The following is a 56,123-nucleotide window of genomic DNA, read 5'->3' as shown; positions in this document are numbered from 1 at the left end:
GCGCGCATCCGGCGATCGAGTCGGAGCATGGCCGGCTGACCTACGCGGAACTCGACGCGGCCCGCCTCGACGCGGCCCGCGCGCTGCTCGCGAGCGGCATCGAGGCCGGCGACCGCATCGCGGTGTGGGCGCCGAACCTGCCGGAATGGATCGTCGCGGCACTGGCGATCCACACGGTCGGCGCGATCCTCGTGCCGGTCAATACGCGGATGAAGGGGATGGAGGTGGGCGGGATCCTGCACGACGGCGGCGCACGGCTGCTGTTCTGCTGCGGCTCCTTCCTCGGCGAATCCTATCCGGCGATGCTCGCGCCGCACCGGCCCGCGACGCTCGAGCGCATCGTCGTGTTCGACGGCGAGCCGCCGCCCGGCGCGCGCGACGAGACCTGGAACGCGTTCCTCGCGCGCGGCGCCGAGGTGCCGCTGGCCTCGGTGCGCGACCGCGAGGCACAGGTGACGCCCGACACCGTGATGGACCTGATGTTCACGTCCGGCACGACGGGCCGCCCGAAGGGCGTGATGACGGCGCACGGCCAGAACCTGCGCGCCGCGCAGGCGTGGGCGGCGATCGCCGGCGTGCGCGCCGACGATCGCTACCTGATCGTCAATCCGTTCTTTCACACGTTCGGCTACAAGGCCGGCTGGCTCGCCGCGTTGTCGAGCGGCGCGACCGTGCTGCCGCATCTTGTGTTCCAGCCGGCCGACGTGCTGCGGCGCGTCGCCGACGACCGCGTCTCGGTGCTGCCCGGCCCGCCGACGCTGTACTACGCGCTGCTCGACGCGCCCGATCGCGCGACGCGCGACCTGTCGTCGCTGCGGATCGCGGTGACGGGCGCAGCGGCGATCGCGCCGAGCCTGATCGAGCGGATGCGAGCGGAGCTCGGCTTCGAGACGGTGCTGACCGGCTACGGGCTGACCGAGTCGTGCGGCTTCGCGACGCTGTGCCGTCAGGGCGACGATGCGGAAACAGTTGCCTATACGTCGGGGCGCCCGATGCCGGATGTCGAGCTGCGCATCGCGGGCCAAGGCGGTGAGCCGCTCGGGCCGGACGAGACCGGCGAGATCTGGGTGCGCGGCTACAACGTGATGCGCGGCTACTTCAACCAGCCGGACGCGACGCGCGAAACCGTCGATGCCGATGGCTGGCTGCATACGGGCGATCTCGGCTGCGTCGATGCGAGCGGCAACCTGAAGATCACCGACCGCATCAAGGACATGTTCATCGTCGGCGGCTTCAATTGCTATCCGGCCGAGATCGAGCGCCTGCTCGCCGCGCATCCGGCGATCGCACAGGTTGCGCTGGTCGGCGTGCCCGATACGCGGCTCGGTGAAGTCGGGCACGCGTATGTCGTGCTGCGGCCGGGTGCGCATGCCGACGCCGACGAGCTGAACGACTGGGCCCGCCGCAACATGGCGAACTACAAGGTGCCGCGGCATTTCACGTTCGTCGAGCAACTGCCGACGAGCGCGGCCGGCAAGGTGCTGAAGTACCGCCTGCGGGCGGGAACCGAGACGGCGGCCTGAGCGCCGCCGCGACACACGAACGGGATGAACGCATGAACGACAACGGGTTTCCGCAGGGCGCGGTGCTGGTGTTCGGCGGCAGCGGCGGGATCGGGCAGGGTGTCGCGCTCGAGTTCGCGCGCGCCGGCGTGCCGGTCGCGGTGGGCTATCGCAGCAAGGCCGACGTGGCCGAGCGCGTCGCGCGCGACATTCGCGGTGAAGGTGTCGCGGCCACCACGCATTGCGTGGACGTGACCGATCCCGCCCAGGTCGACGCGGCGCTCGCGGCCGCGATCGACGCGCATGGCCGCGTGCACACGGTCGTCTGGGCGGCCGGGCCGTTCGTGAACCAGCGCCATATCGGCGACATGACGCACGACGACTGGCGCCGCGCGATCGACGTCGAGACGATCGGCTTCTTCGTGGCGGCGAAGGCCGCGCTGCCGCACTTCCGCGCGTCGGGCGGCGGCTCGTTCGTGACGCTCGGCTCGGCCGGGCACCTGCGCTGGCCCGACCGCGACGGGCTGTCGGTCGCGCCGAAGGCGGCGAACGAGGCATTGGTCAAGGGGCTGGCGCGCGAGGAAGGGCGTTACGACATTCGCGCGAATTCGATCCTGGTCGGCGTGATCGAGGCCGGGATGTTTCCGGTGCTGCTCGAACAGGGGCAGTTCGACCAGGCCTGGATCGACGAGACGCAGAAGATGCTCGCGCTCAAGCGCTGGGGGAAGGCGCACGACGTCGGGCGGGCGGCAGTGTTTCTGGCGTCGGACCGGGCCAATTACATTACCGGGCAGCAGTTGAATGTGTCCGGGGGGTATGGGTTGTAGCGAGAAGCACGTTCGGGCGACCGCGCTTGAGTGTCGGTTTCCATCGGCGCTGACTTTGCCCGTTTTTCTTCCTCTCCAGATCGTCGACGATACCGGCCGACATGTCGATCGGCTCTCGGTATTCGCTTCGGCTCGCATATCACTCCGGTGCCCGACGCGGACAAGATGCATGCGCACGCATCGGTATTCACCCTGCATCGCCACGCGCAATCGCACATCGGCCTCGCGCTCGACCGGCGCGAGGTCACATCCCTGCAACGTATTCGTCGGCGTATTGCGCCGCACGCCGTTGACGGCAACGACGACGCACATGCGCTGAAGTCCGTCCCGCCTAGTTCAACACGCATTGCGGCATCGATGCGCGACACGTCGGATCCCGTGCTCCGACTTCGTCTGCCGAATAACGATGCGTTCCTGAAACATTTCCTCCGATTACAAGCCTGCGTGATCGTCCGCGTTTTGCGATGACGCTTGTCCCGCTTCGGTTTGCACCGCATGGCACGCGCTTTGCGGTGGACGCGGTGCCGCCGGTGCAAACGAAACGCGCAACAACGATGAACGCATCGGCGGCATGCAACGACATCGAAACAAACGGGGAATCGGATCGGGCCGTGGGCGCCGCGTGGAGCGGCGTACATGCCGCGCATGTCGTATCGGCCATGCGCACGGGGCAACGCGTTCCCGATCCGTCGAACAGCAAGCGTGCTTGCAAGGTGTCGTGCCGGGGTTCGCATCACGCAGGGCGGCGTAGGCCCCATGCGTTGGCGAGGCGCGCCCGGCACATGTCGGGGGAGGCGCCCGTGAAAACGAGAGTGAACCAATGGGCAGCGGTCGCGGTGATGTGCGCCGCGAGTGCGCACGCGCAGGAGATCTACCTGCAGGGCGGCACGCAGGGCGTCGGCATCGGCGCGGCCGTGAGCTTCAATTCGATGCTGGGTGCGCATGCGGACTTCAATGCGATCGACCTTTCGCATGACTTCACGGTGGCCGGCAATCGCTATCAGGACGACCTGAAGCTGCGCCAGGGCGGCCTGTACGCGGACATCTTTCCGTGGCGCGGCAGCGGCTTCCGGGCGACGCTCGGCCTGCGTTTCAACGACGACGAAATTCGCGGCGTATCGGTGCCGACCAATGGGACTTACGTGTTCGGCGGCAAGCGTTATCCGGCGATGCCGGGGATGAACGCGGTGGCGGAAGCGCGCTATCCGACCGTGATGCCGTACTTCGGGATCGGCTACGGGCACCGGCCGGCGTCGAAAGGGCTGGGATTCGTCGCCGATCTCGGCGTGGCGTACGGGATACCGAAATGTTCGTACACGCTGTCGCCGGAACTGGCGGCCGCGGTTGGGCCGGCGAAGAGCCAGATCCTTGTCGCGAGCGGGCTGGATTCGCTGCGGCAGGTGATGTCGCGCTATCGGTGGTACCCGGTGTTGCAGATCGGGATTTCGTATCGGTTCTGAGCGGTTGAGCTGGCGTTGCGCGTGCCGGGCGGGGGATTGCCGGCAGCGCCGATACGGGCGGGGCACCGGGGGCTGGTGCGGCGGCTGACGGCCGTCGCGAGTACGGCGCGCGACGGCGCTGAATGCCGCCGCCACGCTTCGATCGGCGCGCGCCCGCGCACGCGTTTCAGCGGTAAATGGCCGATCGGCCGTCTTTCCCGCCGTTCCGATCCGGCATACCTTTCAAACAGCAGTTCGACGTGTCGGGCGAGCAGCGCGCGCCGGGGGGATTCATGCGGCCCGTTGCCGTTCGCCGACGCCAACCACCGTCCTCCTTCCGTCAATGTCGGTGATAGCAATGATTGCAATTCGCAGTCGTGTCGCTATCATTGATATCAAACCTGGATGGAGGGAATCATGGCAAATCTACTGGTGCGTAACGTGGATGACGGTATCGTTCAGAGCCTGCGCGAGCAGGCTGCGGCAAATGGCAGGAGTGCCGAGGCCGAACATCGGGCCATTCTGGCCGATGCGCTTGGCCGGCCGAAGCGAAAGACATTTGCGCAAGTGCTGATGAGCATGCCCGATGTTGGCGACGACGCGGATTTTCAACGTGTTCAGGATTCCGGCGAGGCCAGGCGTGTATTTGATTGATACGAACGTCATCAGCGAAATCAGGAAGGGCAAGCGAACCAACCGTGGCGTGCGGGCGTTCTTCAGGCAGGCCGCGGCGGACGCAAGCCCGCTTTACCTGTCCGTCGTAACGGTTGCTGAACTTCGCCGCGGCGTCGATCTGATCCGTCATCGCGGCGATCTCCCGCAGGCGTCGGCGCTCGAGGCCTGGATGGCGACGATCCTGTCCGGCTATGCGCCGAACATCCTGCCGGTCGACATCGAGATCAGCCAGATGTGGGGGCATTTGCGCGTGCCCGATCCAACGCACGAACTCGACAAGCTGATCGCGGCCACCGCGCTGATCAACGATCTCACCGTGGTGACGCGCAATGTCGCGGATTTCGCCCGCACCGGCGTCAGGTTGCTGAACCCCTTCGACTGATCCCGGTTGCCGCGCTGCGGCAACTCGCACCTGCTCCCCGACTCCATCCGCACCCGTAGCCCGTCCCGCCGGGCTTCCACGCTTTCCCACGCCGCGCCAATTCCCCGCCGCCTCTCGTCCCAACAGACGATGTAACGCTACCCCCGACCGGCCAGAATCCTTTCACGAACAACGGATTCTGAACCAGGAGGAGGCCGACATGATCGATGTCCGTGCGCTTGGCTATGTCGTCGTCGAGGCGACGCGCGTCGATGCGTGGCGCCGCTACGCGGAAGACGTGCTGGGCATGCAGGCGCTCGATGCGCCCGACGGCGCGCTGTACCTGAAGATGGACGAGCGCGATTTCCGCTACGTGATCGTTCCCGGCTCGACCGACCGCTATTTCGCGTCGGGCTGGGAACTGCCCGACGGCGCCGCGTTCGATGCCGCGCTTGCGGCACTGCAGCGTGCGGGCGTCGAGCCGGTGCGCGCGACCCGCGACGAAGCCGCGCTGCGCCGCGTGCAGGCGATGGCGTGGTGCACCGACCCGTCCGGCAACCGCCACGAGTTGTACTGGGGCGCGCGCTGCGACTTCCGCCGCTTCGTGTCGCCGCTGGGCGTCTCGCACTTCGTCACCGGCGACATGGGCGTCGGCCACGCGGTGCTGCCCGCGCCGCAGTTCGACGCGACCGACGCATTCGTGCGCGGCGTGCTCGGCTTCGAGCTGTCCGACATCTATCGCGTGAAGTTCACGCCCGATCCGGCGGAACCCGAGAAGCGCATCCACTTCATGCACTGCCGCAACGCGCGTCATCACAGCCTCGCGCTGTTCGAGATGGCCGTGCCGTCGGGCTGCGTGCACGTGATGGCCGAGGTCGACTCGATGGACGAAGTGGGCCGCGCGCTCGACCGCGTGGCTGCGCACGACGTGAAGATGTCCGCGACGCTCGGCCGTCACTGCAACGACCAGATGATCTCTTTCTACATGAAGACCCCCGGCGGCTTCGATCTCGAATACGGCTTCGGCGGCCTCACGGTCGACTGGTCGAAGCACGCGGTGTTCGAGGCCACGAAGGTGAGCCAGTGGGGCCACGATTTCAGCATCGGATACCGGTAAGCCAGCACGATGACGATGAAACCTCTCGACAAGACGATGTCCGCGCGCGACGTGGTCGCGCAACTCGCCGACGGCATGACGATCGGCATCGGCGGATGGGGGCCGCGGCGCAAGCCGATGGCGCTGGTGCGCGAGATCGCGCGCTCGAACCTGAAGGACCTGACGATCGTCGCGTACGGCGGCGCCGATGTCGGCCTGCTGTGTGCGGCCGGAAAGGTGCGCAAGGTGGTGTTCGGCTTCGTGTCGCTCGACGTGATTCCGCTCGAACCGCATTTCCGCCGGGCCCGTGAGCAGGGCCGCGTCGACGTGCTCGAACTCGACGAAGGGATGCTGCAGCTCGGCCTGCGCGCGGCCGCCGCGCGCCTGCCGTTCCTGCCGACCCGTGCCGGGCTCGGCACCGCGCTGCTCGATCACGCGCCGCAACTGCGCACGGTGCAATCGCCGTACGACGACGGCGAGACGCTGCTCGCGATGCCCGCGATCGAACTCGACGTCGCGCTGCTGCACGTGAACGCGGCCGACCGGATGGGCAACACGCGCATCGACGGCCCCGATCCGTTCTTCGACGCGTGGATGGCGCGTGCCGCGCAGCGTTGCTACGTGTCGGCGGAAACGGTCGACGCATCGCTCGCGAGCGAAGACCTCGACGCCGCCAAACGCAACCCGTTCGAGCGTTCGCTCGTCACCGGCGTCGTGCATGCGCCGGGCGGCGCGCACCCGACGTCGTGCGGGCCGGCCTACGGCTGGGACCTGCCGCACCTGCGCGCGTATTGCGCCAGCGCGGAAGACGACGCGAAAACGACGGCGTACCTGCGCGACGTGGTGGGCCAGGACGAACGCCAGTACCTCGAAGGCGTCGGCGGGCTGTCGCACGTGACGACGCTGCCGTTGCCGATTCTGTAAAGGAGCGCCTGTGAGCGAATCTCTCGACCATTCCCTCGCGGAACTGATGATCGTCGCGTCCGCGCGACTCTGGCGCGACGACGGCGAAGTGCTGGCGACCGGCATCGGCACGGGCCCGCGGCTCGCGGCCGGCCTCGCGCGGCTCGCGTACAACAACGGGCTGATGCTGACCGACGGCGAAGCGTATCTCGTCGAGGAGCCGGTGCCGCTCGGCCCGCGCCCCGACGGCTATCGCGTGAAGGCGAGCGGCTGGATGACCTACGAGCGCGTGTTCGACTGCCTGTGGCACGGCCGCCGTCATGCGCTTGTGATGCCGACACAGATCGACCGTTTCGGCCAGGCCAACATCTCGTGGCTCGGCGACGACTACGCGCGCCCGAAAACGCAATTGCTCGGCGCGCGCGGCTTCCCCGGCAACACGACGAACCACGCGAATTCGTTCTTCGTCAGCGGCCACGGCAAGCGCACGTTCGTCGAACGCGAAGTCGACATGGTGTGCACGGTCGGCTACAACCCGGCGCGCCGGCTGCCCGGGATGAAGACCTTCGTCGACCTGCGAAGCATCGTCACCGATCTGTGCGTGATGGATTTCGGCGGCCCGGACCACGCGATCCGCGTGCGTTCGCTGCATCCGGGCGTGAGCTTCGACGAGGTACAGGACGCGACGGGTTTCCCGCTGATCGCTGCGCCCGACCTCGGCACGACGGCCCCGCCGAACGCGGAAGACCTGCGCGTCGTGCGCGCGCTCGATCCGCACAACCTGCGCGCGACGATCGTGCGCAACAATCCGGCGCCGCGCCGGGGATGAGGTCCGACATGGAAGCGACCCAGGTGACCTTCGGCGACGGTGTCGTCGACTACGCGGTCGAAGGCGGCATCGCGACGATCACGATGAACCGCCCCGAGTATCACAACGCGCAGAACTCGAAGATGACGTATGCGCTCGACGCGGCGTTCCGGCGCGCGGCGCACGACGACGCGGTGAAGGCGATCGTGCTCGCGGGCGCCGGCAAGCATTTCTCGGCGGGCCACGACATCGGCACGCCGGGCCGCGATATCCACGAGTCGTTCGATCGCGCATCGCTGTGGTACGACCACGTCGACAAGGAAGGCGGCGAATTCCTCTATGCACGCGAGCAGGAGGTGTACCTCGGAATGTGCCGGCGCTGGCGTGACCTGCCGAAGCCGACGATCGCGATGGTGCAGGGCGCGTGCATCGCCGGCGGGCTGATGCTCGCATGGGTGTGCGACCTGATCGTCGCGTCGGAGGATGCATTCTTCGCCGATCCGGTCGTGCGGATGGGGATTCCGGGCGTCGAGTATTTCGCGCATGCGTACGAGCTGAACCCGCGCATCGCGAAGGAATTCCTGTTCCTCGGCGAGCGGATGCCGGCCGAGCGCGCGTACCAGATGGGGATGGTCAACCGCGTGGTGCCGCGCGAGCGGCTGCACGACGCGACCTACGCGATCGCCGCGAAGATCGCGACGATGCCGCGCCTCGGGCTCACGCTGACGAAACAGGCGCTGAACCACGTCGAGGAGCTGCAGGGCAAGCGCGCGGCGATGGATGCGGCGTTCGCATGGCATCACTTCGCGCATGCGCACAACGAGCTGGTGAGCGGCGACCGCCTCGGCGGCTACGACGCGCGCAGCATGGCCAGCTCGCAGCGCCAGCCGAACGGAGCGGACCGTAGCGACGCGCAGACGCAGGCACCGGTCGCCGTCAACGGAGCCGCCGCATGAGCACGACGCTGCATACGCCCTTGTGCGACCTGCTCGGCTGTCGCTACCCGATCGTGCAGACCGCGATGGGCTGGGTGGCCGATGCGCGGCTCGTCGCGGCCACCAGCAACGCCGGCGGCTTCGGCTTCCTGGCCGGCGCGACGCTCGAACCCGAGCAGGTCGAGGCCGAGATCCTGAAAGTGAAGTCGCTGACCGACCAGCCGTTCGGCATCAACTTCCACATGTTCCAGAAGAACGCGCAGCAGGTCGTCGAGCTGGCGATCAAGCACAGGCTGCGCGCGGTGAGCTATGGCCGCGGGCCCGATGCGAAGACGATCCGACGCTTCAAGGATGCTGGCATCGTCTGCATGCCGACCGTCGGCGCGCCGAAGCATGCGGCGAAGGCCGTCGAACTCGGCGCGGACATCGTGACGGTGCAGGGCGCGGAAGGCGGCGGCCACACCGGCTCGGTGCCGACCACGCTGCTGCTGCCGAAGGTGCTCGACGCGGTGCGGGTGCCGGTGGTCGCGGCCGGCGGCTTCTTCGACGGGCGCGGGCTGGCTGCCGCGCTCGCGTACGGCGCGGCCGGCATCGCGATGGGCACGCGCTTCCTGATGAGCGCCGAATCGCCGGTGCCGCGCGAGACGCTCGAGCGTTACGTCGCGGTCGGCGATCCGGCCCGCATTCGCGTATCGGACGCACTCGACGGGCTGCCGCAACGGATGATCGACAACCCGTATCTGCTGAAGCTCGAACGCTTCGGCCCGCTGCGCCGCACATGGTTCGCGCTGAAGACCGCCGAAGCGTGGCGCCGCCAGAACGGCCTGAGCACCAGCGACATGCTCGGCCTCGCGATCAAGGCGCTTCGCTCGCACGACTACACCGCGAGCCAGACGCTGATGGCGGCGAACGCGCCGTTCCTGATCCAGCGCGCGATCGTCGAGGGCCGCCCGGATGAAGGCGTGCTGCCGAGCGGCCAGGCGGCCGCGATGATCGGCGCGATCGAATCGTGCGACGCATTGATCGCGCGGATCGTCGCGGAAGCCGGCGAGCGGCTCGACGCGCTGGCGGCGCTGCGCGGCACGCCGGCCGCACAGGCCGCGTGAACACAATCACAGGGAGGCAGACGAGATGACAGCATCCAACCAACCGGCCGGCTCGACGCCGTTCCGGATCGATCGCGCCGATGGCATCGCCGAACTGGTGATCGCCCATCCGCCCGTGAATGCGCTCGACGCGCAGGGCTGGCACGCGCTATCGCGCGCGCTCGACGCGCTCGGCGAGGACGACGACGTGCGCGTGATCGTCGTGCGCGGCGAAGGGCGCGGCTTCTGCGCGGGCGTCGACATCAAGGAACTGGCCGCGCATCCGGAGCGGATCGTGGCGGTCAATGCAGGCAACTACGAGACGTTTCGCGCGGTGCACCGCAACCCGAAGCCGGTGATCGCGGCCGTGCACGGCTTCGTGCTCGGCGGCGGGATCGGCATCTGCGGAGCGGCGGACATCGTCGTCGCGGCCGACTGCGCGCGCTTCGGCGTGCCCGAGATCGACCGCGGCGCGATGGGCGGCGGCGCGCATCTGCGGCGTCTGTTCGGCGTGCAGAAGGTGCGCGCGATGTACTTCACCGGCGACATGATCGACGCGGCCGAAGCGTACCGCCTCGGCGCGGTCGAGCAGGTCGTGACGCGCGACACGCTGCGCGACGCGGCCCTCGCGATCGCCCGCAAGATCGCCGAGAAGAGCCCGGCGATGGTGCGGCTCGCGAAGGAGGCGCTGAACGGTGTCGAGGACGGCGATCTCGAGGACAAGTACCGCTGGGAGCAGGGTTTCACGCTGCAGGCGTACATGACGAACGACTCGACGGAGGCGCGCGCCGCGTTCGTCGAGAAGCGCGACGCGCGTTTCGACGCGCAGGCAACCGCCGAGGAGGCACGCGCATGAACCTGATCTATACGCCGAAGCAACAGGCGTTCCGCGCGGAGATCCGCGAATGGCTCGCCGCGCACGTGCCGCGCGAGCGGCTGCCGAGCTTCGACACCGAGGAAGGCTTCGCCGCGCACCGTGAATGGGAGCGCACGCTGCACTCGGGCCGCTGGAGCATGGTCACGTGGCCGCGCGAACTCGGCGGCCGCGGCTGCGACCTGATCGAGTGGCTGATCTTCGAGGAAGAGTACTGGCGCGCCGACGCGCCGATGCGCGTGAACCAGAACGGCATCTTCCTGCTCGGCCCGACGCTGATGGATTTCGGCACGCCGGAGCAGAAGGCGCGCTTCCTGCCGGCGATGGCGGCCGGCGAGCACGTGTGGGCGCAGGGCTGGTCGGAGCCGAACGCAGGCTCGGACATGGCCGCGATCCGCACGACGGCCACCCGCATCGGTGACGAATACGTGCTGAACGGCCAGAAGATCTGGTCGACGCGCGCGGTGTGGGCCGACTGGCTGTTCGGCCTGTTCCGTAGCGATCCCGAATCGTCGCGCCACCACGGGCTCACGTTCCTGATGGTGCCGCTGTCCGCGCCGGGCATCACGGTGCGGCCGATCCGCCAGCTGAACGGGCAGACGGGCTTCGCGGAAATCTTCTTCGACGACGTGCGCGTGCCGGTCGAGAACCGGCTTGCGGCCGAAGGCGCGGGCTGGCAGGTCGCGATGGCGACGGCCGGGTTCGAGCGCGGGCTGATGCTGCGTTCGCCGGCACGGTTCCAGCGCACCGCGCAGGCGTTGCGCGACCTGTACCTCGCTCACCGCGACAGCGCCGACCGCGATCCGACGCTGCGCGAACGCGTGGTGCAGGCGTGGATGGATGCGCAGGCGTATGCACTGTCGACCTACGCGACCGCGAGCCGGCTGCTGAAGGGCGGCCATATCGGCGCGGAGTCGAGCACCAACAAGGTGTTCTGGTCGGAGCTCGACCTGCGCATGCACCAGACCGCGCTCGACATCCTCGGCGCGCACGGCGAGGTCGTCCCGCAGACGGCCGCGCAGCACGCGACGCTCGGCCACTGGCTCGACGGTTTCCTGTTCGCGCAGGCCGGCACGATCTACGCGGGCACCAACGAGATCCAGCGCAACATCGTCGCCGAACGGATGCTCGGCATGCCGCGCGCGTAAGCGCGCCGGCGCCACCCTTACAGAACGGACATCGTATGGATTTCGTATTCGATGAAGACCAGGAAGCGCTCGCGGACAGCGTGAAGCGCCTGCTGATGACCGAGATGACGCCCGAGCTGATCCGCGAGCTCTGGGCCACGCCGACCGGGCGCTCGGACGACCTGTGGGCGCTGTTCGCGTCGCAGGGGCTGACCGCCGTGTCGGTGCCCGAGGCGCACGGCGGCCTCGGCCTGACCGAAGCGGAATGGGCGCTGCTCGCGCAGATCTACGGCTATTTCGGCAGCCCCGAGCCGCTGCTCGACACGGCGCTCGTGTCGGCCGGCGTGCTGGCGCGGCTGCCGGCGAGCGACTGGCGCGACGCGCTGCTGCGCGACATCGCCGAAGGGCGTGCACGCGTCGCGCTCGTGCATCCGGTGAACCCGTATGCGGCCGACGTGCACGTCGCGCAGACGCTGCTGTGCGAGCACCGCGGCGAGCTGCACCGCGTCGATCCGGCCCAGTGCGCATGGCGCGCGGTCGACAGCGTCGACCCGTCGCGGCGGCTGTTCACGCTCGACTGGGAGCCGTCGGCGGCGACGCGCATCGCGAGCGCCGACGAGGCTGCGCCGCTGCTGAACCGCGCGCTCGACCACGGCGCGTTCGCGGTCGCCGCGCAACTGCTCGGGCTCACGCAGCGCGTGCTCGACGTCGCGATCGACTACAGCGCGCAACGCAAGCAGTTCGGCAAGGCGATCGGTTCGTACCAGGCGCTCAAGCATCTGCTCGCCGATGTCGCGATCCGCTACGAGTTCGCACGGCCGGTGGTCGCACGCGCCGCGCAGGCGATCGCCGACGATCACCCGCAGCGCGCGGTGTTCGTGTCGCACGCGAAGCTCGCGGCGATGTCGGCCGCGCAGCTTGCCGCGCGCCACTCGATGCAGGTGCACGGCGCGATCGGCTACACGTGGGAGCTCGACCTGCAGATCTTCATGAAACGCATCTGGGCGCTCTCCGGCAGCTGGGGCGACAGCGCGTTCCACAAGGCCCGCGTGGCCGACGCGATCCTCGGCGACGCGTTGCCGATCGGCCCCGCGCAGACCTTCGACCTCGAGGAATTGAACTGATGAAACAAGCCTATATCGTCGACGCGCTGCGCACGCCGACCGGCCGCCGCAAGGGCGGTCTCGCGCATGTGCATGCGGCGGACCTCGGCGCCTTCGTGCTGAAGTCGCTCGTCGAGCGCAACGCGATTCCCGCCGACGAATACGACGACGTGGTGTTCGGCTGCGTCGACACGATCGGCCCGCTCGCGGGCAACATCGCGCGCACCTGCTGGCTCGCGGCCGGGCTGCCGCTGCAGGTGCCGGGCGTGACGGTCGACCGCCAGTGCGGGTCGTCGCAGCAGGCCGTCCATTTCGCCGCGCAAGCCGTGATGAGCGGCGTGCAGGACGTGGTGGTCGCAGGCGGCGTGCAGACGATGACGCAGATCCCGATCTCGTCCGCGATGACCAGTGCGGCGCCGCTCGGCTTCAACGACCCGTTCTCGGGCAGCAACGGCTGGCGCGCGCGCTTCGGCGATGCGCCGGTGTCGCAGTTCGTCGCCGCGCAGCGGATCGCCGATCACTGGAACCTGTCACGCGACGCGATGGAGCGCTATGCGCTCGAAAGCCATCGCCGCGCGGTTGCGGCGATCGAGGCCGGGCACTTCAAGCGGGAAATCGTGCCGCTCGAAGGCGTGATGCACGACGAGACGCCGCGCCCCGACACGTCGCTCGAAAAGATGGCGACACTCGAACCGCTGACGCCGGGCGGTTCGCTGACGGCTGCCGTCGCGAGCCAGACCTGCGATGCGGCCGCGGCGCTGCTGATCGTGTCGGAGGACGCGTTGAAGCGCTACGGCCTCACGCCGCGCGCCCGCATCCATCACCTGAGCGTGCTCGGCGACGATCCGCTGTGGATGCTGACCGCACCGATCCCGGCGACGAAGGCCGCGTTGAAGAAGAGCGGCCTCGACTGGTCGCAGATCGACGTCGTCGAGATGAACGAGGCATTCGCATCGGTCGCGCAGGCGTGGCTTGCCGACACGCGTTTCCCGCACGAAAAGACCAACCCGAACGGCGGCGGCATCGCGCTCGGCCATCCGCTCGGCGCGACCGGTGCGCGGCTGATGACGACGCTGCTGCACGAGCTGGAGCGCACGGGCGGCCGCTACGGGCTGCAGACGATGTGCGAAGGCGGCGGCCTCGCGAACGTCACGATCATCGAGCGCCTGTGAGCGCGTCACCTTCACGATCCACGAGGCACAAGCATGGGAATCTGTAACGGACGCACCGTCATCATCACCGGCGCGGGCGGCGGGCTCGGGCGCGAATACGCGCTCGCGTTCGCGGCCGAAGGCGCGGCGGTCGTCGTCAACGACATCCGGCACGAGGCCGCGCAAGCCGTGTGCGACGAGATCACGCAGCGCGGCGGCCGGGCACTCGCGAATGCGGACGACATCACGCGCGTCGATACGGCGCAGCGGATCGTCGACGCGGCACGCGAAGCGTTCGGCGACGTGCACGTGCTCGTCAACAACGCGGGCATCTGCCGCGACAAGATGTTCACGAGCATGACCGAAACCGACTGGGACGACGTGATGCGCGTGCACCTGCGCGGCCACTTCTGCCTGTCGAGCGTGCTGGCGCGTGTGTGGCGCGACGCCGCGAAGGCCGGCCACACGGTCGACGCGCGGATCGTCAACACGAGTTCGGGCGCCGGGCTGCAAGGCTCGATCGGCCAGTCGAACTACGGTGCGGCGAAAGCCGGGATCGCCGCGCTCACGCTGATGCAGGCGGCCGAGCTGCAGCGCTACGGCGTGCGCGTGAACGCGCTTGCACCGGCTGCGCGCACGTCGATGACCGAAGGCGTGTTCGCCGACATGATGAAGAAGCCCGAGGACGGCGGCTTCGACTATTTCGATCCGGCCAATGTCGCGCCGCTGGTCGTGTGGCTCGGCAGCGCGCTGTCGGCCGACGTGACGGGCCAGGTGTTCGAGGTCGCGGGCGGGATGATCGCGGTTGCGGAAGGCTGGCGTACAGGCCCGAGCGTCGATCGCGGCACGCGCTGGGCGGCGGCTGAGGTCGGCCCGGCGGTCGCGCGGCTGCTCGCCGATGCGCGTCCCGCGCAGCGCGTGTACGGGAGCTGAGCGATGGATCTGGCGCTCACCGACGAACAGGCGATGATCCGCGATGCGGCAGCCGACGTGCTCGCCGAACGCAGCGCGTCCGCCGACGTGCGCCGCGCGATCGAGCAGTCGGCCGGCCGCGACGATGCGCTGTGGGCCACGCTGGCAGGCGAACTTGGCTGGAATGCGCTCGCATTGCCCGGGGCGGCCGGCGGGCTGGGGCTCGGTGCGGTCGAGCAGACCGTGCTGATGGAACAGCTCGGCAGGCGCGTCGCGTGCGTGCCGTATTTTTCGACGGCGTGCCTCGCGGCGACCGCGCTGGCGGGCTGCGCTGATACGCCGCTGGCGGCAGGCTGGCTGGCAAAGATCGCCGAAGGCGCGTGCAGTGCGACGCTCGCGCTGCCGTTCGACCTGTCGATCGTTTTACGGTCGTTGCCGGTCGTCGCGGAAGAAACGGCGGGCGGCTATGCGCTGTCCGGCACGATCGAGCAGGTGATCGACGGCGCGCGAGCCGACCTGCTGCTGGTGCCCGCGCGAATCGCGAACGAAGGGCAGTCGATCGGCTTGTTCGCAATCGATGTCTCAACGGCATCGGGGCTCAAAGTCACGCCGCTCGACACGCTCGACGCCACGCGGCCGATCGCGCGCGTGGAATTCAACGAAGCCCGCATGAGCCGCGACGCGCTGCTCGCCTGCGGCTCGGCGGCAGCACGGGGGCTGGAACGCACCGCCTGGTTCGCAGCACTCGCGCTGGCCGCCGAACAGCTCGGCGGCGCCCAGCAATGCCTCGACCTGACGCTCGACTACACGAGCCAGCGCGTGCAGTTCGGCCGCGCGATTGCGTCGTTCCAGGCCGTCAAGCACCGCTGCGCACAGATGATGGTGCTGATCGAATCGGCGCGTTCGGCTGTGCTCGGCGCCGCGCACGCGTGGGATGCGGAAGCCGGCAGCGTGGTGCCGAGCGACGCATTGCGCGCCGACATCGCTACCGCGAAATCCGCCGCGAACGACGCGTATGCGTTCTGCGCACAGGAAGCGATCCAGCTGCACGGCGGTGTCGGCTTTACGTGGGAATACGACCCGCATCTCTATTTCAAGCGCGCACAGGCGTCGGGTGCGCAGTTCGGCAGCACGCCGCAACTGCTCGAATGGGTCGCGTCCCATGCGATCGACGGCGCCGCATCGCATCGCGACGAAGCGTTCGCACCACCCGCCGCGGTGGCATCCCGTCCATCGGCCGCACGCGCAGGAGCCCTGCAATGAACAGCGAAACGCGCGAACAGCAATTGCGGCACGAAGTGGCCGATTGGGTGCGGTCGCACCTGACCGGCGAATTCGCATGCCTGAAATACCGCGGCGGCCCCGGCGACGAGGAAGCGTGGCCCGAACTGCGCAAGGCTTGGGAGCAGGAACTCGCGAAGGGCGGCTGGACCGGGCTCGGCTGGCCGACGGATGCCGGCGGGCGCGGCTTCTCGGTCGCCGAGCAGGTGATCTTCCACGAGGAATATGCACGCGCCGGCGGCCCCGGGCGGATGGGTCACATCGGCGAAGGGTTGCTCGGGCCGACGCTCGTCGCATGCGGCACCGACGACCAGCGTGCGCGTTTCCTGCCCGGCATCCTCGCCGGCACGCAGTTCTGGTGCCAGGGTTATTCGGAGCCGGGCGCGGGTTCCGACCTGGCCAACGTGCGCACGCGTGCCGAACAGGATGCTGACGGCACGTGGCGCGTGGTCGGCCAGAAGGTCTGGACGTCGCTCGCACACGATTCCGACTGGATCTTCGTGATCGCACGCACCGACCCGGCGTCGAAGGGTAACAAGGGACTGTCGTTCCTGTTGATGCCGCTCGACCAGCCGGGTATCGAGATCCGGCCGATCAAGCAGCTCAACGGCGGCGCCGAATTCAACGAAGTATTTTTCGACGGCGCGCGCGCGGAAGCACGCGACCTCGTCGGCGCACCGGGCGACGGCTGGCGGATCGCGATGACGCTGCTCGGCTTCGAGCGCGGGATGTCGACGCTCGGCCAGCAGATGCAGTTCGTTCGCGAACTCGAATGGGTGATCGACGCCGCGCGCGAATCGGGCGCGGACCGCGACCCAGTGCTGCGCCAGCGGATCGGCCGCGCATGGGCCGGGCTGCGCGTGATGCGCTACAACGCCCTGCGGATGCTGTCCGGCGCGGACGACGCCGATGGCGGGGCCGCCGCGCCGCTGCGCCGCGAGGCGCTGATCTACAAGTATTTCTGGTCGAACTGGCACCGCGATCTCGGCCAGCTCGCGATGGATGCGCTTGGGCCCCGCGCGAACGTGATCGATCCGGCCGACGAAAAGCTCACCCATCTGCAGCGCGTATTCCTGTTCTCCCGTGCGGACACGATCTACGCCGGCACCAACGAAATCCAGCTCAACATCATGGCCGAGCGCGGGCTCGGCATGCCCAGGGAAGCAAGAGGAACAGCATGACCGAACCCCAGATCCAGAAAGCGCCGGCCTACGTGCCGGGCCACCAGCTGCTCGCCGGCAAATCGGTGCTGATCACGGCTGCCGCCGGCGCCGGCATCGGCTTCGCGGCCGCGCGCCGCTGCGCGGAAGAAGGCTGCCGCGCGCTGTTCATCTCCGACATCCACGAAAAGCGCCTCGAACAGGCCGTCGAGACGCTGCGCGCCGAAACGGGGCTGCAACAGGTCTACGGCCGCCTGTGCAACGTCGCGGTGGAGGCCGACGTGCAGGCGCTCGTCGCCGAAGCCCAGGACAAGCTCGACGGCGTCGACGTGCTGATCAACAACGCCGGGCTCGGCGGCTCGACCCGCATCGTCGATATGGACGATGCCGAATGGTCGCGCGTGATCGACATTAGCCTTACCGGGACGTTCCGGATGACGCGCGCGATGCTGCCGCACATGCAGGCCCGAGGCCGCGGCGCGATCGTCAACAACGCATCGGTGCTCGGCTGGCGCGCGCAGGCGGAACAGGCGCACTACGCGGCCGCGAAGGCGGGCGTGATGGCGCTCACGCGCTGCGCGGCGCTCGAGGCGTCGCCGTACGGCGTGCGCATCAACGCGGTCGCGCCGAGCATCGCGATGCACGATTTTCTGAAGAAGTCGGCCCCGGCCGACTTGCTGAATCAACTGGCGTCGCGCGAAGCCTTCGGGCGCGCCGCCGAAGTCTGGGAGGTCGCGAACGTGATGGTGTTCCTTGCAAGCGATTACGCGTCGTACATGACGGGCGAAGTGCTGTCGGTCAGCAGCCAGCACGCATGATGAGCACGACCCTCGATCCCGTGCGCGCGACACCCCGCGTGTTCGCGCATCCCGGCGAACTGGCGGCGGCCGTCGGCGACACGCTCGGCGCGAGCGCGTGGCTCGCGATCGACCAGATCCGCATCGACGGTTTCGCCGATGCGACGGGCGACCACCAGTGGGTGCACGTCGACCCGCTGCGCGCGAAGGACGGCCCGTTCGGCGCGTGCATTGCGCACGGCTACCTGACGCTGTCGCTCGTGAATTACTTCCTGCCGCAGATCGTGCGGATCGACGGCGCGCGGCTCGGCGTCAACTACGGCTGCGACAAGATCCGTTTCCCCGCGCCGGTGAAGGTCGGCGCGCGCGTGCGCGGCGTCGGCGAGTTGCTGCGCGTCGAGCCGCTCGAAGGCGGCGTGCAGGCATGGATTCGCGTGACCGTCGAGATCGAAGGCGAAGCCAAGCCCGGTTGTGTGGCCGACACGATCAGCCGTTACTACTTCTAGATTCAGAGAGCCAGACACATGGAAGACGCAGTCATCGTTTCCGTCGCACGCACGCCGATCGGCAAGGCGTTTCGCGGCATGTTCAACGACACCGAGGCGCCCGCGCTGGGCGGCCACGTCGTGCGCACCGCGCTCGAACGCGCGGGCGTCGCGCCGGCCGACGTCGACGACGTGCTGATCGGCTGCGCCGCGCAGCAGGGCACGCAGGGCTACAACATCGGCCGCCTGTCGGCCGCGGCGGCCGGGCTGCCGGCGTCGGTGCCCGGCATGGCGATCGACCGCATGTGCTCTTCCGGCCTGATGTCGATCGCGAGCGCCGCGCGCAGTATCGGCGCGGGCGATGCGCGGATCGTCGTCGCGGGCGGCGTCGAGTCGATCTCGCTCACGCAGAACAAGCACAAGAACGCGTATCGCGCGCGTTCGCAGGCCGTGCTCGACCACCAGCCGGCTGCGTACATGGCGATGATGGAAACGGCCGAGATCGTGTCGCGCCGCTACGGGATCTCGCGCGCCGCACAGGATGAATTCGCACTGCAGAGCCACCAGCGCACGGCTGAAGCCCAGGCGGCCGGCCGCTTCGACGCGGAAATCGCACCGCTCGACGTGCGGCGCGCACTGTTCGACAAGGAAGGCAACCCGGCCGGTTACGAGGATGTGAACGCGGCGCGCGACGAAGGCGTGCGCGCCGACGCGACGGCCGATCGGCTCGCGGGGCTGAAGCCGTCGTGGAGCGGCGGCAAGGTCGTCGAGCAGGGCGAGTTCGTGACGGCCGGCAATGCGTCGCAGCTATCGGACGGCGCGGCGGCCGTGGTCGTGATGTCGCGCAGCGAGGCGGTGCGCCGCGGGCTGACGCCGCTCGGCGCGTTCCGCGGCCTCGCGGTGGCCGGCTGCGAGCCGGACGAGATGGGCATCGGCCCGGTGTTCGCGATTCCGAAGCTGTTGGCGCGCTTCGGGATGACCGTCGGCGACATCGGGCTGTGGGAGCTGAACGAGGCATTCGCGTGCCAGGCGCTGTACTGCCGCGACACGCTCGGCATTCCCGACGACCGTCTGAACGTCGATGGCGGCGCGATCGCGCTCGGCCATCCGTTCGGGATGTCGGGTACGCGGATGACGATGCACGCGCTGCTCGAAGGCGCGCGGCGCGGCGTGCGGCACGCGGTCGTGACGATGTGCATCGGCGGCGGGATGGGTGCCGCCGCGCTGTTCGAAGTCGGCGCGTAGCGGTACGCGGACGGGCCGCACCGTATGGGCGGCCCTCCATTCAGGACCATTCGAGGCCGCGGCAACGACCGACGGCCCGGAGACTTGCTGGCGACGGCGGTGGGCGCGATGGCGCGAACCGTCGTCGAACGCAGACACAGGAGACAAGCGATGAAACGAACTTTGCCCGGACTCGCGATGTCGGCGCTCGTGCTCGGCGCCGCGCTGTTCGCGTTTTCGCCGCGCCCGCTGCCGGCGTTCCCGGTCACCGCGATCCACGCGGACCGGCTGCAGATCAACGGGCTCGCCCGGGCCGGCGCGCGCATCGTCGCGGTCGGCGAACGCGGCGTGATCCTGCTCAGCGACGACGCGGGCGCCCACTGGCGGCCGGCATCGATCACACCCGACCAGGCATCGACACTCACGCAGGTGCGCTTCATCACGCCGACGCTCGGGATCGCGGTCGGCCACGACGGCCGGATCGTGCGCAGCGACGACGCCGGCATGCACTGGCGCGAAGTGCACATGGACCACGCGCATTCCGATCCGCTGCTGTCCGTGTGGGGCACGGCCGACGGCCCGCTGTTCGCGGCCGGCAGCTTCGGCCAGCTGCTGCGCTCGGACGATGCTGGCCTCAACTGGCAGACCGTGAAGACGCCGGCCGGCGACCGTCACCTGAACGCGATCGTCGGCGACGGCCACGGCAACCTGCTGGTCGCGGGCGAGAGCGGCACGCTGCTGCGCTCGACCGACAACGGCGCGACGTGGGACAAGCTGCCGTCGCCGTACGCGGGTTCGCTGTTCGGCGCGCTGATGCTCGCGAACGGCGACTGGGTCGCGTACGGGATGCGCGGCAACGTGGTGCGCAGCACCGATCGCGGCGCGACCTGGGCGCATGTCGACAGCCACGTGCCGGTGTCGTACTTCGGCGCGACCCAGCTCGCCGACGGCGAACTCGTGCTGGTGGGCCAGGGCGGCGCGATCGTCGCGTCGCGCGACGGCGGGCTGACCTTCGACGTGCGCAAGCTCGGCGGCGTGCAGAGTCTTGCGGCGGTGCTCGACATGGGCCACGGCGCGCTGCTGCTCGGCGGCGAGGCCGGCGTCGCACCGCTGGCCGGCTCGCTTGCGTCAACGCCGTCCTGACGCGCGGCGGTCCTGCTGCCTGCTTCCGTTCGTTTCGCATCGACAAGAGAATTCCATGAACGACCTGTCACGCCCCCCTGAAGCCGTTTCCGCATCGCGTCTCGCCGCGTTCGTCGAGCGCTGCGCCAACACGATCATCCGGCAGCGCCGGCTGCTGATGCTGCTGTGCGTCGCGGTGACGCTCGCGCTCGGGCTGTCCGCGACGCGCCTGAAGCTCGATCCGGGCTTCAACAAGATGATCCCGATGCAGCACCCGTACATGCAGGTGTTCGAACGCTATGCGGGTGCGTTCCCCGGCGCGAACACGATCCTCGTGAGCCTGCGCTGGAAGGGCGACGGCGACATCTACAACCAGACGTTCATGGACGCGCTGCGCCACGCGACCGACGACGTGTTCTTCATCCCCGGCGTGAACCGCTCGCGCGTGTTCTCGCTGTTCACGCCGAACGTCCACTACACCGAGGTGACCGAAGCCGGTTTTCGCGGCGACGTGGTCGTGCCGGGCCAGTTCTCGAGCGCGAACCCGGACGATCTCGCGAAGGTGCGCCGCAACGTCGCGCGTTCCGGGCAGATCGGCCGCCTCGTCGGCAACGACCTGAAGTCGGCGCTGATCCGCGCGGAGCTGCGCGAGACCGACCCGGCCACCGGCAAGCGGCTCGACTACAGCGCGGTCGCGCGCCAGCTCGAGGAGATCCGCGCGAAGTACGCGAAGCAGGGCATCGACGTGAACATCATCGGCTTCGCGAAGCTGGTGGGCGACGTCGAAAACGGCATCGCGGGCGTGATGGCGTTCTTCGCGCTCGCGTTCCTCGTGACGGCCGCGCTGCTGTTCGCCTACACGCGGTCATTGAAGACCACCGTGCTGGCGCTCGTTGTCGCGCTGCTGCCGGTCGTGTGGCTGCTCGGCGCGCTGCCGCTGCTCGGCCTCGGCATCGATCCGATGTCGATCCTCGTGCCGTTCCTGATCTTCTCGATCGGCGTGTCGCACGCGGTGCAGATGACCAACGCATGGAAGCAGGCGCTGGTGCGCGGCGCGTCGTCGGTCGATGCCGCGCGCGACGCGTTCCGCAAGCTGTTCGTGCCGGGCACGGTCGCGCTGCTGACCAACGCGCTCGGCTTCATGGTGATCATGCGGATCAGGATCGACATCGTGCGCGAACTCGGCATCACCGCGTGCCTCGGTGTGCTGCTGATGATCGTGACGAACAAGGTGTTCCTGCCGATCCTGCTGTCGTACACGCGTCTCGAACGCGGCACGCTGGCGCGCGCGCAGCGTACGGCGGCGGCCGGCGGCAGCCCGATGTGGTCGCGCTTCGCGGTGTTCGCGCGGCCGGCGCCGGCGCTCGGCGTGTTCGCGGTGGCGCTCGCGCTGCTCGCATACGGCACGCTCGAATCGCGCAAGCTGGAGATCGGCGACATCGGCACCGGCGCGCCCGAGCTGCGTGCGAACTCGCGCTACAACATCGACAACGCGGCGATCACGCACCAGTACAACATCGGTGTGGACGTGCTGTCGGTGATCGTCGAGACGACCGGCTTCGACGACGCGTGCCTGCATTACCCGGTGATGAGCGCGATCGAGAAGTTCGAGATGAACATGCGCGGCGTGGCCGGCGTGCAGTCGGTGACGAGCGTGTCGTCGCAAGGCAAGGTGTTCATCGCCGCATTCAACGAGGGCAACCCGCGCTGGGCCGCGCTGCCGCGCTCCAGCGACGGGCTCACGCAGGGTTCCAACGCGTTCGACCCCGACAACGGGATGAACACCGCGAACTGCAAGGCGATCCAGGTGCTGATCTACACGAAGAACCACGAAGGCACGACCATCGCGCACATCGTCGACGAGATCAAGCGCTTCGCGGCCGAGAACCCGACGCCGAACGTCGCGTTCCGGCTCGCGGGCGGCAACGTCGGCGTGATGGCCGCGACCAACGAGGCCGTCGGCGACGCCGAGATCGCGATGCTGATGTCGATCTTCGGCGCGATCGCGCTGCTCTGCGCGGTCACGTTCCGCTCGTGGCGCGCGGTGCTGTGCATCATCGTGCCGCTCACGCTCGTGTCGATCCTGTGCAACGCGGTGATGGCACTGCTCGGCATCGGGCTGAAGGTCGCGACGCTGCCGGTGATCACGCTCGGCGTGGGCGTGGGCGTCGACTACGGCATCTACCTGTACGAGCGCCTGCAGCACGACATCCGCCACGGCGCGACACTGCCGGACGCATTCGCCGACGCGATGCGCCAGCGCGGCACGGCGGCACTGTTCACGGCCGTCACGATGTTCATCGGCGTCGGCACGTGGGCGTTCTCCGCGCTGAAGTTCCAGGTCGACATGGGCGTGCTGCTCGCGTTCATGTTCCTCGTGAACCTGTTCGGCGCGGTGTTTGTGCTGCCCGCGCTCGCGGCTTGGCTCGGCGTCGAACGTGCCGAGCGCCGCGCGCTGCACAGGCAGCAGCCGTCGCCGGCGGCCCCGGCACCGCTGAAGCCGTCGCCCGCGCTCGAACCCGGCAACCCGATGCGCTGACCGGCGCCCCCCATTTCCCCCGCGCGCGGCCGGCCGCCGCGCGCTCTCCACAAGAGGAGTCAACCCACATGTCCGCACGCCCTTACAAGATCGAAGCCCAGCCGCTCGCGCAGCGCTATGCGCGCGGCTGGCACTGCCTCGGGCTCGCCCGCGACTTCAAGGACGGCAAGCCGCACACGCTGAACGCGTTCGGCCGCAAGCTCGCCGCGTTCGCCGATTCGACCGGCAAGGTCAACGTCGTCGACGCGTACTGCCCGCACATGGGCGCCGACCTGAGCCTCGGCACGGTGCAGGGCGACAACCTCGTGTGCCCGTTCCACGGCTGGGCGTGGAGCGGCGAAGGGCAGTGCGCATCGATCCCGTACTGCAAGCGGATCCCGCCGAAGGCGCGCATCGGTGCATGGCCGACCTGCGAGGAAAACAACCTGCTGTTCGTGTGGAACGACCCGGAAGGCAATGCGCCGCCGGAGGAAGTCGCGATTCCGCGCCTCGACGTGTGCTTCTCCGACGAATGGTCGGACTGGGTCGTCGACAAGATGGTGATCCAGGCCAACTGCCGCGAGCTGGTCGACAACATCTCGGACGTCGCGCACTTCGCGACCGTGCACCACGCGCCGATCGACTATTTCGCGAACCTGTTCGAGGACCACAAGGCGACGCAACTGATGGTCGGCCGCAGCGAGAAGCTCGGTGGCGACGCCCTGACCGCGCTGTCGACGTATTTCGGGCCGGCCGTGCACATCACGCAGATGACGGGGCAGAGCGGCGGGCAGCCGATCCACTCGGTGCTGCTGAACTGCCACGTGCCGATCGACATGAACAGCTTCGAGCTGCGTTACGGCGTGATCGTGAAGAAGGTGGCCGGGTTGACCGACGCGCAGAACATGGAGATCGCGAACGCGTACGTGAAGGAAGCGCAGCGCGCGTTCTACGAGGACGTCGACATCTGGCACAGCAAGACGCGGATCGACAACCCGCTGCTGTGCGAAGGCGACGGGCCGCTGTACCAGATGCGCGACTGGTATTCGCAGTTCTACCTGGACGTGGCGGACGTGCGGCCGACGAGCGTCGCGCGCAAGGCGTTCGAGATGCGGATTCGCGAAGGCGACGCGCCGCCGGCACTGCATCACGTGTTCGAGCCGCAGTAAAAGCCGGCGGGCCGGCCGAAAAAGGGGGCGCATCGAAATATGTTCCGTCGGCCGGCAACACCCGCCGCATAAGGCGCACGCGGCGGGCTTGCTTGTGCGCCGCATCAAAATAGCTTGACGGAACGGCCACTGTCGCGTAGTGTCCATGACCGAAGTGTTCAAGAAGTTCGATTGCTCATCATTGGCCGCACTCCGTGCGGCGGTCGTTGGTCTCTCCCTCTTTGATTCTTTCTGTGCCCGTTGCGGGCGCATGTTCAATCGTCAATTGTATTAAGGAAGTAATTGTGGATACCGGTACCGTCAAGTGGTTCAACGAAACCAAGGGCTTTGGTTTCATCTCCCCTGACAACGGCGGCGACGATCTGTTCGCCCATTTCTCTGAAATTCGCGGCACGGGCTTCAAGACCCTGGCCGAAGGCCAGAAGGTCAGCTTCGAAGTGAAGCGCGGCCCGAAGGGTCTGCAAGCGTCGAACATCACGCCGCAGTAAGCCGCATCGGCGGCAGCCGCCAAACGGTGGCCGCCGCCGGACGGATTCGCGCGCAGGGCGCCGCTTTGGCGGCAGCCGGCGCGCTTCCGATGCGCACGACCGATGCATCGCGACATCCACGATGCATCGGTCGTGACGCCTCCCTCATCGCATGCGTGACCCGCGTGCGACGCAACGCCTTCGTGAAGCGCCCGCCGTTTCGCGAGCGCATCACCGCTTCAACGCATCAACCCGAGCAGACCGCCGCCATGCCGTAGCAGGCGCGGTCCCGACTTGCGCGGCGCTCAATACGCCGCCGCCACCGACCGCCTGAACGCCGTAACGCGCCGGGCTCCGATCGCAAGACAGGCCCATGGCCCGTCTGAACGAACCGATCCCCGGCAGCCTGCCGGCCGCCGTCCCGTTGCGGGACACGGCGCCGGGCAGATCGCCGCGGCTGCGGTCAATTACCTTGTCTGGAGGAATTGGTTTGGCAAAAGAAGAACTGCTGGAACTGGACGGAATCGTCGACGAAGTGCTGCCGGACAGCAAATACCGTGTCACGCTGGAAAACGGCGTCGTGGTCGGCGCGTACGCGTCGGGCCGCATGCGCAAGAACCACATCCGCATTCTCGCGGGCGATCGCGTGACGCTGGAACTGTCGGTCTATGACCTCACCAAGGGCCGCATCAACTTCCGTCACAAGGACGCGAATTCGCCGCGTCCGCCGCGAACCGGCCAGCCGCGCCGTTAAGCGGTAACGATCGGCGCGGGCACGCAGCACCGCCTCGCCGATCGAATCCCGTCCGACCGACGAGGCCGGACGAACCGGGTGGACGACACATCGCGTGCCGTTCACCGGTCGCCGCCGGCGCCGTCGTGCCGAGGCGGCCGACACAGCCTTCACCGGCCGCCGCGCGTGTGCAACGCTCAAGCGGCCGCGTCCCGCAGGAAATCCTCGACGATCATCGCGAAGTACGGCGGACATTCCTGCATCGGGTAATGCCCGCAATTCGGTATCGTCACGAGCCGCGCGTTCGGATGCCACGCGAGGAACGTCGCCTGCATCGCCGCTGCGTCGAGCCCCGGATCCTTGTCGCCGACGATCACCAGGAAGCGTGCGTCGAGCCCGCGGATGTCGTCGACGAAATCCGTTTTGGTCAGCATGTCGAGATACGCGAGCCTGCAATCGGGCGCCACGCGCTCGCGGTTCTGCCGCAGCTTCACGTCGGCCCAGCGCGCCGACAATCCCCCCGTCACGAATCGCATGAGACGGCGAAACGCATCGTCATCGACGGCCGTGCTCGCGAAGAACGCGCGCGCGTCGTCGTTCAGGCGATTGCCGGCCGCCGACACCGGGCACACGGCGATCGCGCTCTTGATGCGTGATGGTGCGTCGGCGGCGAGCCGTTGTGTCGCCATGCCGGTCATCGAATGGCCGATCACGTGAAAGTGCTGCCAGCCGAGGCGATCCGCGAGCGCCAGGCAGTCGGCCGAGATCTCGTCGACGGTATAGGTGCCGGTCAGATGGATGGATTCGCCGTAGCCGCGCAGGTCGACGAACACGTACGTGAACGCTGCTTCGTCGAGATACGGCAGCAGTGCCGCGTAGTTCGTATGGTCGCCGAGCCAGTCGTGCAGGACCATCACGCATTCGGGGCCCGTGCCGTGCCGCAGGTAGCCGAGGCCGCCGTTCGGGCCGGAGGCGAGGGTGTCGATACGGTTCATTTCAAGGGGTTTCCTTTTGGTTGGAGGAACCAAAACGAAACGCCCTCCCGGCGGACCGGGAGGGCGTCTTGAAAGCGCATCGATCGTATCGGGCCGATCCGCGAAAGTCAACGCCGGGAAGGTCGTCGCTCAGAGCGCCATCCCGCCCGACACCTCGATGCGCTGCCCGTTGACCCAGCGGTTGTCGTCCGACAGCAGCGACGCGATCATCGGCCCGATGTCGTCGGGCTCGCCTACGCGGCCGAGCGCCGTCCATTCCGCGACGCGCCGGCTGACCTCGGGGTTGTCGCGCACCATTCCGCCGCTGAAGTCGGTTGCCACCGCACCCGGTGCGACGACGTTTACCGCAATGCGGCGCGGGCCGAGTTCCTTGGCCAGATAGCGCGTCAGCACCTCGACCGCTCCCTTCATCGACCCGTACGCCGCGCTGCCCGGCACGGCGACGCGCGTGAGGCCCGACGACACGTTCACGATGCGGCCACCGTCGCGGATCAGCGGCAGCAGTGTCTGCGTGAGGAAGAACACGCCCTTGAAGTGCACGCGATAGAGCGCGTCGAGATCGGCTTCGGTCGTCTCGGCGATCGGCGCGTGATGCGACGTGCCCGCATTGTTGACGAGGAAGTCGAACCGGTCGGCGCCCCAGCTGGCCAGGGCTTCGCGGAGCTGCCCGGCGAAGCGGTCGAACGTCGCGCTGTCGCCCGTATCGAGCGGCAGCGCGATCGCCGCGTGCCCGGCGTCGGCGGCCAGCGTGACGACGTGATCGGCCTCGGCGCGGTTCGCGTGATACGTGAAGATCGAGCGCACGCCGCGCTGTGCGAGATGAAGCACCGTGTTGCGGCCAAGCCCGCGGCTGCCGCCGGTGACGACGGCGATTTTCGGCGTTGAATCGGTGGGATGTGCTGCGGTCATGCTGGGCTCCTGATCGAAGTCGGTGACGAACAGCGGCAAGCGTACGGCGGCGGCCGCAGCGGCTGAATGCCGGAACCGGCCGCGTTCTTGCCTGATCCTGCCCGGCCGTCCCGGGAAGCGTGGTGCCGCGTGTACCATCCGGACATCGGGATACGGAGGGGTGCTGCATGTCGGACGAACTGGTCGAACGTGTCGCGCGCCTGACGGGCGCGGCGGGTGAAGAGAGCCCGTTCGCGACGGCGATCGACGGGCTGATCCTGCTGCGTTCCAACCGAGAGAAGCTGCCCGCACCGCTGATCATGAAGCCGGCGCTGTGCGTCGTCGTGCAGGGCGCGAAGTGGACGACGTTCGGCGGGCGGCGCTACGACTACGGGCCTGGCCGCGCGCTCGTCGTCAGCGTCGAGATGCCGGCGACGAGCCGGATCGTCAAGGCGAGCGAGACCGAACCGTTCCTCGGCCTCGTGCTCGAATTCGATCTCGCGATGATGCGTGAAGTACTCGAACGGCTCGACACGCCGCCGCCGCAACCGCCCGGCACGATCGGCCATGGCGTGTGCGTGACCGATTTCGGCGGGCCGCTCGCCGATTGCGTGCTGCGGATGGTGCGGCTGCTCGATACGCCGGCCGCGATTCCGGTCGTCGCGCCGCTCGTGAAGCAGGAGATCTGCTACTGGCTGCTCGCGGGCCCGCACGGCGGCGAAGTCTCGCGCGTCGTGTTCGCCAACGGCCATGCGCAGCGCGTCGTCGCGGCGATCCATGCGTTGCGCGGCCAGTTCGCCGAGGCGATCCGCATCGAGGCGCTCGCCGCCGTCGCGCAGATGAGCCCGTCGGCGTTTCATCGGCAATTCAAGGCGCTGACGTCGATGACACCGCTGCAGTACCAGAAGCAGCTGCGCTTGCTGGAAGCGCGGCACCTGATGGTGACGGGCGCGGCGAATGCGGAGACGGCCGCGTATCGCGTCGGCTACGAAAGCGCGTCGCAGTTCAGCCGCGAATACGCGCGGATGTTCGGTGCGCCGCCGCGGCGCGATGTCGTCACGCTGAAAACCGCCGCAGCCGACGGCTGAACGCGCACGCCGCAGCGCGGTTCGCGTGCGGCTTTACGCGCGGGCCGGCGCGGTCGTACACTCGTCGGCAATTCGCGGCCGGCGCCGTGGCTTTCAATCCCTTCAGTGGCTTTCAGCGGGCCAACGCCCGTGCCAGCAGGACTTTCGTCGCGCGACGCCAGGAGGCGCCATGAGTGCAGACGCAGCCCCCGCATCCCCGTCGGTTCAGGACCGCATCCAGCACGTGTTCGTGCTGATGCTCGAGAACCGTTCCTTCGATCACCTGTTCGCGCTGTCGGGCTATCCGGACATCGTCGCCGCGTCGCCGGGTAACAGCAACGCGTATGGCGGCGCGGTCTATCCGTTCGGCGGCGGCGCGCCCGACCGGATGCCGACCGATCCGTGCCATGAATTCAAGGACGTGCTCGAACAGCTCTGCGGCGCGGGCGTGCCGTTCGTGAAAGGGCAGCCATATCCGCCGGTCAGCAACACCGGGTTCGTGTCGAACTACGCGACCTCGCATTCCGAAGGCACGCCGCCGCAGCCGGCCGATGCGGGCAAGATCATGCAGGGCGTCAATATCGCGAAGCAGGCGCCGTCGCTGTCCGCGCTCGCGAACGCGTTCGTGCTGTGCGATGCGTGGCATGCGTCGATGCCGGGGCCGACCTGGCCGAACCGCTTCTTCCTGCACGGCGCGTCGTCGGCCGGGCTCGATCATTCGCCGACCACGGAAGAAATGGGCGGGTGGAGTGCGTTCGGCGGCTTTCCCTATCCGAAGGGTTCGATCTTCGCCGCGCTCGGCGACGGCAACTGGCGCATCTACCAGGACCAGACGGGCAATCCGCTCGGCCACGTGCCGCAGGTCGCGTCGCTGAAGGGCATCAGCTTCTTCGACATCGACGACCTCGCGCATTTCGAGGCCGATCTCGCGGCCGGCCATACGGCGCGCTATACGTTCATCGAGCCCGGTTACGGCGACATCGTGCACGGCACCTACCAGAACGGCAGCTCGCAACACCCGATGGATGGCCTGGCCGGCGGCGACCAGCTCGCCGCGCGCGTGTACGACGCGATCCGCAATTCGCCGGTGTGGAACAGCAGCCTTCTCGTGATCTGCTACGACGAGCACGGCGGTTTTTACGATTCGGTCAGGCCGGGCGCCGCGCCGCCGCCGAACGACGGCGCCGCGCCGCCGCCGAACGACGGCGCGGCGGCGACGCTGAATGCGAACGGCTTCGGGTTCGACGTGTACGGCGTGCGGGTGCCGGCGATCGTGATTTCGCCGTGGGTCGCGGCCGGGCAGGTCGACCATACGCCGTACGATCATGCGTCGGTGGCCGCGACGCTCGAGCGGCTGTTCGGCCTCGCGCCGCTGACCGACCGCGACCGTCTCGCGAACGACCTGCTGGCGCTCGTCACGACGACGTGTCGCACCGACTGCCCGCAAAGGATCGGATCATGAGTACGACACCGGCACCCGACCCGCGCGACGCGCTGCCCGTGCACGACGGCACGAGCCTGATCGCGTTTCTGCACATCCTGAAGAAAGCGCATGCGGCGCTGGTCGGCCATGACAAGGCCCATCAGCGCTTCGGCGAGATCGTGACGCGCGGGCAGGCGCGGCAATACATCGAGGAGCTGATGCCGTCGCTGCTGCAGGCGCGCGAAGCGCATCGGCGCAAGCGGCACGGCGGGAAGCATCGCTGACGGCGGGCGGCAAGGGGTGACACGTTACATTGCCCGCTGCGTGCATCGCCCGTCGATATGGCCACGCCGGCGAGCCACCCGATAGCGTGCCGCAACGGGCATTCGGGATGCCGCTGGTGTAACAACCGGATGCAAGCATGAAAAGAAACGGGGCGCATCGCGCCCCGTTCCGCACGACTGCCGCCGTATCGGGCGATGGCGCCCGATACGGTCGGGGCCGTCGATTACGCCGCCACTTCCCGCGCCCGCACCATCGTCAGCGCCGCGTCCTCGATCATGTCTTCCTGCCCGCCGACGAGCCGTTGCCGGCCCAGCTCGACGAGGATGTCGCGCGCGGGAATCCCGTACTTCGCTTCCGCGCGCTTCGCGAACAGCAGGAACGACGAGTAGACGCCCGCATAGCCGAGTGTCAGCGCGTCGCGGTCGAGGCGGATCGGCGCGTCCATGATCGGCACGACGAGATCCTCGGCGACGTCCGAGATCGCGAACACGTCGACACCCGTCTCGATCCCCATCCGGTCGCACACGGCGACGAACACTTCCATCGGCGTGTTGCCGGCGCCGGCACCCAGGCCGGCCGCGGCGGCGTCGATCCGGTTCGCGCCGGCGGCGACCGCTGCGACCGAGTTCGCGACGCCCATCGCGAGGTTGTGGTGGCCGTGGAAGCCGAGTTCCGTCTCCGGCTTCAGCGCGTCGCGCACCTGGCTGATGCGTGCGGTCACGTCGTCGGGCAGCATGTAGCCGGCCGAATCGGTAATGTAGATGCAGTTCGCGCCGTACGACTCCATCAGCTTCGCCTGCACGACGAGCTGCTCCGGCGACGACATGTGCGCCATCATCAGGAAGCCGACCGTATCGAGCCCGAGCGTGCGGGCGAGGCCGATGTGCTGCTCCGATACGTCGGCCTCGGTGCAGTGCGTCGCGACGCGGATCGTGCCGACGCCGAGTTCGTGCGCCATGCGCAGATGCTCGACGGTGCCGATACCCGGCAGCAGCAGCGCCGACACCTTCGCCTGCTTCAGCTCGGGAATCACGGCGCTCAGGTACGCCTCGTCGGTATGCGCGGGGAAACCGTAGTTGACCGATGCGCCGCCGAGCCCGTCGCCGTGCGTGACCTCGATCAGCGGCACGCCGGCTGCGTCGAGCCCGCGCGCGATGCTGCGCATCTGGTCGAGCGTGATCTGGTGGCGCTTCGGGTGCATCCCGTCGCGCAGCGACATGTCGTGGACGGTGATCTTCTTGCCTGCAAGTGACATCGCGTGGCTCCTCAACTCAAGCGGTGGCGGCCGTCGCGGCCAGCATCTGTTCGGCGAAACGCTCGGCCGTGGCGGCCGCGGCGGCGGTCATGATGTCGAGGTTGCCCGCGTACTTCGGCAGGTAATCGCCGAGCCCTTCGACTTCCATGAAGACCGACACGCGGTTGCCGTCGAAGACGGGGCCGTTCTTCAGCGTGTAGCCGGGCACATAGCGCTGCACTTCCTTGACCATCGCATGCACGGACGCGGTGATCGCGTCGACGTCGGGCGGGCCGTCGGTCAGGCAGTGGATCGTGTCGCGCATGATCAGCGGTGGCTCGGCCGGATTGATCACGATGATCGCCTTGCCCTTGCGTGCGCCGCCGACCTGTTCGATCGCGCCGGACGTCGTGCGCGTGAATTCGTCGATGTTCTTGCGCGTGCCGGGGCCGACCGAGCGCGACGACACGGTTGCGACGATCTCGCCGTACGCAACCGGCTGCACGCGCGATACCGCGTACACCATCGGGATCGTCGCCTGGCCGCCGCACGTGACCATGTTCACGTTTGCCTGAGCGCTGTCGAGGTGCGCGTCGAGGTTCACCGGCGGCACGCAGTACGGTCCGATCGCGGCGGGCGTCAGGTCGATCATCTTCACGCCGAGCGCGGTGAGCTTGTCGGAGTTGTCGCGGTGTACGTAGGCCGATGTCGCGTCGAACGCGATGCGGATATCGTCGGCGGCCACGTGCGGCAGCAACCCGTCGACGCCCTTGTCGGTGGTCTTCAGGCCGAACTCGCGCGCCCGCGCGAGGCCGTCGGACGCCGGATCGACGCCGACCATCCACACGGGTTCGAGCACCGGCGAGCGGCGCAGCTTGTAGAGCAGGTCGGTGCCGATGTTGCCGGGCCCGATCAGTGCGCATTTGATTTTCTTCATCCGTTTTTGCTCCGAGAAAATCCGCCTTTTATGGCGGCAAGGAAAGGAGTGTTATTGACAGGCAGCTTCTTCAGCGGGTTAGGATCACCGGTATGATTCTTGTCTACCGCTACCGGGTGAAGTCGCTCAACGGACTGCTTAACAAGCAGAGCCGCGCGGTGAACTACGTCTGGAACTTCTGCAACGACACGCAGAAGCACGCGCTCAAGTGGAACAAGCGGTGGCCGACCGGCTTCGACCTGAACGTGCTGACGACCGGTACTAGCAAGGAGCTCGGCATCCACTCCGGCACGGTCAACGCAACCTGCGAGCAATACGCGAAGTCGCGCAGTCAGCACCGTCGGCCCTACCTGCGCTATCGCGGCAGAAAATCGCTTGGTTGGGTGCCGCTGAAGGGCCGCGACCTGAAGCGCGAAGGCGACGCGTTCCGCTTCGCCGGCAACACATTTCGTGTGTTCAGCAGTCGCCAGCTTCCCGAAGGCAAGATCAAGGACGGAACCAATTTTGCGCAGGACGCGCGTGGCAACTGGTTCCTGAACATCGCGATCGAAACACCCGATGTTCAAGCGCGCCCGATCCGTTCCGGCGTCGGCATCGATCTTGGCCTGAAAGACTTCGCCACACTTTCGACCGGGGAGAAATTGCCCAATGACCGATTCGGTCGGCGCGCGGCGGAAAAGCTGGCGAAAGCGCAACGGGCGCGAAAGCACAAGAGGCATATCGCGAAACTGCACGCGAAGGTGGCGAATGCCCGCGCCGATTTCCAGCACAAGCTCGCACTCAAGCTGGTGCGGCGCTTCGATTACATCGCGGTCGGCAACGTGTCGGCGGCGAAACTCGCCAGAACCAGGATGGCGAAAAGCGTCTACGACGCATCCTGGTCGTCCTTCCGAAGCAAACTCCGTTACAAGGCGATCGCGCACGGAGCCACGTTCGAGGAAGTCGACGAAAGCGGTTCTACCCAGTCCTGTTCGGCGTGCGGGTCGAAAGACAGCACGACGCGGCCGAAAGGTATCGCGGGACTGCGAATAAGAGAGTGGGCCTGCAGTGACTGTGGTGTCTTGCATGATCGAGATACCAACGCTGCGTTGAACATTCTCCGATGCGGACGTGCATCGCCAGATGTGGGAATCCCCTGCATTTAGGCAGGAGAGGACGTCAACAGGATTCTTCCTTTAGATAAAGCGGACGTCGCAGCTGCCGATGCCGGAGATATGCATCGACAGCGCGTCGCCGGCCGTGACCGGAATCAGTTTCGCGAGCGAGCCGGACAGCACGATCTCGCCGGCGAGTAGCGGCACGTCGTACGCGGCGAGCGTGTTCGCGAGCCACGCGACCGCATCGGCGGGATGGCCGAGCGCCGCGTCGCCGCGTCCTTGCGCGACTGGCTCGCCGTTCTTGTCGATCGTCATCTCGCATGCGGCGAGATCGAGCGTGTGCGGATCGACGCGCGCGTCGCCGAGCACGTACACGCCGCACGATGCGTTGTCGGCGACGGTGTCCTCGATGCGGATCGCCCAGTCGCGGATGCGCGAGTCGACGATCTCGAAGCAGGGCGCGACAGCGGCCGTCGCGGCGATCACGTCGGTGCGGTCGATGCCGGGGCCGCGCAGGTCGCGCGCGAGGATGAACGCGATCTCGCCCTCGGCACGCGGCGCGATCAGCGAATCGGCGGAGATCGCTTCGCCGGCCGCGTAGTGCATGCCGGACAGCAGGATGCCGAAATCGGGCTGGCGCACGTTCAGCATGTCCTGCACGGCCTGGCTCGTCACGCCGATCTTCTTGCCGACCACGGCCTCACCGTGTTCGACGCGGCGTTCGATGAAGCGCTGCTGGATGCGGTAGGCGTCGTCGAGCGACAGGCGGCGCGGGCGGCTCGACAGCGGCGCGACCGGCGCACGCGCGTGCCACGCGGCGTACAGCTCGTCGCCGAGCGTCGTATGCAGGCGGGAAGACATGAAAGGGCCCTCGAATCTCGAATGGAAAAGGCCGCCGTCGCGGGCGGCGTCGGGCGCCGGAGCGGGGCTCCGGCGCGTGGGTCGCGGGCGTGCCGCGTCAACAGGTTGCTTAGTTACCCGAACTGCGGATCGCGTCCGGCGAGAAGTACGCCTCGTTGAACTGCGGGCTGTTGTCGAGTTTCGGCATCGGGCCTTCGTTCGTCAGGCGGTCGGCCATGTACGCGCCGGAGATCAGGTCGTGGTAGAACACGACGCCCGGGTAGAACACCTTCGCGTCATACGCATACAGCGTCGTCGCGACGTTGGTGCGCCACAGCTGGCCGCGCGCGTCGTAGTTGTCGGCGAGCAGCGTCATCCACGAATCCTCGTCGATGTACAGCACGCGCTTCGCATACTGGTGACGGTAGTTGCTCTTCAGCGTCGCCTGCAGCACCCACACGCGATGCAGCTCGTAGCGGAGGTACGACGGGTTCTCGTGGCCCTTGGTCAGCAGGTCGGCGTACTTCACAGAGCTGTCCATTGCCTTGTAGTTGTCGTACGGCACGTAGATTTCACGCTTGCCGACGATCTTCCAGTCGTAGCGGTCGCCGGGGCCGTTGTACAGGCGGTCGTCGTCGACGGTGCGGAAGCCGCCCGGGCCCTGCGGCTGGTCATAGCCGTATTCAGGAGCCTGGCGCACGCGCCGCGTGCCGGGGTTGTACATCCACGTGCGCGACGAGTTGTCCGCGCCGGCCTTGTCCCAGTTCGTGAAGCCGACGATCAGCGAGCCGCGGTCGGACAGCGGCAGCTCCGTCGCGTTGCGATAGTACGTGCGGTTGTTCGCGTCGCTCTTCACGTCGAACTTGCCGGAGTTGCGCGGCGAGTAAATGTCGTAGCGCACCTTGCCCCACGCGATGTTGCCGTCCGAGTACACGACCGCCTGATCGTAGGTCGCCTGCTCGGCGCCGATCGCCGACGAGAAGCGCTGGTTCCACAGCAGCTCGGCGGCGGTCTTCGGGATCGGGTAGGGTACCGTCGGCGGCGCGTTCGTGAGGCCGTTCGCGTCGGACGTCATCGTCGAATCCGGCGCGTACGCACGGATGTCCTTGTAGACGGAATCTCCGTAGCGGAAGTCGCGATGGCTCGGGTAGACATTGATCTTGAACGTGGCCGGATAGCGTTTGAACATCGCCTTCTGGCCGTCGGTCAGGTGCTCGGCGTACTGCGCCATGTTTTCCGCGGTGATCGTCGCGACCGGCTTGTCGCTCGCGAACGGATCGGGGTAGCGGCTGCCGCGCTTGTACTGCACGTCCGGCGGCGTGCCGAGCCACTTGCCCGACCACTCGGGCACGCCGCTGTCCTTGCTCGCGGCGCGCACCGCGCCCATCGGCGTCAGCGGGCCGTCAAGTGCCTTCAGGTCGTCCGGCGTGACCTTCGGGAACGACGCCGTCGCGACGACCGCGCACGCGGCCATCACCGACGCGCGCAGGAGGGGGAGATGAATGCGTTTCATATCGGTCCTCATAGTGCTGAATGACGAGCGGCTGGGCCGCTCAGAAGTGGTAGGTCGCCGTGGCCAGCACGTAGTCGCGATCCGCGAGCGGGCGCGTGACCGGGTTCGGCGATCCGAGGAACTTCGCGTAGACGAGCGACAGCTGCAGGTTGCTCAGGCGCGTGAAGGTCACGCCGGCCGTCACGCGGTGGTCGCCCTGGCCCGTCAGCGAGCCGAGCGCGCCGGCGAGCGGCGACGTGCCCGTCAGGTCGTGCGTATAGGTCAGCGGCACGTCGAGATCCCAGCCGTTGAACACGTTCTTGTAGCTGAGCGTCCACGCGATCTCCATCGCGAGCGCGTTGCGCGAATTCGTGAGCGTGGTCGAGCCGTCGAGCTCCGAGATGCTGCCCGCATGCACGTACGTGAGTTCGCCGATCAGCGACTGCGAATTCGCGAGGAAGCTCGGCCCGATCGAGTAGATGCCGGACAGGTTGGTCTGCAGCACGTTCGCGCGGGTCGACTGCGGGCCCGTCGGCGTGTTGACGAGCACGGCCGCGCCCTGGCGGTACGACACTTCGCCCGCGACGTTCACGGGTCCGACCTGCGTCGAGAAGCTCGCGCCGGTCAGCTTGATGTTGCTGAAATACTTTTGCTGGTACTGGAGCGTCGGGAAGTACGTCGTGACGACGCTCGGGTTCATGTCGTTGTAGTGCAGGTGGTACAGGCCGAGCTCGGTGTCGCCGAGTACGCGAAAACGTGCGCCGATCCCCCACTGGTTGCGGGCGCTCGGCTTGTCGTCGGGGCCGCGCGGAATGATCATTCCGCCCGGGCCGATGATGAACTGCGCGCCGGGGCCCGTGACGTCCGAGTAGCTCCAGTACGTGCCTGGCGCGGTCAGGCGGTTCTGCTGGTACGAGAACTGGTAGTAGCCGAGCAGGCTGAAGTTCGGCGTGATCTGCCATTGCGTCGAGATCTGCGGCACCGGCAGCAGGATGTCCTTCACTTCGGCACCGGCCATGTACGACTTGGTCGCGTCGGCAGGCCCTTGCGCACCCGCGATGTTCGGGAAGAACAGGCTTTCACCCCAGGCGACGACCTGGTCGCCGACCTTCACGTTCAGGCTCGTCGATCCGATGTGGAACGTGTTGTACGCATACGCGGCCAGCAGCGTCGTGTGGCCGCCCGACCAGTAGCGCGCGTCGCTCGTGAAGTTGTTGAACTGGCCCGACTGGTTCACGGTGCCCGGCGCGTCGTTGTAGTTCGGGCGGTGATACGCCTGGTCGTAGAACGTATCGGCACGCACGAACACGCCCCAGTCGTCGTGCTTCAGGTTCACTTCGCCGAGCAGGCTGACCTGGTTCTCGATCAGCTTGTTCTTCGCGAAGTTGCGGTCGCCGTCGTCGCCGTTGATGTTCGCCGGCGTGAGGAGATTGCCGCTCGGTGCACGCGTACGCATGCCGAGGCCGTAGCTGAGCGTGAACGTGTAGTCCAGCGTCGTGTCGGCGCCCAGCTCGATCGTGCTGCCTGCGTGTGCGCTGGGCACGGCGCACGTCAGCAGCGCGGCGGCCAGCGTCGACAGCGTGGCGGTTGCCCGCTTGTCGGTACGGCGCGAAATCCGTTGATGCATGGTGTCTCCTCTTGGGGGTATCGACGACGGTCGACTGTGTGTGTTGTCGTGAGAGGCAGAGTAGGGAGATCGCGGTAGCAGGGAATCGTCAAAATGAACTAGATGACTTCCCTAGGACTCGCGAGCAATTCGCACCGTATGGTTGGCAATGCGCGCATCAGCGCGCGGCCGCCTGCGCAGCCGACAGGAACGCGGGCCGCTCGCCGCCGCCGTCGAGCCGCAGGTTCGCGCCCGACGTGTACGACGCTTCGGGCGATGCGAGGAACAGGCACGCGGCGGCAACGTCGTCAGGTGTCGCGAGCCGTCCGGCGGGAATCGTCGCGCGGATCGCGTCGAGCGCATCGTCGTTGCCGTAGTGGCCTTCGGTAGCCGATTCCGTCTGCACGAGGCTCGGGCTGATCGCGCATACGCGCACGCGCGGCGCCCACTCGACCGCGAGCGACGTGACCGCGTTGATGAGGCCCGCTTTCGCGGCGCCGTACGCGGCCGTGCCGGGCGAGGGCCGCGATGCGCTGACGCTCGCGATGAACAGCATCACGCCGCCTTCGGGCTGCGGCTGCATGATCGCGTTCACGCGCTGCGCGAGCTGCAGCGGTGCGATCAGGTTCAGCCGCACGATCGATTCGGTGAAGCGCGGCGACGCATCGGCCGCGAGTGCGAACGGCGAGCCGCCCGCGTTGTTGACGAGCACGTCGAGGCCGCCCGCCGCATCGCCGATCGTCGCGAGCATCGCGTCGACCTGTTCGATGTCGCGCAGGTCGGCCGCGACGAATGTCGCCGTGCGGCCGCCGGCCGAAGGCAGCGTGTCGGGTGCACTGCGTCCGCAGACGAACACGCGCGCCCCCGCCGCGAGAAACCGTTCGGCGATGCGCCGCCCGATGCCCTTGGTGCCGCCCGTCACGAGCACCGTCTTGCCGCTGTAGTCGAATCCGTTCATCGTTGCCTCCGTTTCGGTGGGCCGATGATAGGAAGAAGCGCGCGCGGCTTCGTAGTCTGAAAGGATGATGCCGACAGGCGCCGGCGGCGCAATCATCGTGGCAGACATCCATCGAACGACGAAGGAGACAACCCGCGATGACGATCCCCACGACGACGCCGGCCGGCATCTTCACCGACGCGCCGGGCGGCCTGCGCCTGCACCACTACGAGGCGGGCGAAGGCCGGCCCGTGGTGTTCATCCATGGCAGCGGCCCGGGCGCCAGCGGTTTCAGCAACTTCAAGCACAACGTGCCCGCCTTCGCGGCGGCCGGCTATCGCGCGATCGTCGTCGACCTGCCCGGTTACGGGCAGTCGTCGAAGCCCTCCGACGTCGCCTATACGCTCGATTTCTTCGTCGGCGCGCTGCATGCGCAGCTGACCGCGCTCGGCATCGGGCCGGCCGTGCTGCTCGGCAACTCGCTCGGCGGCGCGATCGCGCTGAAGTACGCGCTCGACTACCCGGACGAAGTCGACGGGCTGATCATGATGGCGCCGGGCGGCGTCGAGGATCGCGACACCTATTTCCGGATGGAAGGCATCCAGCGGATGGTGAAGCTGTTCACCAATCGCCAGATGAATGACGACACGATGCGCGAGTTGCTGACGCTGCTCGTGCACGATCCGGCGATCGTCACCGACGCGCTGGTCGCGGAGCGGATGAAGGTGTGCGTCGAACAGCCGACCGAAGTGCTGTCGACGATGAGCGTGCCGAACCTGACCGGCGCGCTCGGCGACCTGCGTACCCCGGTGCTCGGTTTCTGGGGCACGGACGACCGCTTCAATCCGGTCGGCGGCGCGCTGAAGTTCCTCGAACGCTGCCGCGATGCGCGCTTCGTGCTGATGAACCGGTGCGGCCACTGGGTGATGGTGGAACACGCCGACTATTTCAATCGGGAATGCCTCGATTTTCTTGCGACGCGGAATACGCGATAACGCTGGATGCCCTTGAGGGCTGGCCCCGATGCGGGCGGGCCCGTCTGAACAAAACCATGGAGACGACATGAAACTCATCGAAGACCTGTTCGACCTGCGCGGCAAGGTGGCCGCGATCACCGGCGGTGCACGCGGCATCGGCGCGGAGACCGCGCGCACGCTGGCTGCCGCCGGCGCGAGCGTCGCGATTCTCGACGTGCTGTCGCAACCGGCGGAAGCGCTGGTCGAGGAAATCCGCGCGCAGGGCGGCCAGGCCGCGTTCTGGTCGCTCGACGTGACGCACGAGGCCGATGTGGCGCGCGTGTTCGGCGAGATCGTCGCGCGCTTCGGGCGCCTCGACGTGCTCGTGAACAACGCGGGCATCGAAGGCCACAACGTGCCGACGCACGAGCTCACGCTCGCGCAATGGCAGCGCGTGCAGGACGTGAACGTCAACGGCGTGTTCCTGTGCACGCGTGCCGCGATTCCGCATATCGACGCGGCCGGCGGCGGCTCGATCGTGAACCTGTCGTCGATGTACGGGATCGTCGGCGGGCCCGACGTGCCCGCGTATCACGCATCGAAGGCCGCGGTACGGATGATGGCGAAGGTCGACGCGATGCTGTACGCGGCGAAGAACATCCGTGCGAACTCGGTGCATCCCGGCTATATCCGCACGCCGATGCTCGAGGAAGCATTCCGCCAGATGGGGCAGGACCCCGATCGGGCCTTCGAGTACATGCAGACCACCGTGCCGATGGCGAAGATCGGCAGCCCGCGCGACATCGCGGCCGGCATCCTGTATCTCGTGTCGCCGGCAGGCCGCTACGTGACGGGTGCGGAGCTCGTGATCGACGGCGGATTTACCGCGCGCTGACGCGACGCGGCGCACCCAACGGAACAGGAGACAGGCAGTTGAAAGCGCTCGTGGCAGTAAAGCGCGTGGTCGACGCGAACGTGAAGGTCGGCGTGAAATCCGATCGGACGGGCGTCGACATCGCGAACGTGAAGATGTCGATGAACCCGTTCGACGAGATCGCGGTGGAAGAGGCCGTGCGGTTGAAGGAGGCCGGGGTCGTGATCGAAGTGATTGCCGTGTCGGTCGGCGTCGCGCAGGCGCAGGAAACGCTGCGCACGGCGCTCGCGATCGGCGCGGATCGCGCGATCCTCGTCGAATCGAATGAAGGCGTCGAGCCGCTCGGTGTCGCGAAGGCGCTGAAGGCGCTGGTCGACAGGGAGCAGCCGCAACTGGTGATCCTCGGCAAGCAGGCGATCGACGACGATTCGAACCAGACGGGCCAGATGCTGGCCGCGCTGGCGGGTTTGCCGCAAGCGACGTTCGCATCGAAGGTGGTGGTGGCCGACGGCCGTGCGACGGTCGAACGCGAAGTCGACGGCGGCGCGGAAACGCTGTCGCTTCAACTGCCCGCAGTCATCACCACCGACCTGCGCCTGAACGAGCCGCGTTACGTGACGCTGCCGAACATCATGAAGGCCAAGAAGAAGCCGCTGGACGTCGTGAAGCCCGACGAGCTCGGCGTGGATGTGACGCCGCGTCTGAAGGTGCTCAAGGTGAACGAGCCGCCGAAGCGCGCGGCCGGCGTGAAGGTGCCGGACGTGCAGACGCTGGTCGCGAAGCTGAAGACCGAAGCCAAGGTGCTGTAACAGGGAACGCAAGGAAATGACGATTCTGGTGATTGCGGAACACGGCAACGCGTCGATCAAGGCCGTGACGCTGAATGCCGTCGCTGCCGCACAGGCGCTTAATGCTGCGGGCGGCGGCGACGTTCATGTGCTGGTCGCGGGACACGACGCGCAGGCGGCGGCCGACGCAGCGGCGAAGATCGCCGGTGTGTCGAAGGTGCTGCTGGCCGATGCGCCGCAGCTGGCCGACGGTCTGGCCGAGAACGTCGAAGCGACGGTGATGAGCGTCGCGAACGGCTACTCGCACATCGTTGTGCCGGCCACGGCCTACGGCAAGAACATCGCGCCGCGCATTGCCGCGAAGCTGGATGTCGCACAGATCTCCGAGATCACGGCGGTGGTGTCGGCCGATACGTTCGAGCGCCCGATCTATGCGGGCAACGCGATCGCGACGGTGCAGTCGGGCGATCCGGTCAAGGTGATCACGGTACGTGCGACCGGGTTCGACGCGGTTGAAGCGGAAGGCGGCAGCGCAGCGATCGAGAAGATCGAAGCGGCGGCAGATGCCGGCAAGTCGCGGTTCGTAAGCCGTGAAGTGACGAAGCTGGACCGTCCGGAACTCACGAGCGCAAGCATCGTCGTGTCGGGCGGTCGTGGCCTCGGCAGCGGCGAGAACTACACGAAGGTACTGGAACCGCTGGCCGACAAGCTTCAAGCGGCGCTCGGCGCTTCGCGTGCCGCAGTCGACGCAGGCTACGTACCGAACGACTACCAGGTTGGCCAGACCGGCAAGATCGTTGCGCCGCAGCTGTACATCGCGGTCGGCATCTCGGGCGCGATCCAGCATCTGGCCGGCATGAAGGATTCGAAGGTGATCGTCGCGATCAACAAGGATCCGGAGGCGCCGATCTTCAGCGTGGCCGATTACGGCCTCGTCGGCGATCTGTTCACGCTCGTGCCGGAAGCGGCCGCGGCGCTCTGACCGATGCCGCTGTTCGAGTTCAACGGGATGCGGCCGCGCGTCGATCCGTCCGCGTATGTCGATCCGAGCGCGGTCGTGATCGGCGACGTGACGATCGGCGCGCGCTGCTACATCGGTCCGCATGCGAGCCTGCGCGGTGACTTCGGCGCGATCGTCGTCGAAGACGGCAGCAACGTGCAGGACGGCTGCGTGCTGCATGTCGGGATCGGCGAGACGTGCCGGCTCGGCGTCAACAGCCACATCGGCCACGGCGCGATCGTGCATGGCGCGACGCTCGAACCCGACACGATGATCGGGATGAATGCGGTCGTGATGGATGGCGCAACGATCGGCGCCACGACGATCGTCGCCGCGTGCGCGTTCGTGAAGGCCGGCTACGATGTGCCGCGCGGCGTGCTGCTCGCGGGCATGCCGGGGCGCGTCGTGCGGCGGCTGAGCGACGCGGAGATCGAAGCGAAGGCGAACGGCACGCGGATCTATCAGCAGTTGGCGGCGGATTGCCTCAGGACGATCAGGCGGATCGACGGTTGAGCAGCGGGCATCCGGGCGAGCCAGGATGCGACGGATTGCCGGGCGGGTTGCCGTTGCCGTAAGATCGGCACAGGCTTTTCCACCGGCATCCGCGTCACATGAAAAAGAACGTCCTTTTGCGGCTCACAGTCATTGCGTCGGCTTTTGCCGTCTACAGCGTTTATATGCACATCCAGCAGTTCATCAGTGGCTGCGTGTGGGTCAGGGGCCATCAGCGCTGCAGTTTCGAGAACAGCACGAATTTCGAAGGCTGGATGGATCTCGACCTGATGATCGCCTGCTGCTGGGTCGCCGCGGCCGTGGTGGGCTGGATTTCCGTCGTGCAGGCCGCGAAGAAGCCGGGTTGAACGCTGGCGCTTCTCTCACGTAAAACCGGTCGCTGTCAATCCGTGACAACGATCATCCGTGCGGCATCGCCGCAATCGTCAGTGCCGCACCCGGATCCCCGCGTCGCGGGGCAACCGGCCAACAGGATCGCGTCCGGTCTGTCGACGCGCCGGTCGGCGCAGACGCCGGTACGCGCCTCGCCCTCCATCCTCCGCCATCGGCTGTCGTTGTGCTTTTTCCTTCCGTGCCGGGATAATGATCCGGCGTCGCGCACGCCGCGCGAGGGGAGGCTCCCATGCAATTTCCGACGGGATCGGTGGTCGCGCTCAGTTCGGCCGCCGCGACGATGTTTTCGATGGGCATGCTGTTTCTCGGCTACTGGGGCTGGCACGAGCCGCTGCCTTGGCGGTTCGGCGACTACATCGTGATCCTGCCGGCGCTGGCCGGATTCGCGTGCCTCGTCAGCGTGCCGTTTCTCGCCACATCGCCGATGAAGACACCCGACGACGAGTCGCGGATGTTCGTCGCGCGGCGCGTGTTTCTGTGCGGCGCAAGTGCGTTGTGGTGTGCGATCGTCGCGTCGCTGGTCGTGTGAGATCCGTGCAGGATTAGCATGAGCCGACGTCCGCCGGCGTGGTCTTGCACGAGCGTGTCGAAACGTCTTCCACGAGCGCTCGACGGACGGTTTTCATGCGTCGATTTGGGCCGCCATGACGGCTTTGATTTCCCCGGTGCCGTGCACTAGATTCGAAACATTCATGTGTAACCGAGCGCGAGGTGAAACCATGACGCCATGGGAGATTCAGGGCACCGAATTGATGAATTGCAATTGCTCATACGGTTGCCCGTGCCAGTTCAATGCGCTGCCGACCAACGGCAATTGCGCGGCGATGGGGGCGATTTCGATCGACAGCGGCCACTACGGCGACGTGGTGCTCGACGGCGTCAGGATTGCGGTCGTGTTCGAGTGGCCCGGGGCGGTCCACGAGGGCCGGGGCCGGTGCCAGCCGATCGTCGACGAGCGCGCCAGCCCGGCGCAGCGCGAGGCAGTGCTGAAGATCATGACTGGTCAGGATACCGATCCGTTTGCGACGATGTTCTCGGTCTACGCTGCGACGCTCGAGCAGGCGTTCGATCCGATCTTCGCGAAGATCGATTTCGACGTCGATGTCGATGCGCGGCGTGGCCGGATTCACGTCGACGGCGTGTTCGATCTCGCGGGCGATCCCATCCTCAATCCGGTGACGCGTGCCGAGCATCGCGCACGGATCGACCTGCCGCACGGTTTCGAATACGAGCTGGCCGAGATCGGCTCCGGTACATCGCGCTCGCAAGGCCACATTCCGCTGACGCTCGACGGCACCTATGCGCAGTTCGCGCGACTGCACCTGAACAACCACGGGGTGGTCCGGCATCGCGTCGCCGCATGACTCCCGTCGACCACTGGCTCGGGCGCGAGCGCGTCATCACGCTGCTCGGCATGGCGGCGCTCGTCGGCCTGTGCTGGTTCTATCTTTGGACGGGGGCGGGAACCGGCATGTCGGCGCTGGAGATGACCACCGTCGCGCTCTTTCCGCATCGCCTGAAGGACGCGATGGGCGGCATGGATCCGTCGCTGCCGGCCGTGATCGCGATGTGGTGGGTGATGATGATCGCGATGATGACGCCCAGTGCTGCGCCGCTCGTGATGCTGTACCGGCGGGTGCTGCGGCAGCACGGCGTGGACGGGGCGGGTTCGGCGTTCACGTCGGTGTCGCTGCTGGCCGGCTACCTGGCCGCGTGGCTCGCCTTCTCGATCGGCGCGGCGCTGCTTCAGGCGATGCTGCAACCGGCCGGGCTGATCTCCGCGATGATGCTGTGGTCGAAGAGCGCCGTCCTCTCCGCGATCGTGCTGGCGCTCGCCGGGCTCTATCAATTCTCGTCGCTGAAACGCGCGTGCCTTCGGCAATGCCGGGCGCCGGCCGGGTTCCTGGTCGCGCACTGGCGTCCGGGCGTCGCGGGCAGTTTTCTGCTTGGCGTGCGGCACGGCATATATTGCGTGGGCTGCTGCTGGTTGCTGATGGCGCTGCTGTTCGTCGGCGGCGTGATGAATGTCGTGTGGATCGCCGCGCTGTCGTTCTTCGTGTTCGCGGAAAAGATCCTGCCCGGCGGCGAACGTATCGGGCGTGCGCTGGGCGTCGTGCTGATTGCATGGGCCGGGGTGACGTTGATCGTGTGACCGCCGTAGTGGGCAAGCCGGCGCGGACGTGCGGAATCGCTGTGTACGGGTGACGGCCGGCTGCGGCCGGTCTTGCGTCGAGCGATGCCGGTGTATCACTCAGGGGCGGTGCCGAGATCCACGAAAACCTTGTCGGCGCCCGCCTTGTACAGCCGCTTGCCGAGTTTCGGATAGTCGCACACGTCGTGTTCCGGCCGGTCGCCCGCCACGAGATAGACCAGCGGCAGATCGCCGGTATTCAGCATCGTGTGCGCGGCGCCGCCGCGCGGAAATCCCATGAAGTCGCCCGGGCCGATCGCACAGGTTTGGCCGTCGACGATTGCTTCGCCGGTTCCCGAAAGGACGTAGACGCATTCTTCCGCGTAGAGATGCCGGTGGTATTCGGTGGATTCGTGCCCGGGCATCAAGGTCATCAGATGGAAGCCGAGTTGCGTCAGCCCGGTTGCGTCGCCAAGCGATCGCTTCAGGCGGACGGCATTCTCGTTCAACGGATGAACGGAATGTTCCGGTTCCATCGCCGCGATGTCGGCGGCTTTCAGCACTTCACGCGGGGTGTTCATTGTCTTTCCTGTCCTGTCCGGGAATCGGGGCGGCAGTGGTGCGGCGAGTGTGAATTATGGGGGCTGGTGCTGGTGGCAGCATCGTTACGTGTGCCTGAAAGATGGCGACAGGGGCAGGACTGCGTCTTTTGCCACGCGATGCTACGTAACGCAGGGCTCGCGTTACGCACGCGTTACCCGGGGCGCAAGGCTTGATCGGCGCTGCGAGGTCGGGTGCGGATGCAGTGCGTCGCGCCCCGGACGGCCGTTGGGGCGCGGCAGTCCGGCATGGGTGTGAAGCCGTCGGGGATGCCGATCGCAATGGCACGATAGATGCTTGTCGGGATGATCGAGCTGAAAAGCGAACGGGGGCTTCCATGCAAAATCATTTCATCAAGGCGAACGTTGTGCTCGCTGCCATTGCCGCGGCTTGCGCACTGGCCGCGTGTGGCGGCAGCGATGTTACGGCGCCAAAGCCGAGTGGTAACAACATCGGAACGAGTACGAGTGGCACGGGTGGGACTAGTGGCACGAGCGGAACCAGTGGCACGAGTGGGACCAGCGGCACGAGCGGAACCAGCGGCACGAGCGGAACCAGCGGAACCAGCGGAACCAGCGGCACGAGTGGAACCAGCGGCACGAGTGGAACCAGCGGCACGAGTGGAACCAGCGGCACGAGTGGAACCAGTGGCACAAGCGGAACCAGCGGCACGAGCGGAACCAGCGGCACGAGCGGAACCAGTGGCACGAGTGGAACCAGTGGCACAAGCGGAACCAGCGGCACGAGCGGAACCAGTGGCACGAGTGGAACCAGTGGCACGAGTGGAACCAGCGGCACGAGCGGAACCAGCGGAACCAGCGGCACAAACGGAACCGGCGGTACGAGCGGAACCAGCGGCACCCCTGGCACGAACGGCATCATCAGCTCCGTCGGCGCGGTCGTCATGGACGCCGGCGTCACGATCAGCGGCGTGAGCCCGCCAGTGGGCAAGGGCGTGACCACCGGTCTCGGCAACACGGTCACGGGCGCGGGCACGATCATCCGCGACACGACGAACGCCGTGAGCAACGGCATCGGCCAAACCGGCTTCACGGCGAACCCCGTCGGCACGACGGTCGCCGGGCTGGGCTCCATCGTCGGCTCGGTCAGCAATCCGGTCACCGGCCTCAGCGATACCGTAAAGGCGCTCGGCGCCGGCCCGCTGTCGCCGTTGGCGCCGCTCACGACACCGGTCGGTGGCCTGCTCGACACCGTGGCCGGCGGCATCAAGACGGGCGGCACGATGCTCGGCTCGGCCCTTTCGTCGGGCCCGGTCCAGCAGGCAACTCAGGCGATCAGCACGGCGATTACACCGATCGTGACGACCGTCGGCCAGGTCACGCAGCAGGTCGGCACGGCGACCGGCCTCGGTCAGCCCGTCGCGGGCCTGCTCGGGCAGATCGGCGGCGCGATCACGTCGGCGGGATGGAAGGTGACGTCCACGTCGCCCCAGCCGCTGGTCAGCGGCGTCGGTGAACTCGTGCGCGCGGTCGGCAACACCGTGACCAATGCGGGCGGCCTCGTGAACCCGGGCGGCGCGAACGGTGCGGTGCCGGTCGCCGGCCTGGTGACGAGCGTGGTCGGCGGCATTCCGGCGACCGTCCACAACGGTTCCGCGACCGGCACGGGCGGTGGTTCACCGTTGGGTGGGCTCTCCAATCCGCTCGCGCCTGTTACGGGGCTGGTGGGCGGCCTGCTTGGCGGCTTGGCCGGCAAGTAGTCGATCGATTCCGATCGTCACGGCGGTAACCGGCCAAGCGAACCGCGGCCTCCGGTTGCCGCTGACCAGAATCGCTGGATGATCCCCTGCGGGAAGCGGATCGGACGGGGCCTCTCGATGCGTCAATCGCGGATGACGTCGCGCTGCGATGGCGGCCGCGCCAATCCGCGTGCGGGCAGCGGCGTCGACATCACGATCGACGTGCGTGTTTCGCCGTACAGGTTGATGCGTTCGATCAGTTGTTCGAGATGGGTCATGCTGATCGCGGCGAGCCGCAGCATGTACGAGTCCGCGCCCGTCACGTGATGGCATTCGACGACTTCGGGAATGGTCTCCAGCAACCGGAGGAATTTCGCTTTCGCCGGTTGCGACACCGTGATGCCGATCAGCGCGCTGACCGGATAGCCGGCCGCGGCAGGATTGATCCGGGCCGTGTAGCCCTCGACGACGCCGGTCGACTCCAGGCGCTTCACGCGCTCCGTCACCGCCGGCACCGACAGGTGCACCTGGCGCGCCAGTTCCGTGTAGCTGATGCGGCCGTTGGCCTGCAACAGCGACAGTACCTTCCAGTCCAGATCGTCCATCGAGGCGGGATTTTTTAAGGTGGAGTAGCCATTTTTCCTTAAAAACCGCATTCAGCGATGACGGGACTTTCCCTACGATGCCTGTTCCACCCGTTGCATCTCGCAAGGAGCAGGCGATGCTGTTCATCAAATCCGTCGTGATGGGGCTGTCGATCGCGGTGCCGGTCGGGCCGATCGGCATGCTGTGCATCCAGCGCAGCCTGAGCCGCGGTTTTCAGGCGGGATTCGCGACGGGCGTCGGCGCCGCATGCGCCGATGCGATCTACGGCCTGCTCGGTGCGCTCGGCATCGCGGGTATCGTCACGGCATTCCCGATGCTGACCGTCGGCCTGAAAATCGGTGGCGGCGCGTTTCTCGTGTGGCTGGCGTGGACCATCGCGCGCCAGGCGCCGGCCGCGTCGACGGCGCAGCGCGACCTGCCGCGCACGACCGTCCTGCGCGATTTCGTGACGACGTTCGGCCTGACGCTGTCGAACCCGATGACGATCCTGTCGTTCGTCGGGATCTTCGCAGCGCTCGGCCCGCTGTCGGGGGCGCGGCAAGGAGCGATGTGGCCGGCCGTGGCGTTGATGGTCGCCGGTGTGTTCATCGGCTCCGCGACATGGTGGCTGTGCCTGAGCGGTACGACCGCCGCGCTGCGCACGAAGATGTCGTTCGCGTTCATGCACGGGCTGTCGCGCGTGTCGGCCGCGGTCATCGCGGTACTCGGCGTGATCCAGGTGGTCGCGGGTGTGCGCGGTGTCATCTAGGCCGATGCGTCGCGCGTATCGCGTTGCAACCGGATGGCGTCGATCGTCGTCCGGATATGCGCGAGCAACTCGAGCACGACCGCTTTCCGGAAATACTGGTTCATTCGTGTGCTGACGACGAGATCGGACGGCAACGCGTCGATCGAACGCTGAACCGACAGCAGATCGTCGGCGAGTCGCGCCAGCGCATCGCGTTCCTACGTGCTCATCGCAGATGCCATTTCTTCCGGTCAGAAAACAAACGCGCCGATGCCGCAATATCCGGCGACAAGTCTGCCCCCAGTGCATCGATAAACGGCACGGTACCGGCCGGCAAGGTCGCGGCCGCCGATTGCGCGATCGCTAGCCAGTACGCTGCGGTCGAGCACGATCACACGGCGCGGAATCTCGTCCGCATGTGTGCGGCGGCGCCGTTCGACGTGATCGGGCTGGCGTGCCATCTGGCCAGCAGGGAGATCAGGATCGCCGCCGCAGTGAACGACACGTTCGCCTCCCCTGGTCGCCAGACTGCATGTTATGGAGACGATCGCATTAGTTGAATGATATGCAGTTTTGTTAGCCAATTCATTTACGTCCTAATTGCTCAATATGATTGCGTTGCCAATGTGTAATTGAGTGTAATGGACGATGCGGGCGAGATCAGATATTCATGACGTGTGCAGACTTTCGTGCGTTGTGCTCAAGCTTATTCCTGTCGGAGAAATAAAGTTGTTGATCGTTTAAATTATTTGCGCGTCAAAGATGGCGTAATTGCCCATCAGGATAGTGGTGGGCTGGATGGCATATTATTTAACTTAAATATGGGAAATCATCATGTCTTCTGACCAGCAAGCTGTGCGCGAAGAGGGTGAGCCGTCTCTCGCGGTGTCGACGCCGTCTGCTTACGCAGTTCTATACGATAACGATCGTAAATTTCTCGTGGCGACGAAGGTTATGGAATCGTACTATTTTTTAAGTGGAGGTGCGGGATCCGTTTATTATAATGGATATAAACTTCCTCCTTCAAAAGGCCCGGGATTGAATGCGTTGCCCGGAGGAGGAGATAAAGAAAACAATCCCAGGGCATGTGCCCGGCGTGAATTTCGGGAAGAGACTGGAGTGGACTTGCCGCAGAGTACGGGATTTTACAAGGATATAGTCAAATCATTTGAAGGCGGAGCCTACTCGGGAGTGTATTTCCGTGCGGATCTTGGGGATGTGCGGAAGGTGGTTGACGAAATATCTCAAAAATCGCTTCCAAATTCAAAAAGAATTATTGCGGAAATAAAGAGCAAGAAATACACGAAATACGATCAGGTTATTGAGTTTGTTCGGAAAAATAATATTTCTCCATGGCCGGTGGATAATGAGCTGGAAAGGGTCGAGTGCTGGAATATCGCGGATCAAGCGACATGGGACAAAATCAAAAAGTGGGAAAGCAATAGTGCCATAAATTGGTATTATCACGTCCTCAAATACCTGCGAGTTGATATTTTTGGTCTGAAAGAGTAGGTGATCGATTTGGGCGGTGCGCTATTTCGTTATTGGCACGGGCGGAATCGGGCTAACGTAAAGCAGCTGTTGATGTCCGGGTAAACGCTGTAACCGGGGGCGGTTTCACAAAAAACCGGATTCAACGGCGAAAGTGCGAGGAGCGACCAGAGTCGGCAACGGCTGGAAGGCGGTAATCCAAGGGGCTCGCCTACCGGGAGCAAATGAGGTTGAGTGGCAACGCCGACGTATGGCCGAAACGGCGGCTCCAGCGCACGGCGAACCTTGGCTCGGGGCCAACACTTCCTGTCTCGTCGGGCGGCGGTTGGCCACGAGCCGCCATTCATCCGTGTGCCGGACAACGGCGAAAGCAGTCCCGTGATCCAGATCGAAGCGCGCTCCGCCGCCATCCCAGCATCCGCGATGCCCGTGACGATCACCCGAGTTCAAACGACGTCACCCCGAACACGCGGTCGATCGCAATCGCCGGCGCTTCTTTCGTGTACATCCGTGCGGTTTCGAACACGCTCGTCATGCCGTGGCGCTCCGCCAGCGCGACGGCCGCGGGGTTCGTTTCCGGCACGTCGAGCACGACGACCTCGCCGGGCATGCGTGCCGCGAGCGCGCGAAACAGCCCGGTGGCAACGCCTGCGTCGTCGGCGAACAGCGGGCCGATCTTGCAGCCCGCCTTGCAGCGGCGCACGACACCGTATCCGGCGACACGGCCGCCGTCGACCGTTGCGAGCGCAACGGCATCCGGTTGCGCGATCCAGGTGGACACGAAACGCTCGCGTGCCGACGGAAAGCACTCGCGATCGTAGGCAAGCAACTGCTCGAACGGCACGTCGGCCGCTGCCGCCGCGTGCGCGCATCCGATGCCGTCCACGCGCCCCTGATAGCGGATGTTGCGGTACGCGAGCGCGAACCCGGACTTCCTGTAGTTCGCCTGCTGGGCCAGGACACCATCGAGCCCGATGTTGCGGTCGCCGAGGTAACGCATGCCGTGTTGCCAGATTCGCATGCCGAAGCCTTGGCCGCGAAACCCGGGTTTGACGATGTAGAGGCCGATGAAGCCGAAGCGTTCGTCGTAGGCGACAGCGGAGAGGCACGCGACCGGTTCGCCGCGCCAGACGCCGACGAAGAACCCGGCCGGGTCTGCTTCCCTGAAACAGGATGGATCGTGCAGGCCGGGATTCCAGCCTTCCGCAGCCGCCCATTCGACCGACATGGCGACCTCGTCGGCCGACATGGTGCGTACGATGAAGTCTCCGCCTTGATCCATGGTTCACCCTCAGTCGCTGCGCTCGAGAGCGCGCGTTGCGTTACCGGCTGCCGACCCGAAGCGGCCATGACGGGTTATATGCCCAGTTTGGCAACCTCTCCGTCAGCGAAAAATCTAGGGATGGATGGTTTCGCCACGGTTCAGCATGTCGATGAATTCCCCGATTTTACGCGCCCGTGTTTCCGGCTTTTTGGCATTCTGTACCCGAAACAGAATGGCATAGCGGTTACGGCTGTTCAGCGTTGCGAAAAACTTCCTAGCGCCCGGATTGGCGTCCAAAGCGGCCTGCAGGTCGTCCGGCACGGTCGAATTGCTTGCCGACGTATAAGCGGCCTGCCAGCGGCCGTCCTTCCTGGCTTTCTCGACTTCGCCCATGCCGGGCGGGCGCATTCTGCCTGAGGCAATCAGTGCTTCAGCCCTGTCTTTGTTGAGTTGGGACCAGATGCTTTTTGCGGAGCGCGGGGTGAAGCGCTGTAACCAGTATTGCTCGTTCTCAGCCCGCTTTTGACCATCGATCCAGCCATAGCAGAGGGCGCTTTCCAGCGCCTGTTCGTAGGTGACGGTGCGCTGGCCGGTGCTTTTTTTCGCCAGACGCAGCCATGCTCCGGTCGAAGTGGTGCCGTTTTGCCCTAACCAGCTTTCCCATTCGATCTGACTGGTAAAGGTTAGCGCGCATTCGGTCATGTCACGGTCCTGAATGGTTGACTAGATGTGCGGGGAAGGCGTCCGCAGTCTAACAGCGTCGATACTGACATCAACGTCCGTGGCGGAACCAAAGACCGGCCCTTCGGTAGCCACTCGCACTTTGCCTGGTTAGGGTCGGAATCACCCGTTTCAACAATCCAGTGGCGCCCTTTTCCAAAGGGAGGCCTGACCACACCCTGCGCCAAGGCCTCCCCATCCCAAATCAGAACGTATAACTCACCTTCCCGAACGCCGTTCGCCCGAGCGTGTTGTACCCATACGCGGTCATGTACTGCCGATCGAACAGATTCGACACCGTTGCCGACACCGTCAGGTGCGAATTGATCCGGTACGACGCGCGCAGGCCCACCGTCAGATACGAAGGCAGATAGGTCGAGTTCGCCGGATCGTCGAACGTCGTGCCGCCATAAAGCAGCGACGCCCCCGTGCTCAACGCATGCAGGTGCAGCTCATCCCACGTGTGATCGATGTTGAGGCTGACCGTCTGGCGCGGCCGGCGGTTGAGCCACGAGTCGTTGGTCTCGTCCTGCGGATTCAGGATTCCGATCGCGAGGCTCACCGGCGTCGAGCGGCCGATCGTCCCCTTGTACGACAGGTCGATGCCGCGAATATGCGCGCGGCCGATGTTTATCGGCGAGAACGTCGCCGGGTTGTACGCGATCAGGTTGGTGACCCGCGTGTCGTAGATCGCGGCCGTGAACGTGCCGTACGACGTGTTCGCATCGACCGCAGCCTCGACCGACGTGCTGCGTTCCGGGCTGAGATTCGGATTCCCGTAGCCGGGGTAGTACAGGTCGTTGAACGACGGCAGCTTGAACGCATTGCCGTACGACACGCGTGCCGTATAAACAGGCGTGATCGCCCACGCCAGCGCCGCGTTGCCCGTATTCACCGACTGCCCGGCGATGATTTCATGACGCCCCGCGAGGAACATCGTCACGCTGCCGAGCGTCGCCGACTGATGCAGCGAGAACGCGGAATCGTTGCGCGTCGGCACGCCGCCCGGATTGTCGATCGGCAGGAACGCCTGCTCGCGCGTGAAGTCGTACGCAAGCTTGGTCTCACCCGATAGCGGCAGCCCGAACAGATGGAACCCGCGTTCCTGATGCGTCAGCGACGTCGACGTGCTGATGCGCTGCGAGTTGATCTGGTCGATCGGGATGGCCCGATTGCTCGCATAGAGGAACTGGCGATCGTTCGAATAACCGAACGACTGGTCGAACTGCGTATCGGGCGTGATGTCGAGGTGGAACGCGATACCGGTCGTCAGCTGATGATCGAGCTGACGGTTCGCATAGCCGCTGTTGTCGTAGGACAGATCGGACCGGTGATACAGCGCGAACGTCGAGATCGACCAGTTGTCGCGCGCGTAGCCGAGGCGCGCATCGAGATCCTGCGCATGGTACGGGTTGCGGCCATCCTCGTGGTACGGCAACACGGGGCGTGTCGAGTCGATACCGGCCGTGTTGTACGAGTGCAGGCCGAGCGAGTAGGTGAGCCCGCCGAGTGCGGCGAGCGGCCCGGTCGACGGCACCGTGCCCGACGTGCGGAGCTGCGTGTCGAACGTCTTGTTCGATCCGCCGCCGAACGACACGGTGGTCTGGTTCGGCTGGTTGGCCGCGCGGCGCGTGAAGAGCTGCACGACGCCGCCCATCGCATTGGCGCCGAACGACGCGGCGGCCGGCCCCGAAATCACTTCCACCCGTTCGAACGCTTCGGTCGGCAGGTCGGCCCATGGCGCGATGCCGGTGGTCGGCGAGCCGATCCGGATGCCGTCGATGAACACGGCGACCTGGCTGGCCGACGAGCCGCGGATGCTGACCGACGCCGACGAACCGGGTCCGCCGTTCTGCGAGACGGTCACGCCGGGCAGCGTCGCGAGCGCCTGCGTGATGCTCGGGTCGCTCGGCGACAGCCGGTCGAGATCGGTGCGCGTGAGCACCTGGGTCGTCGCATAGCGCTGGTCGAACGACTCGGGCAGCCGACGCGTGTCGGTCACGTTGATCGTCGGCAGGTCGGCGCCTTCGGCGGCCGGGGCCGGTTGCGAAACCGCGGTGTCGCCGGCGGCGTGGGCGAGGGGCGAGAGGAGCGCGGTCGCGGCGGACGTGGCTAGGAGGTGTCGAATCTTCATGAGGCTATCGTTGTCGTCGGGCTGCGCATGCGGCGATCGTGAGCGGGCGGCGGGCAGCGCCGGTCTTGTTATCGGTGATCGGGTTATCGGGCGACCGGGCCGAGCGGGCCGTTGTCGCCAGCGTCGGCGCGGCACATGCCGGCGGACGCGATCGGTAGGGAACGGCGCGCGCGAGCGGGCGGGCCGTGCATGCCGGCGGCATGCCGGCGCGACGCTCCCGGTGCGGAAGCGGATGCGGTAACAGTGGACATCGGGCGGATCCTGAGGTCGGGCCGTCCATGCAACGGGCGACCGCCAACGGCGGTGCTTGGCGCTCCGGGACACCCCGCCCGGTGCGGCTGCTTGGACCTCGGGTCGATGGCAGGTCTCCTGGCTCGCGGGTCGTGATTCGCGCCGGCCTTCCCGGTTTCCCAGTGGCATGCAGTGGCACGGATTCGCCGCTCACAGTTGCGGGGGCAGCCGCAGATTCGAGGCGTGGCCTCTCCTGCGTTCCCTTTTGATCCCGTCTCCGGGAACCATCAGCGCGCAAGGGTAATGGCGTGCGCTCCGGCGCGTCAATTGTCCGGCTGCGCGCGGATGCGAAAAAACGTCATCGGCGAGCAAAAACTTTCGAAATCCTTTCTTTCATGCGTCGATGTCGCGTTTCATGTCTGATGAAACGGGGTGGTTCGCGGCCATGCGATCGCGCCTGAACCGGCTCGGCGCGACACCCGTCCACCTGACGAACGCGCGGCGAAACGCCTCCTCGCCGCCGAACCCGAGATGCGCGGCAATCCGCGCGACCGGCCAGTCCGACTCGCGCAGCCAGCGTTGCGCGGCCTCGGCGAGACACTGTTCCCGCAGCACGTGATAACCGCTTCCTTCGGCCACCAGCCGCCGCCGCAATGTCGCCTCGCTCACGCCCAGCCACGCGGCCAGATCTGCGAGCGCCGGCAACGCCTGCTCGTGCGCGAGCGCCGCATCGAGAAAACCGCGCACTTGCTGCGCCCACGACACGACGGCCGGTGCCGCATCGATCAGACGAAACGGAAAATCGACGAGAAACGCGTCGAGCTCGGCCGGCTGCCGGATCACGCGGCATTCGAGCCGCGTCGCATCGAATGCGAAGCCGTAGGTCTTGCGGCCGACCTCGACCGGCGCGTTGAACAACCCGAGCAGCGGCATCGCGTCGTCGCGGCGCGGATGGCCGAGCCATACGCCGCTCGGCCGCAGCGGCTGCCCGATCAGCCAGCCGAACAGCTGCAGATAGCAGAACAACCCCGTCAGGTCGACGAGGCACGCGGCCGGACTGCGCGTGCGGCGCAGCGAATCCATCCGGAACGACGCGCGCCCGTCGCGCACGGCGAGCGACAGCGCACCGGCGCGCGGCGTCAGCATCTCGCAGAATTCGCGCGCGCAGCGGATTGCGTCGGCCAGTGTCGCGCAGCTCAACAAGCAGCGGCACATCAGGTCGACTTCGCGCTTGCGCATCGGCGGGTGGCCGTCGCCGCGCGCGACCTGCGCCTCGAGCCGCTCGATCGCGTCGCGGTACAGCGCGACGAAATCGCCCGGCGTCGCTGCCGGTTGCGGCGGCTGCGCACCGCGGTCGGCAGGCGAGATCGGAATAGCGCAGCGTAGGGAAAGAGTGTGAGCTATCGTGTGTATCGTGGTGAGGGCCGTCTAAATAGAATAA

58 protein-coding genes and 1 riboswitch (1 of these 59 running past the window's edge) are annotated in these 56,123 nt (G+C 66.9%); of the genes, 43 read left to right on the top strand and 15 right to left on the bottom strand.

Features of this window, described 5'->3' with window-relative positions:
• The 26 genes from G3O06_RS15345 to infA all read left to right on the top strand — a co-directional run.
• Window positions 1-1,523 carry the 3' portion of a FadD3 family acyl-CoA ligase gene (locus G3O06_RS15345; protein ID WP_277403720.1) on the top strand. It extends 64 nt beyond the left edge of the window, so 1,523 of the gene's 1,587 nt are visible here — the last part of the coding sequence; its start codon lies off the left edge, out of view; its stop codon occupies window positions 1,521-1,523.
• A 32-nt stretch (window positions 1,524-1,555) separates the two neighbouring features.
• The gene (locus G3O06_RS15340) at window positions 1,556-2,329 is read left to right on the top strand and encodes an SDR family oxidoreductase (protein WP_205816610.1); all 774 of its coding nucleotides are present in this window, start codon (window positions 1,556-1,558) and stop codon (window positions 2,327-2,329) included.
• Window positions 2,330-2,359: 30 nt separating this feature from the next.
• Window positions 2,360-2,797, top strand: coding sequence for a hypothetical protein (locus G3O06_RS15335; protein WP_205816609.1), 438 nt, complete (start codon window positions 2,360-2,362; stop codon window positions 2,795-2,797).
• A gap of 314 nt (window positions 2,798-3,111) precedes the next feature.
• On the top strand, window positions 3,112-3,789 hold the full coding sequence (locus tag G3O06_RS15330) for a hypothetical protein (protein WP_174915493.1): 678 nt from the start codon (window positions 3,112-3,114) through the stop codon (window positions 3,787-3,789).
• Window positions 3,790-4,185: 396 nt separating this feature from the next.
• Window positions 4,186-4,422: a DNA-binding protein gene (locus tag G3O06_RS15325; RefSeq protein ID WP_205816608.1), complete on the top strand. Its 237-nt coding sequence runs from the start codon at window positions 4,186-4,188 to the stop codon at window positions 4,420-4,422.
• Window positions 4,409-4,825: a type II toxin-antitoxin system VapC family toxin gene (locus G3O06_RS15320; RefSeq protein WP_254599256.1), complete on the top strand. Its 417-nt coding sequence runs from the start codon at window positions 4,409-4,411 to the stop codon at window positions 4,823-4,825. Before G3O06_RS15325 ends, G3O06_RS15320 begins: the two co-directional genes overlap by 14 nt.
• A 199-nt stretch (window positions 4,826-5,024) precedes the next feature.
• A complete protein-coding gene (locus G3O06_RS15315) occupies window positions 5,025-5,921 on the top strand; it encodes a VOC family protein (protein ID WP_205816607.1) in 897 nt (298 codons plus the stop codon).
• A 9-nt stretch (window positions 5,922-5,930) separates the two neighbouring features.
• Complete coding sequence (locus tag G3O06_RS15310) at window positions 5,931-6,824, top strand: CoA transferase subunit A (RefSeq protein WP_205816606.1); 894 nt, start codon at window positions 5,931-5,933, stop codon at window positions 6,822-6,824.
• Between the two features lie 10 nt (window positions 6,825-6,834).
• Window positions 6,835-7,632, top strand: a complete 798-nt coding sequence (locus G3O06_RS15305; RefSeq protein WP_205816605.1) for a ketoacid CoA transferase — start codon at window positions 6,835-6,837, stop codon at window positions 7,630-7,632.
• A gap of 8 nt (window positions 7,633-7,640) precedes the next feature.
• Entirely contained in the window at window positions 7,641-8,567 is a 927-nt protein-coding gene (locus G3O06_RS15300; RefSeq protein WP_174982479.1) for an enoyl-CoA hydratase, read from the top strand.
• Window positions 8,564-9,652: a nitronate monooxygenase gene (locus G3O06_RS15295; protein ID WP_205816604.1), complete on the top strand. Its 1,089-nt coding sequence runs from the start codon at window positions 8,564-8,566 to the stop codon at window positions 9,650-9,652. Before G3O06_RS15300 ends, G3O06_RS15295 begins: the two co-directional genes overlap by 4 nt.
• A 25-nt stretch (window positions 9,653-9,677) precedes the next feature.
• Complete coding sequence (locus tag G3O06_RS15290) at window positions 9,678-10,487, top strand: enoyl-CoA hydratase family protein (RefSeq protein WP_205816603.1); 810 nt, start codon at window positions 9,678-9,680, stop codon at window positions 10,485-10,487.
• Window positions 10,484-11,653: an acyl-CoA dehydrogenase family protein gene (locus G3O06_RS15285; RefSeq protein WP_174970025.1), complete on the top strand. Its 1,170-nt coding sequence runs from the start codon at window positions 10,484-10,486 to the stop codon at window positions 11,651-11,653. Before G3O06_RS15290 ends, G3O06_RS15285 begins: the two co-directional genes overlap by 4 nt.
• A 35-nt stretch (window positions 11,654-11,688) precedes the next feature.
• Complete coding sequence (locus G3O06_RS15280) at window positions 11,689-12,756, top strand: acyl-CoA dehydrogenase family protein (RefSeq protein WP_205816602.1); 1,068 nt, start codon at window positions 11,689-11,691, stop codon at window positions 12,754-12,756.
• Window positions 12,756-13,907: an acetyl-CoA C-acetyltransferase gene (locus G3O06_RS15275; protein ID WP_205816601.1), complete on the top strand. Its 1,152-nt coding sequence runs from the start codon at window positions 12,756-12,758 to the stop codon at window positions 13,905-13,907. The genes G3O06_RS15280 and G3O06_RS15275 overlap by 1 nt, the downstream gene beginning before the upstream one ends.
• A 33-nt stretch (window positions 13,908-13,940) precedes the next feature.
• On the top strand, window positions 13,941-14,819 hold the full coding sequence (locus G3O06_RS15270) for an SDR family oxidoreductase (RefSeq protein WP_205816600.1): 879 nt from the start codon (window positions 13,941-13,943) through the stop codon (window positions 14,817-14,819).
• A 3-nt stretch (window positions 14,820-14,822) separates the two neighbouring features.
• Window positions 14,823-16,061, top strand: coding sequence for an acyl-CoA dehydrogenase family protein (locus G3O06_RS15265; RefSeq protein WP_205816599.1), 1,239 nt, complete (start codon window positions 14,823-14,825; stop codon window positions 16,059-16,061).
• Complete coding sequence (locus G3O06_RS15260) at window positions 16,058-17,260, top strand: acyl-CoA dehydrogenase family protein (RefSeq protein WP_174970030.1); 1,203 nt, start codon at window positions 16,058-16,060, stop codon at window positions 17,258-17,260. The genes G3O06_RS15265 and G3O06_RS15260 overlap by 4 nt, the downstream gene beginning before the upstream one ends.
• The gene (locus G3O06_RS15255; protein WP_089447760.1) at window positions 17,257-18,057 is read left to right on the top strand and encodes an SDR family oxidoreductase; all 801 of its coding nucleotides are present in this window, start codon (window positions 17,257-17,259) and stop codon (window positions 18,055-18,057) included. The genes G3O06_RS15260 and G3O06_RS15255 overlap by 4 nt, the downstream gene beginning before the upstream one ends.
• Window positions 18,057-18,542 carry a MaoC family dehydratase gene (locus G3O06_RS15250; RefSeq protein WP_174915594.1) on the top strand — a complete coding sequence of 162 codons (486 nt, stop codon included), beginning with the start codon at window positions 18,057-18,059 and terminating at the stop codon, window positions 18,540-18,542. Before G3O06_RS15255 ends, G3O06_RS15250 begins: the two co-directional genes overlap by 1 nt.
• Window positions 18,543-18,560: 18 nt before the next feature.
• Complete coding sequence (locus G3O06_RS15245; RefSeq protein WP_205816598.1) at window positions 18,561-19,766, top strand: acetyl-CoA C-acyltransferase; 1,206 nt, start codon at window positions 18,561-18,563, stop codon at window positions 19,764-19,766.
• 150 nt (window positions 19,767-19,916) lie between these two features.
• Window positions 19,917-20,888 (top strand): YCF48-related protein, encoded by a 972-nt coding sequence (locus tag G3O06_RS15240; RefSeq protein WP_205816597.1) that lies wholly within the window; start codon window positions 19,917-19,919, stop codon window positions 20,886-20,888.
• Between the two features lie 55 nt (window positions 20,889-20,943).
• Window positions 20,944-23,406, top strand: coding sequence for an MMPL family transporter (locus G3O06_RS15235; protein ID WP_174915511.1), 2,463 nt, complete (start codon window positions 20,944-20,946; stop codon window positions 23,404-23,406).
• Between the two features lie 68 nt (window positions 23,407-23,474).
• Window positions 23,475-24,554, top strand: coding sequence for a Rieske 2Fe-2S domain-containing protein (locus tag G3O06_RS15230; RefSeq protein ID WP_175000089.1), 1,080 nt, complete (start codon window positions 23,475-23,477; stop codon window positions 24,552-24,554).
• Window positions 24,555-24,838: 284 nt separating this feature from the next.
• Window positions 24,839-25,042: a cold-shock protein gene (locus G3O06_RS15225; RefSeq protein ID WP_006483056.1), complete on the top strand. Its 204-nt coding sequence runs from the start codon at window positions 24,839-24,841 to the stop codon at window positions 25,040-25,042.
• 469 nt (window positions 25,043-25,511) lie between these two features.
• A complete protein-coding gene (infA, locus tag G3O06_RS15220; RefSeq protein WP_011355053.1) occupies window positions 25,512-25,775 on the top strand; it encodes a translation initiation factor IF-1 in 264 nt (87 codons plus the stop codon).
• Between the two features lie 176 nt (window positions 25,776-25,951).
• Here infA and G3O06_RS15215 read toward each other — a convergent pair whose 3' ends face one another.
• On the bottom strand, window positions 25,952-26,749 hold the full coding sequence (locus G3O06_RS15215) for an alpha/beta hydrolase (protein WP_205816596.1): 798 nt from the start codon (window positions 26,747-26,749) through the stop codon (window positions 25,952-25,954).
• A gap of 129 nt (window positions 26,750-26,878) precedes the next feature.
• Window positions 26,879-27,658 carry an SDR family oxidoreductase gene (locus G3O06_RS15210; protein WP_205816595.1) on the bottom strand — a complete coding sequence of 260 codons (780 nt, stop codon included), beginning with the start codon at window positions 27,656-27,658 and terminating at the stop codon, window positions 26,879-26,881.
• A 167-nt stretch (window positions 27,659-27,825) separates the two neighbouring features.
• Here G3O06_RS15210 and G3O06_RS15205 point away from each other — a divergent pair, with 167 nt between their 5' ends.
• From G3O06_RS15205 to G3O06_RS15195, 3 genes are all read left to right on the top strand, one after another.
• Window positions 27,826-28,725: an AraC family transcriptional regulator gene (locus G3O06_RS15205; RefSeq protein ID WP_205816594.1), complete on the top strand. Its 900-nt coding sequence runs from the start codon at window positions 27,826-27,828 to the stop codon at window positions 28,723-28,725.
• A gap of 169 nt (window positions 28,726-28,894) precedes the next feature.
• Window positions 28,895-30,166 (top strand): alkaline phosphatase family protein, encoded by a 1,272-nt coding sequence (locus G3O06_RS15200; protein ID WP_205816593.1) that lies wholly within the window; start codon window positions 28,895-28,897, stop codon window positions 30,164-30,166.
• Window positions 30,163-30,411: a hypothetical protein gene (locus tag G3O06_RS15195; protein ID WP_205816592.1), complete on the top strand. Its 249-nt coding sequence runs from the start codon at window positions 30,163-30,165 to the stop codon at window positions 30,409-30,411. Before G3O06_RS15200 ends, G3O06_RS15195 begins: the two co-directional genes overlap by 4 nt.
• 224 nt (window positions 30,412-30,635) lie before the next feature.
• Here G3O06_RS15195 and dmpG read toward each other — a convergent pair whose 3' ends face one another.
• Together dmpG and G3O06_RS15185 are read right to left on the bottom strand one after the other, a co-directional pair.
• Window positions 30,636-31,667 carry a 4-hydroxy-2-oxovalerate aldolase gene (gene dmpG / locus G3O06_RS15190; protein WP_174915518.1) on the bottom strand — a complete coding sequence of 344 codons (1,032 nt, stop codon included), beginning with the start codon at window positions 31,665-31,667 and terminating at the stop codon, window positions 30,636-30,638.
• Between the two features lie 16 nt (window positions 31,668-31,683).
• On the bottom strand, window positions 31,684-32,583 hold the full coding sequence (locus G3O06_RS15185) for an acetaldehyde dehydrogenase (acetylating) (RefSeq protein ID WP_046547936.1): 900 nt from the start codon (window positions 32,581-32,583) through the stop codon (window positions 31,684-31,686).
• Between the two features lie 92 nt (window positions 32,584-32,675).
• On the opposite strand from G3O06_RS15185, the gene G3O06_RS15180 reads away from it, so the two are divergent.
• Window positions 32,676-33,728 carry an RNA-guided endonuclease TnpB family protein gene (locus G3O06_RS15180; RefSeq protein WP_205816591.1) on the top strand — a complete coding sequence of 351 codons (1,053 nt, stop codon included), beginning with the start codon at window positions 32,676-32,678 and terminating at the stop codon, window positions 33,726-33,728.
• Window positions 33,729-33,758: 30 nt separating this feature from the next.
• On the opposite strand, the gene dmpE is transcribed toward G3O06_RS15180, so the two are convergent.
• The 4 genes from dmpE to G3O06_RS15160 form a co-directional block, all read right to left on the bottom strand.
• Complete coding sequence (dmpE, locus tag G3O06_RS15175; protein WP_205816590.1) at window positions 33,759-34,541, bottom strand: 2-oxopent-4-enoate hydratase; 783 nt, start codon at window positions 34,539-34,541, stop codon at window positions 33,759-33,761.
• A gap of 109 nt (window positions 34,542-34,650) precedes the next feature.
• A complete protein-coding gene (locus G3O06_RS15170; RefSeq protein ID WP_174970044.1) occupies window positions 34,651-36,033 on the bottom strand; it encodes a DUF1329 domain-containing protein in 1,383 nt (460 codons plus the stop codon).
• Between the two features lie 40 nt (window positions 36,034-36,073).
• Complete coding sequence (locus tag G3O06_RS15165) at window positions 36,074-37,639, bottom strand: DUF1302 family protein (protein WP_205816589.1); 1,566 nt, start codon at window positions 37,637-37,639, stop codon at window positions 36,074-36,076.
• 157 nt (window positions 37,640-37,796) lie between these two features.
• Window positions 37,797-38,576, bottom strand: coding sequence for an SDR family oxidoreductase (locus G3O06_RS15160; RefSeq protein ID WP_205816588.1), 780 nt, complete (start codon window positions 38,574-38,576; stop codon window positions 37,797-37,799).
• A 137-nt stretch (window positions 38,577-38,713) separates the two neighbouring features.
• On the opposite strand from G3O06_RS15160, the gene G3O06_RS15155 reads away from it, so the two are divergent.
• The 9 genes from G3O06_RS15155 to G3O06_RS15115 all read left to right on the top strand — a co-directional run bounded on the left by G3O06_RS15155 (window position 38,714) and on the right by G3O06_RS15115 (window position 45,231).
• The gene (locus G3O06_RS15155) at window positions 38,714-39,550 is read left to right on the top strand and encodes an alpha/beta hydrolase (protein WP_205816587.1); all 837 of its coding nucleotides are present in this window, start codon (window positions 38,714-38,716) and stop codon (window positions 39,548-39,550) included.
• 67 nt (window positions 39,551-39,617) lie between these two features.
• A complete protein-coding gene (locus tag G3O06_RS15150) occupies window positions 39,618-40,406 on the top strand; it encodes an SDR family NAD(P)-dependent oxidoreductase (protein ID WP_174915524.1) in 789 nt (262 codons plus the stop codon).
• A 38-nt stretch (window positions 40,407-40,444) separates the two neighbouring features.
• Complete coding sequence (locus tag G3O06_RS15145; RefSeq protein WP_205816586.1) at window positions 40,445-41,194, top strand: electron transfer flavoprotein subunit beta/FixA family protein; 750 nt, start codon at window positions 40,445-40,447, stop codon at window positions 41,192-41,194.
• A 16-nt stretch (window positions 41,195-41,210) separates the two neighbouring features.
• Window positions 41,211-42,155 (top strand): FAD-binding protein, encoded by a 945-nt coding sequence (locus G3O06_RS15140; protein WP_205816585.1) that lies wholly within the window; start codon window positions 41,211-41,213, stop codon window positions 42,153-42,155.
• A gap of 3 nt (window positions 42,156-42,158) precedes the next feature.
• Window positions 42,159-42,686, top strand: coding sequence for a transferase hexapeptide repeat family protein (locus G3O06_RS15135; protein ID WP_174982526.1), 528 nt, complete (start codon window positions 42,159-42,161; stop codon window positions 42,684-42,686).
• 98 nt (window positions 42,687-42,784) lie between these two features.
• Window positions 42,785-43,033 carry a hypothetical protein gene (locus G3O06_RS15130; RefSeq protein ID WP_174970050.1) on the top strand — a complete coding sequence of 83 codons (249 nt, stop codon included), beginning with the start codon at window positions 42,785-42,787 and terminating at the stop codon, window positions 43,031-43,033.
• A 275-nt stretch (window positions 43,034-43,308) separates the two neighbouring features.
• Window positions 43,309-43,608, top strand: a complete 300-nt coding sequence (locus G3O06_RS15125) for a hypothetical protein (protein WP_085037508.1) — start codon at window positions 43,309-43,311, stop codon at window positions 43,606-43,608.
• A gap of 190 nt (window positions 43,609-43,798) precedes the next feature.
• On the top strand, window positions 43,799-44,443 hold the full coding sequence (locus tag G3O06_RS15120; protein ID WP_174915595.1) for a DUF1326 domain-containing protein: 645 nt from the start codon (window positions 43,799-43,801) through the stop codon (window positions 44,441-44,443).
• The gene (locus G3O06_RS15115; RefSeq protein ID WP_205816584.1) at window positions 44,440-45,231 is read left to right on the top strand and encodes a DUF2182 domain-containing protein; all 792 of its coding nucleotides are present in this window, start codon (window positions 44,440-44,442) and stop codon (window positions 45,229-45,231) included. Before G3O06_RS15120 ends, G3O06_RS15115 begins: the two co-directional genes overlap by 4 nt.
• Window positions 45,232-45,326: 95 nt before the next feature.
• Here G3O06_RS15115 and G3O06_RS15110 read toward each other — a convergent pair whose 3' ends face one another.
• Window positions 45,327-45,791, bottom strand: a complete 465-nt coding sequence (locus G3O06_RS15110; protein WP_174970052.1) for a cupin domain-containing protein — start codon at window positions 45,789-45,791, stop codon at window positions 45,327-45,329.
• Between the two features lie 356 nt (window positions 45,792-46,147).
• Between G3O06_RS15110 and G3O06_RS15105 the strand changes: the two genes are divergently transcribed.
• A complete protein-coding gene (locus tag G3O06_RS15105) occupies window positions 46,148-47,530 on the top strand; it encodes a collagen-like triple helix repeat-containing protein (protein ID WP_205816583.1) in 1,383 nt (460 codons plus the stop codon).
• Window positions 47,531-47,652: 122 nt separating this feature from the next.
• Here G3O06_RS15105 and G3O06_RS15100 read toward each other — a convergent pair whose 3' ends face one another.
• Window positions 47,653-48,114 (bottom strand): Lrp/AsnC family transcriptional regulator, encoded by a 462-nt coding sequence (locus G3O06_RS15100; RefSeq protein WP_205816582.1) that lies wholly within the window; start codon window positions 48,112-48,114, stop codon window positions 47,653-47,655.
• 116 nt (window positions 48,115-48,230) lie between these two features.
• Here G3O06_RS15100 and G3O06_RS15095 point away from each other — a divergent pair, with 116 nt between their 5' ends.
• Complete coding sequence (locus tag G3O06_RS15095) at window positions 48,231-48,863, top strand: LysE family transporter (protein ID WP_205816581.1); 633 nt, start codon at window positions 48,231-48,233, stop codon at window positions 48,861-48,863.
• Here G3O06_RS15095 and G3O06_RS49060 read toward each other — a convergent pair.
• On the bottom strand, window positions 48,860-48,997 hold the full coding sequence (locus G3O06_RS49060) for a DUF6331 family protein (protein ID WP_241020003.1): 138 nt from the start codon (window positions 48,995-48,997) through the stop codon (window positions 48,860-48,862). The genes G3O06_RS15095 and G3O06_RS49060 overlap by 4 nt on opposite strands.
• Between G3O06_RS49060 and G3O06_RS15090 the strand changes: the two genes are divergently transcribed.
• Window positions 48,956-49,402 carry a hypothetical protein gene (locus G3O06_RS15090; RefSeq protein ID WP_346779527.1) on the top strand — a complete coding sequence of 149 codons (447 nt, stop codon included), beginning with the start codon at window positions 48,956-48,958 and terminating at the stop codon, window positions 49,400-49,402. The genes G3O06_RS49060 and G3O06_RS15090 overlap by 42 nt on opposite strands.
• Before the next feature lie 274 nt (window positions 49,403-49,676).
• Window positions 49,677-50,354 (top strand): NUDIX domain-containing protein, encoded by a 678-nt coding sequence (locus tag G3O06_RS15085; RefSeq protein ID WP_205816579.1) that lies wholly within the window; start codon window positions 49,677-49,679, stop codon window positions 50,352-50,354.
• A gap of 415 nt (window positions 50,355-50,769) precedes the next feature.
• On the opposite strand, the gene G3O06_RS15080 is transcribed toward G3O06_RS15085, so the two are convergent.
• The 4 genes from G3O06_RS15080 to G3O06_RS15065 form a co-directional block, all read right to left on the bottom strand.
• Window positions 50,770-51,615, bottom strand: coding sequence for a GNAT family N-acetyltransferase (locus tag G3O06_RS15080; RefSeq protein ID WP_205816578.1), 846 nt, complete (start codon window positions 51,613-51,615; stop codon window positions 50,770-50,772).
• A 114-nt stretch (window positions 51,616-51,729) separates the two neighbouring features.
• Window positions 51,730-52,299, bottom strand: a complete 570-nt coding sequence (locus tag G3O06_RS15075; protein ID WP_205816577.1) for a YdeI/OmpD-associated family protein — start codon at window positions 52,297-52,299, stop codon at window positions 51,730-51,732.
• 223 nt (window positions 52,300-52,522) lie between these two features.
• Complete coding sequence (locus G3O06_RS15070) at window positions 52,523-54,451, bottom strand: TonB-dependent receptor (protein ID WP_205816576.1); 1,929 nt, start codon at window positions 54,449-54,451, stop codon at window positions 52,523-52,525.
• 341 nt (window positions 54,452-54,792) lie between these two features.
• Window positions 54,793-54,986: riboswitch (cobalamin riboswitch) on the bottom strand.
• An 89-nt stretch (window positions 54,987-55,075) separates the two neighbouring features.
• Window positions 55,076-56,050, bottom strand: coding sequence for a helix-turn-helix domain-containing protein (locus G3O06_RS15065; RefSeq protein WP_346779526.1), 975 nt, complete (start codon window positions 56,048-56,050; stop codon window positions 55,076-55,078).
• Window positions 56,051-56,123 lie beyond the last annotated feature (73 nt).

Source organism: Burkholderia sp. Ac-20345, assembly GCF_017104825.1.
GTDB classification, from domain to species: Bacteria; Pseudomonadota; Gammaproteobacteria; order Burkholderiales; family Burkholderiaceae; genus Burkholderia; species Burkholderia lata_B.
Note: the sequence above shows the minus strand (reverse complement) of the source record. Positions and strands in the feature narration are given on the sequence as shown.

Bases quoted from the DNA above. Each gene is read 5' to 3' on its own strand.
- G3O06_RS15340 (WP_205816610.1), top strand. From the start codon at position 1,556: ATGAACGACAACGGGTTTCCGCAGGGCGCGGTGCTGGTGTTCGGCGGC.
- G3O06_RS15330 (WP_174915493.1), top strand. From the start codon at position 3,112: ATGTCGGGGGAGGCGCCCGTGAAAACGAGAGTGAACCAATGGGCAGCG.
- G3O06_RS15325 (WP_205816608.1), top strand. From the start codon at position 4,186: ATGGCAAATCTACTGGTGCGTAACGTGGATGACGGTATCGTTCAGAGC.
- G3O06_RS15315 (WP_205816607.1), top strand. From the start codon at position 5,025: ATGATCGATGTCCGTGCGCTTGGCTATGTCGTCGTCGAGGCGACGCGC.
- G3O06_RS15310 (WP_205816606.1), top strand. From the start codon at position 5,931: ATGACGATGAAACCTCTCGACAAGACGATGTCCGCGCGCGACGTGGTC.
- G3O06_RS15300 (WP_174982479.1), top strand. From the start codon at position 7,641: ATGGAAGCGACCCAGGTGACCTTCGGCGACGGTGTCGTCGACTACGCG.
- G3O06_RS15295 (WP_205816604.1), top strand. From the start codon at position 8,564: ATGAGCACGACGCTGCATACGCCCTTGTGCGACCTGCTCGGCTGTCGC.
- G3O06_RS15290 (WP_205816603.1), top strand. From the start codon at position 9,678: ATGACAGCATCCAACCAACCGGCCGGCTCGACGCCGTTCCGGATCGAT.
- G3O06_RS15285 (WP_174970025.1), top strand. From the start codon at position 10,484: ATGAACCTGATCTATACGCCGAAGCAACAGGCGTTCCGCGCGGAGATC.
- G3O06_RS15280 (WP_205816602.1), top strand. From the start codon at position 11,689: ATGGATTTCGTATTCGATGAAGACCAGGAAGCGCTCGCGGACAGCGTG.
- G3O06_RS15275 (WP_205816601.1), top strand. From the start codon at position 12,756: ATGAAACAAGCCTATATCGTCGACGCGCTGCGCACGCCGACCGGCCGC.
- G3O06_RS15270 (WP_205816600.1), top strand. From the start codon at position 13,941: ATGGGAATCTGTAACGGACGCACCGTCATCATCACCGGCGCGGGCGGC.
- G3O06_RS15265 (WP_205816599.1), top strand. From the start codon at position 14,823: ATGGATCTGGCGCTCACCGACGAACAGGCGATGATCCGCGATGCGGCA.
- G3O06_RS15260 (WP_174970030.1), top strand. From the start codon at position 16,058: ATGAACAGCGAAACGCGCGAACAGCAATTGCGGCACGAAGTGGCCGAT.
- G3O06_RS15255 (WP_089447760.1), top strand. From the start codon at position 17,257: ATGACCGAACCCCAGATCCAGAAAGCGCCGGCCTACGTGCCGGGCCAC.
- G3O06_RS15250 (WP_174915594.1), top strand. From the start codon at position 18,057: ATGAGCACGACCCTCGATCCCGTGCGCGCGACACCCCGCGTGTTCGCG.
- G3O06_RS15245 (WP_205816598.1), top strand. From the start codon at position 18,561: ATGGAAGACGCAGTCATCGTTTCCGTCGCACGCACGCCGATCGGCAAG.
- G3O06_RS15240 (WP_205816597.1), top strand. From the start codon at position 19,917: ATGAAACGAACTTTGCCCGGACTCGCGATGTCGGCGCTCGTGCTCGGC.
- G3O06_RS15235 (WP_174915511.1), top strand. From the start codon at position 20,944: ATGAACGACCTGTCACGCCCCCCTGAAGCCGTTTCCGCATCGCGTCTC.
- G3O06_RS15230 (WP_175000089.1), top strand. From the start codon at position 23,475: ATGTCCGCACGCCCTTACAAGATCGAAGCCCAGCCGCTCGCGCAGCGC.
- G3O06_RS15215 (WP_205816596.1), bottom strand. From the start codon at position 26,749: ATGAACCGTATCGACACCCTCGCCTCCGGCCCGAACGGCGGCCTCGGC.
- G3O06_RS15210 (WP_205816595.1), bottom strand. From the start codon at position 27,658: ATGACCGCAGCACATCCCACCGATTCAACGCCGAAAATCGCCGTCGTC.
- G3O06_RS15205 (WP_205816594.1), top strand. From the start codon at position 27,826: ATGTCGGACGAACTGGTCGAACGTGTCGCGCGCCTGACGGGCGCGGCG.
- G3O06_RS15200 (WP_205816593.1), top strand. From the start codon at position 28,895: ATGAGTGCAGACGCAGCCCCCGCATCCCCGTCGGTTCAGGACCGCATC.
- G3O06_RS15195 (WP_205816592.1), top strand. From the start codon at position 30,163: ATGAGTACGACACCGGCACCCGACCCGCGCGACGCGCTGCCCGTGCAC.
- dmpG (WP_174915518.1), bottom strand. From the start codon at position 31,667: ATGTCACTTGCAGGCAAGAAGATCACCGTCCACGACATGTCGCTGCGC.
- G3O06_RS15185 (WP_046547936.1), bottom strand. From the start codon at position 32,583: ATGAAGAAAATCAAATGCGCACTGATCGGGCCCGGCAACATCGGCACC.
- G3O06_RS15180 (WP_205816591.1), top strand. From the start codon at position 32,676: ATGATTCTTGTCTACCGCTACCGGGTGAAGTCGCTCAACGGACTGCTT.
- dmpE (WP_205816590.1), bottom strand. From the start codon at position 34,541: ATGTCTTCCCGCCTGCATACGACGCTCGGCGACGAGCTGTACGCCGCG.
- G3O06_RS15170 (WP_174970044.1), bottom strand. From the start codon at position 36,033: ATGAAACGCATTCATCTCCCCCTCCTGCGCGCGTCGGTGATGGCCGCG.
- G3O06_RS15165 (WP_205816589.1), bottom strand. From the start codon at position 37,639: ATGCATCAACGGATTTCGCGCCGTACCGACAAGCGGGCAACCGCCACG.
- G3O06_RS15160 (WP_205816588.1), bottom strand. From the start codon at position 38,576: ATGAACGGATTCGACTACAGCGGCAAGACGGTGCTCGTGACGGGCGGC.
- G3O06_RS15155 (WP_205816587.1), top strand. From the start codon at position 38,714: ATGACGATCCCCACGACGACGCCGGCCGGCATCTTCACCGACGCGCCG.
- G3O06_RS15150 (WP_174915524.1), top strand. From the start codon at position 39,618: ATGAAACTCATCGAAGACCTGTTCGACCTGCGCGGCAAGGTGGCCGCG.
- G3O06_RS15140 (WP_205816585.1), top strand. From the start codon at position 41,211: ATGACGATTCTGGTGATTGCGGAACACGGCAACGCGTCGATCAAGGCC.
- G3O06_RS15135 (WP_174982526.1), top strand. From the start codon at position 42,159: ATGCCGCTGTTCGAGTTCAACGGGATGCGGCCGCGCGTCGATCCGTCC.
- G3O06_RS15130 (WP_174970050.1), top strand. From the start codon at position 42,785: ATGAAAAAGAACGTCCTTTTGCGGCTCACAGTCATTGCGTCGGCTTTT.
- G3O06_RS15125 (WP_085037508.1), top strand. From the start codon at position 43,309: ATGCAATTTCCGACGGGATCGGTGGTCGCGCTCAGTTCGGCCGCCGCG.
- G3O06_RS15120 (WP_174915595.1), top strand. From the start codon at position 43,799: ATGACGCCATGGGAGATTCAGGGCACCGAATTGATGAATTGCAATTGC.
- G3O06_RS15115 (WP_205816584.1), top strand. From the start codon at position 44,440: ATGACTCCCGTCGACCACTGGCTCGGGCGCGAGCGCGTCATCACGCTG.
- G3O06_RS15110 (WP_174970052.1), bottom strand. From the start codon at position 45,791: ATGAACACCCCGCGTGAAGTGCTGAAAGCCGCCGACATCGCGGCGATG.
- G3O06_RS15105 (WP_205816583.1), top strand. From the start codon at position 46,148: ATGCAAAATCATTTCATCAAGGCGAACGTTGTGCTCGCTGCCATTGCC.
- G3O06_RS15100 (WP_205816582.1), bottom strand. From the start codon at position 48,114: ATGGACGATCTGGACTGGAAGGTACTGTCGCTGTTGCAGGCCAACGGC.
- G3O06_RS15095 (WP_205816581.1), top strand. From the start codon at position 48,231: ATGCTGTTCATCAAATCCGTCGTGATGGGGCTGTCGATCGCGGTGCCG.
- G3O06_RS15085 (WP_205816579.1), top strand. From the start codon at position 49,677: ATGTCTTCTGACCAGCAAGCTGTGCGCGAAGAGGGTGAGCCGTCTCTC.
- G3O06_RS15080 (WP_205816578.1), bottom strand. From the start codon at position 51,615: ATGGATCAAGGCGGAGACTTCATCGTACGCACCATGTCGGCCGACGAG.
- G3O06_RS15075 (WP_205816577.1), bottom strand. From the start codon at position 52,299: ATGACCGAATGCGCGCTAACCTTTACCAGTCAGATCGAATGGGAAAGC.
- G3O06_RS15070 (WP_205816576.1), bottom strand. From the start codon at position 54,451: ATGAAGATTCGACACCTCCTAGCCACGTCCGCCGCGACCGCGCTCCTC.